This window comes from Nitratidesulfovibrio vulgaris str. Hildenborough (assembly GCF_000195755.1).
Lineage (GTDB): Bacteria > Desulfobacterota > Desulfovibrionia > Desulfovibrionales > Desulfovibrionaceae > Nitratidesulfovibrio > Nitratidesulfovibrio vulgaris.
In genome coordinates, this window is the sequence record NC_002937.3 from 1,545,423 (window position 1) to 1,600,048 (window position 54,626).

Annotated in this window: 63 protein-coding genes, 1 tRNA gene and 1 pseudogene (2 of these 65 cut by a window edge); 21 read left to right on the forward strand and 44 right to left on the reverse strand. The window is 59.1% G+C overall.

All coding sequences use genetic code 11. From position 1 onward, the window contains the following. Positions 1-173, forward strand: partial view of a CgeB family protein gene (locus DVU_RS06900; RefSeq protein WP_010938758.1) — the final stretch only. It extends 1,156 nt beyond the left edge of the window; only the last 173 of its 1,329 coding nucleotides appear in the window; its start codon lies beyond the left edge, outside the window; its stop codon occupies positions 171-173. 106 nt (positions 174-279) lie between these two features. Here DVU_RS06900 and argB read toward each other — a convergent pair whose 3' ends face one another. The 4 genes from argB to DVU_RS06920 all read right to left on the reverse strand — a co-directional run bounded on the left by argB (position 280) and on the right by DVU_RS06920 (position 5,731). Next, positions 280-1,206, reverse strand: a complete 927-nt coding sequence (gene argB, locus DVU_RS06905; protein WP_010938759.1) for an acetylglutamate kinase — start codon at positions 1,204-1,206, stop codon at positions 280-282. Positions 1,207-1,221: 15 nt separating this feature from the next. After that, complete coding sequence (hslU, locus tag DVU_RS06910) at positions 1,222-2,547, reverse strand: ATP-dependent protease ATPase subunit HslU (protein WP_010938760.1); 1,326 nt, start codon at positions 2,545-2,547, stop codon at positions 1,222-1,224. Between the two features lie 111 nt (positions 2,548-2,658). Then, on the reverse strand, positions 2,659-4,107 hold the full coding sequence (locus tag DVU_RS06915) for a DegQ family serine endoprotease (RefSeq protein WP_010938761.1): 1,449 nt from the start codon (positions 4,105-4,107) through the stop codon (positions 2,659-2,661). Positions 4,108-4,267: 160 nt separating this feature from the next. After that, positions 4,268-5,731: a 30S ribosomal protein S1 gene (locus DVU_RS06920; protein WP_010938762.1), complete on the reverse strand. Its 1,464-nt coding sequence runs from the start codon at positions 5,729-5,731 to the stop codon at positions 4,268-4,270. A 153-nt stretch (positions 5,732-5,884) separates the two neighbouring features. On the opposite strand from DVU_RS06920, the gene DVU_RS06925 reads away from it, so the two are divergent. The 3 genes from DVU_RS06925 (at position 5,885) to DVU_RS06935 (ending at position 9,132) form a co-directional block, all read left to right on the forward strand. Further along, the gene (locus DVU_RS06925; protein ID WP_010938763.1) at positions 5,885-6,169 is read left to right on the forward strand and encodes a peptidylprolyl isomerase; all 285 of its coding nucleotides are present in this window, start codon (positions 5,885-5,887) and stop codon (positions 6,167-6,169) included. 72 nt (positions 6,170-6,241) lie between these two features. Next, a complete protein-coding gene (locus DVU_RS06930) occupies positions 6,242-6,670 on the forward strand; it encodes an Hsp20/alpha crystallin family protein (protein WP_010938764.1) in 429 nt (142 codons plus the stop codon). A 14-nt stretch (positions 6,671-6,684) separates the two neighbouring features. Further along, positions 6,685-9,132, forward strand: coding sequence for a Lon protease family protein (locus DVU_RS06935; protein WP_011792370.1), 2,448 nt, complete (start codon positions 6,685-6,687; stop codon positions 9,130-9,132). A gap of 321 nt (positions 9,133-9,453) precedes the next feature. Here DVU_RS06935 and DVU_RS06940 read toward each other — a convergent pair whose 3' ends face one another. Then, positions 9,454-9,702 (reverse strand): hypothetical protein, encoded by a 249-nt coding sequence (locus DVU_RS06940; protein ID WP_014524440.1) that lies wholly within the window; start codon positions 9,700-9,702, stop codon positions 9,454-9,456. Between the two features lie 439 nt (positions 9,703-10,141). Here DVU_RS06940 and phoU point away from each other — a divergent pair, with 439 nt between their 5' ends. From phoU to DVU_RS06965, 5 genes are all read left to right on the forward strand, one after another. Further along, the gene (gene phoU / locus DVU_RS06945; RefSeq protein ID WP_010938768.1) at positions 10,142-10,819 is read left to right on the forward strand and encodes a phosphate signaling complex protein PhoU; all 678 of its coding nucleotides are present in this window, start codon (positions 10,142-10,144) and stop codon (positions 10,817-10,819) included. A gap of 871 nt (positions 10,820-11,690) precedes the next feature. After that, positions 11,691-12,311: a hypothetical protein gene (locus DVU_RS06950; RefSeq protein ID WP_014524439.1), complete on the forward strand. Its 621-nt coding sequence runs from the start codon at positions 11,691-11,693 to the stop codon at positions 12,309-12,311. A gap of 25 nt (positions 12,312-12,336) precedes the next feature. Further along, positions 12,337-13,233, forward strand: a complete 897-nt coding sequence (locus DVU_RS06955; protein WP_010938771.1) for a hypothetical protein — start codon at positions 12,337-12,339, stop codon at positions 13,231-13,233. Between the two features lie 8 nt (positions 13,234-13,241). Continuing rightward, on the forward strand, positions 13,242-14,249 hold the full coding sequence (locus DVU_RS06960; protein WP_010938772.1) for a DUF1848 domain-containing protein: 1,008 nt from the start codon (positions 13,242-13,244) through the stop codon (positions 14,247-14,249). A gap of 40 nt (positions 14,250-14,289) precedes the next feature. Continuing rightward, positions 14,290-14,649 carry a zinc ribbon domain-containing protein gene (locus tag DVU_RS06965; protein ID WP_010938773.1) on the forward strand — a complete coding sequence of 120 codons (360 nt, stop codon included), beginning with the start codon at positions 14,290-14,292 and terminating at the stop codon, positions 14,647-14,649. A 58-nt stretch (positions 14,650-14,707) separates the two neighbouring features. Here the strand turns inward: DVU_RS06965 and DVU_RS06970 are convergent, their stop codons facing one another. The 7 genes from DVU_RS06970 to DVU_RS07010 form a co-directional block, all read right to left on the reverse strand. Continuing rightward, positions 14,708-15,208 (reverse strand): thermonuclease family protein, encoded by a 501-nt coding sequence (locus tag DVU_RS06970; RefSeq protein ID WP_014524437.1) that lies wholly within the window; start codon positions 15,206-15,208, stop codon positions 14,708-14,710. A gap of 632 nt (positions 15,209-15,840) precedes the next feature. Further along, positions 15,841-16,350 (reverse strand): tail assembly protein, encoded by a 510-nt coding sequence (locus DVU_RS06975; protein ID WP_010938776.1) that lies wholly within the window; start codon positions 16,348-16,350, stop codon positions 15,841-15,843. Then, the gene (locus DVU_RS06980; protein WP_010938777.1) at positions 16,343-16,681 is read right to left on the reverse strand and encodes a hypothetical protein; all 339 of its coding nucleotides are present in this window, start codon (positions 16,679-16,681) and stop codon (positions 16,343-16,345) included. Before DVU_RS06980 ends, DVU_RS06975 begins: the two co-directional genes overlap by 8 nt. A 2-nt stretch (positions 16,682-16,683) precedes the next feature. Beyond that, positions 16,684-17,043: a hypothetical protein gene (locus tag DVU_RS16790; RefSeq protein WP_223295088.1), complete on the reverse strand. Its 360-nt coding sequence runs from the start codon at positions 17,041-17,043 to the stop codon at positions 16,684-16,686. 272 nt (positions 17,044-17,315) lie between these two features. Next, a complete protein-coding gene (locus DVU_RS06990) occupies positions 17,316-20,063 on the reverse strand; it encodes a host specificity factor TipJ family phage tail protein (protein WP_164928127.1) in 2,748 nt (915 codons plus the stop codon). 404 nt (positions 20,064-20,467) lie between these two features. After that, positions 20,468-21,373, reverse strand: a complete 906-nt coding sequence (locus DVU_RS07000) for a tail protein (RefSeq protein ID WP_010938781.1) — start codon at positions 21,371-21,373, stop codon at positions 20,468-20,470. A 356-nt stretch (positions 21,374-21,729) separates the two neighbouring features. Beyond that, positions 21,730-24,528, reverse strand: coding sequence for a phage tail tape measure C-terminal domain-containing protein (locus DVU_RS07010; protein WP_010938783.1), 2,799 nt, complete (start codon positions 24,526-24,528; stop codon positions 21,730-21,732). A gap of 172 nt (positions 24,529-24,700) precedes the next feature. On the opposite strand from DVU_RS07010, the gene DVU_RS07015 reads away from it, so the two are divergent. After that, complete coding sequence (locus DVU_RS07015) at positions 24,701-24,883, forward strand: type II toxin-antitoxin system HicA family toxin (RefSeq protein ID WP_010938784.1); 183 nt, start codon at positions 24,701-24,703, stop codon at positions 24,881-24,883. A gap of 48 nt (positions 24,884-24,931) precedes the next feature. After that, the gene (locus DVU_RS07020; protein ID WP_010940652.1) at positions 24,932-25,336 is read left to right on the forward strand and encodes a type II toxin-antitoxin system HicB family antitoxin; all 405 of its coding nucleotides are present in this window, start codon (positions 24,932-24,934) and stop codon (positions 25,334-25,336) included. Positions 25,337-25,411: 75 nt separating this feature from the next. Here DVU_RS07020 and DVU_RS16795 read toward each other — a convergent pair whose 3' ends face one another. From DVU_RS16795 to DVU_RS07125, 22 genes are all read right to left on the reverse strand, one after another. Continuing rightward, positions 25,412-25,594 (reverse strand): hypothetical protein, encoded by a 183-nt coding sequence (locus tag DVU_RS16795; protein ID WP_014524434.1) that lies wholly within the window; start codon positions 25,592-25,594, stop codon positions 25,412-25,414. A 161-nt stretch (positions 25,595-25,755) separates the two neighbouring features. Next, positions 25,756-26,139: a hypothetical protein gene (locus tag DVU_RS07025; RefSeq protein ID WP_010938785.1), complete on the reverse strand. Its 384-nt coding sequence runs from the start codon at positions 26,137-26,139 to the stop codon at positions 25,756-25,758. An 8-nt stretch (positions 26,140-26,147) separates the two neighbouring features. Then, the gene (locus DVU_RS07030; RefSeq protein WP_010938786.1) at positions 26,148-27,311 is read right to left on the reverse strand and encodes a phage tail tube protein; all 1,164 of its coding nucleotides are present in this window, start codon (positions 27,309-27,311) and stop codon (positions 26,148-26,150) included. 11 nt (positions 27,312-27,322) lie between these two features. Next, complete coding sequence (gene gp17, locus DVU_RS07035; protein WP_014524433.1) at positions 27,323-27,709, reverse strand: tail completion protein gp17; 387 nt, start codon at positions 27,707-27,709, stop codon at positions 27,323-27,325. 2 nt (positions 27,710-27,711) lie between these two features. Next, on the reverse strand, positions 27,712-28,209 hold the full coding sequence (locus DVU_RS07040) for an HK97 gp10 family phage protein (protein ID WP_010938788.1): 498 nt from the start codon (positions 28,207-28,209) through the stop codon (positions 27,712-27,714). Then, the gene (locus tag DVU_RS07045) at positions 28,202-28,528 is read right to left on the reverse strand and encodes a phage head closure protein (RefSeq protein WP_010938789.1); all 327 of its coding nucleotides are present in this window, start codon (positions 28,526-28,528) and stop codon (positions 28,202-28,204) included. Before DVU_RS07045 ends, DVU_RS07040 begins: the two co-directional genes overlap by 8 nt. Next, a complete protein-coding gene (locus DVU_RS07050; protein WP_010938790.1) occupies positions 28,528-29,085 on the reverse strand; it encodes a head-tail connector protein in 558 nt (185 codons plus the stop codon). The genes DVU_RS07045 and DVU_RS07050 overlap by 1 nt, the downstream gene beginning before the upstream one ends. A gap of 3 nt (positions 29,086-29,088) precedes the next feature. Continuing rightward, complete coding sequence (locus tag DVU_RS07055; RefSeq protein ID WP_010938791.1) at positions 29,089-29,358, reverse strand: hypothetical protein; 270 nt, start codon at positions 29,356-29,358, stop codon at positions 29,089-29,091. 45 nt (positions 29,359-29,403) lie between these two features. Then, the gene (locus DVU_RS07060) at positions 29,404-30,600 is read right to left on the reverse strand and encodes a phage major capsid protein (protein WP_010938792.1); all 1,197 of its coding nucleotides are present in this window, start codon (positions 30,598-30,600) and stop codon (positions 29,404-29,406) included. Between the two features lie 204 nt (positions 30,601-30,804). Continuing rightward, positions 30,805-31,539, reverse strand: a complete 735-nt coding sequence (locus DVU_RS07065; protein ID WP_010938793.1) for a head maturation protease, ClpP-related — start codon at positions 31,537-31,539, stop codon at positions 30,805-30,807. Further along, complete coding sequence (locus DVU_RS07070; RefSeq protein WP_010938794.1) at positions 31,532-32,791, reverse strand: phage portal protein; 1,260 nt, start codon at positions 32,789-32,791, stop codon at positions 31,532-31,534. The genes DVU_RS07065 and DVU_RS07070 overlap by 8 nt, the downstream gene beginning before the upstream one ends. Next, on the reverse strand, positions 32,791-34,488 hold the full coding sequence (locus DVU_RS07075) for a terminase large subunit (protein ID WP_010938795.1): 1,698 nt from the start codon (positions 34,486-34,488) through the stop codon (positions 32,791-32,793). Before DVU_RS07075 ends, DVU_RS07070 begins: the two co-directional genes overlap by 1 nt. 4 nt (positions 34,489-34,492) lie before the next feature. Then, positions 34,493-34,960 carry a phage terminase small subunit P27 family gene (locus tag DVU_RS07080; protein WP_010938796.1) on the reverse strand — a complete coding sequence of 156 codons (468 nt, stop codon included), beginning with the start codon at positions 34,958-34,960 and terminating at the stop codon, positions 34,493-34,495. Positions 34,961-35,043: 83 nt separating this feature from the next. Then, complete coding sequence (locus DVU_RS07085; protein ID WP_010938797.1) at positions 35,044-35,442, reverse strand: HNH endonuclease; 399 nt, start codon at positions 35,440-35,442, stop codon at positions 35,044-35,046. Positions 35,443-35,461: 19 nt separating this feature from the next. Then, on the reverse strand, positions 35,462-35,710 hold the full coding sequence (locus tag DVU_RS07090) for a hypothetical protein (protein ID WP_010938798.1): 249 nt from the start codon (positions 35,708-35,710) through the stop codon (positions 35,462-35,464). Then, positions 35,707-36,057 (reverse strand): hypothetical protein, encoded by a 351-nt coding sequence (locus DVU_RS07095; RefSeq protein WP_010938799.1) that lies wholly within the window; start codon positions 36,055-36,057, stop codon positions 35,707-35,709. The genes DVU_RS07090 and DVU_RS07095 overlap by 4 nt, the downstream gene beginning before the upstream one ends. Then, a complete protein-coding gene (locus DVU_RS07100) occupies positions 36,057-36,464 on the reverse strand; it encodes a hypothetical protein (RefSeq protein ID WP_010938800.1) in 408 nt (135 codons plus the stop codon). Before DVU_RS07100 ends, DVU_RS07095 begins: the two co-directional genes overlap by 1 nt. Positions 36,465-36,627: 163 nt before the next feature. Beyond that, positions 36,628-37,017 (reverse strand): type II toxin-antitoxin system PemK/MazF family toxin, encoded by a 390-nt coding sequence (locus tag DVU_RS07105; RefSeq protein WP_010938801.1) that lies wholly within the window; start codon positions 37,015-37,017, stop codon positions 36,628-36,630. Next, positions 37,010-37,573 (reverse strand): hypothetical protein, encoded by a 564-nt coding sequence (locus DVU_RS07110; RefSeq protein ID WP_010938802.1) that lies wholly within the window; start codon positions 37,571-37,573, stop codon positions 37,010-37,012. The genes DVU_RS07105 and DVU_RS07110 overlap by 8 nt, the downstream gene beginning before the upstream one ends. 341 nt (positions 37,574-37,914) lie before the next feature. After that, the gene (locus tag DVU_RS07115; protein WP_010938804.1) at positions 37,915-38,175 is read right to left on the reverse strand and encodes a hypothetical protein; all 261 of its coding nucleotides are present in this window, start codon (positions 38,173-38,175) and stop codon (positions 37,915-37,917) included. After that, entirely contained in the window at positions 38,162-38,455 is a 294-nt protein-coding gene (locus DVU_RS16800; protein ID WP_223295086.1) for a DUF1064 domain-containing protein, read from the reverse strand. Before DVU_RS16800 ends, DVU_RS07115 begins: the two co-directional genes overlap by 14 nt. A gap of 197 nt (positions 38,456-38,652) precedes the next feature. Beyond that, entirely contained in the window at positions 38,653-39,060 is a 408-nt protein-coding gene (locus tag DVU_RS07125; RefSeq protein WP_014524431.1) for a hypothetical protein, read from the reverse strand. Positions 39,061-39,820: 760 nt separating this feature from the next. On the opposite strand from DVU_RS07125, the gene DVU_RS07130 reads away from it, so the two are divergent. Further along, positions 39,821-40,006 carry a hypothetical protein gene (locus tag DVU_RS07130; protein WP_041722649.1) on the forward strand — a complete coding sequence of 62 codons (186 nt, stop codon included), beginning with the start codon at positions 39,821-39,823 and terminating at the stop codon, positions 40,004-40,006. 32 nt (positions 40,007-40,038) lie between these two features. Here the strand turns inward: DVU_RS07130 and DVU_RS17005 are convergent, their stop codons facing one another. Then, positions 40,039-40,428, reverse strand: coding sequence for a DNA cytosine methyltransferase (locus DVU_RS17005; protein ID WP_223295158.1), 390 nt, complete (start codon positions 40,426-40,428; stop codon positions 40,039-40,041). Between the two features lie 3 nt (positions 40,429-40,431). On the opposite strand from DVU_RS17005, the gene DVU_RS16810 reads away from it, so the two are divergent. Continuing rightward, positions 40,432-40,686, forward strand: coding sequence for a hypothetical protein (locus DVU_RS16810; RefSeq protein WP_223295163.1), 255 nt, complete (start codon positions 40,432-40,434; stop codon positions 40,684-40,686). A 327-nt stretch (positions 40,687-41,013) separates the two neighbouring features. On the opposite strand, the pseudogene DVU_RS17010 reads toward DVU_RS16810, so the two are convergent. From DVU_RS17010 to DVU_RS17015, 4 genes and pseudogenes are all read right to left on the reverse strand, one after another. After that, positions 41,014-41,571, reverse strand: a pseudogene (locus DVU_RS17010) (DNA cytosine methyltransferase); the annotation flags it as partial. A gap of 133 nt (positions 41,572-41,704) precedes the next feature. Continuing rightward, positions 41,705-42,061 carry a hypothetical protein gene (locus DVU_RS07140; RefSeq protein ID WP_014524429.1) on the reverse strand — a complete coding sequence of 119 codons (357 nt, stop codon included), beginning with the start codon at positions 42,059-42,061 and terminating at the stop codon, positions 41,705-41,707. Next, positions 42,061-42,474 carry a phage regulatory CII family protein gene (locus DVU_RS07145; protein ID WP_010938809.1) on the reverse strand — a complete coding sequence of 138 codons (414 nt, stop codon included), beginning with the start codon at positions 42,472-42,474 and terminating at the stop codon, positions 42,061-42,063. The genes DVU_RS07140 and DVU_RS07145 overlap by 1 nt, the downstream gene beginning before the upstream one ends. Before the next feature lie 210 nt (positions 42,475-42,684). Then, positions 42,685-42,996 carry a helix-turn-helix domain-containing protein gene (locus DVU_RS17015; protein WP_081448130.1) on the reverse strand — a complete coding sequence of 104 codons (312 nt, stop codon included), beginning with the start codon at positions 42,994-42,996 and terminating at the stop codon, positions 42,685-42,687. A gap of 77 nt (positions 42,997-43,073) precedes the next feature. Here DVU_RS17015 and DVU_RS07155 point away from each other — a divergent pair, with 77 nt between their 5' ends. From DVU_RS07155 to DVU_RS07180, 6 genes are all read left to right on the forward strand, one after another. Continuing rightward, complete coding sequence (locus tag DVU_RS07155) at positions 43,074-43,685, forward strand: S24 family peptidase (protein ID WP_164928128.1); 612 nt, start codon at positions 43,074-43,076, stop codon at positions 43,683-43,685. Between the two features lie 57 nt (positions 43,686-43,742). Then, complete coding sequence (locus DVU_RS07160) at positions 43,743-44,729, forward strand: hypothetical protein (protein ID WP_010938812.1); 987 nt, start codon at positions 43,743-43,745, stop codon at positions 44,727-44,729. Positions 44,730-45,426: 697 nt separating this feature from the next. Next, positions 45,427-45,723, forward strand: a complete 297-nt coding sequence (locus tag DVU_RS07165; RefSeq protein ID WP_014524426.1) for a hypothetical protein — start codon at positions 45,427-45,429, stop codon at positions 45,721-45,723. A gap of 45 nt (positions 45,724-45,768) precedes the next feature. Continuing rightward, on the forward strand, positions 45,769-46,797 hold the full coding sequence (locus DVU_RS07170; RefSeq protein WP_010938815.1) for a hypothetical protein: 1,029 nt from the start codon (positions 45,769-45,771) through the stop codon (positions 46,795-46,797). 2 nt (positions 46,798-46,799) lie between these two features. Continuing rightward, the gene (locus DVU_RS07175) at positions 46,800-47,696 is read left to right on the forward strand and encodes a DUF1351 domain-containing protein (RefSeq protein WP_010938816.1); all 897 of its coding nucleotides are present in this window, start codon (positions 46,800-46,802) and stop codon (positions 47,694-47,696) included. Between the two features lie 19 nt (positions 47,697-47,715). Continuing rightward, positions 47,716-48,708 (forward strand): hypothetical protein, encoded by a 993-nt coding sequence (locus DVU_RS07180; protein WP_010938817.1) that lies wholly within the window; start codon positions 47,716-47,718, stop codon positions 48,706-48,708. Positions 48,709-49,071: 363 nt separating this feature from the next. On the opposite strand, the gene DVU_RS07185 is transcribed toward DVU_RS07180, so the two are convergent. The 5 genes from DVU_RS07185 to DVU_RS07205 all read right to left on the reverse strand — a co-directional run bounded on the left by DVU_RS07185 (position 49,072) and on the right by DVU_RS07205 (position 52,456). Next, positions 49,072-49,290: a hypothetical protein gene (locus tag DVU_RS07185; protein WP_010938818.1), complete on the reverse strand. Its 219-nt coding sequence runs from the start codon at positions 49,288-49,290 to the stop codon at positions 49,072-49,074. Beyond that, the gene (locus tag DVU_RS07190) at positions 49,287-50,480 is read right to left on the reverse strand and encodes a tyrosine-type recombinase/integrase (protein ID WP_010938819.1); all 1,194 of its coding nucleotides are present in this window, start codon (positions 50,478-50,480) and stop codon (positions 49,287-49,289) included. Before DVU_RS07190 ends, DVU_RS07185 begins: the two co-directional genes overlap by 4 nt. A 176-nt stretch (positions 50,481-50,656) precedes the next feature. Then, positions 50,657-50,751, reverse strand: a tRNA-Ser gene (locus tag DVU_RS07195). 342 nt (positions 50,752-51,093) lie between these two features. Then, positions 51,094-51,579, reverse strand: a complete 486-nt coding sequence (gene tadA / locus DVU_RS07200; protein WP_010938820.1) for a tRNA adenosine(34) deaminase TadA — start codon at positions 51,577-51,579, stop codon at positions 51,094-51,096. Positions 51,580-51,799: 220 nt separating this feature from the next. Further along, entirely contained in the window at positions 51,800-52,456 is a 657-nt protein-coding gene (locus tag DVU_RS07205) for an LOG family protein (protein WP_010938821.1), read from the reverse strand. A gap of 136 nt (positions 52,457-52,592) precedes the next feature. On the opposite strand from DVU_RS07205, the gene DVU_RS07210 reads away from it, so the two are divergent. Continuing rightward, positions 52,593-54,203, forward strand: a complete 1,611-nt coding sequence (locus tag DVU_RS07210) for an MBL fold metallo-hydrolase RNA specificity domain-containing protein (RefSeq protein WP_010938822.1) — start codon at positions 52,593-52,595, stop codon at positions 54,201-54,203. A 125-nt stretch (positions 54,204-54,328) separates the two neighbouring features. Then, a protein-coding gene (rsmD, locus tag DVU_RS07215) for a 16S rRNA (guanine(966)-N(2))-methyltransferase RsmD (protein ID WP_010938823.1) crosses the window boundary here: on the forward strand, positions 54,329-54,626 show its 5' portion. Its footprint extends 275 nt past the window's final position; the window shows 298 of its 573 coding nt (coding positions 1-298); its start codon is at positions 54,329-54,331; its stop codon lies beyond the right edge, outside the window.

Consider the following 54,626-nt stretch of genomic DNA (forward strand, 5'->3'; position numbering starts at 1 on the left):
AGGGGCTGCGCGCCGAACTTGGTGGGTTGCTGCAACGCCTGGGCCTGCCGCACGATGCGGCCTTCGGAGATGTCATCGCCCGTTTGCGCCAGCAGACCGGAGAACTTGATGCGCTCGAGACATCGTTGCTGTTCCTCGATGAATGGCGCAAGCAGTATGCTGCCAAGGGGTAGGGCTTGTTTCGCCTGAAAGATGGCGCATAGGCTCTGTTCACACTGCCGCAATGAAAACGGCCCGGAACAGACCGGGCCGTTTTTCATTGCAGATGTGTTCCGCTGGTCAGCGCAGCACGCAGTTGCAGGCAGCCTGTGCGGCCCTGTCGCTGACGATTTCGGTGCCCACGCCCTTGTCGGTGAGCAGCTCAAGAAGGATGCAGTTCTCGGTTCGGCCGTCGATGATCATGGCCTTCTCCACCCCTTCCTCCAGGGCTTCGAGGCAGCACTTCACCTTGGGTATCATGCCGCCGGTGAGGGTGCCGTCGGAGAACAGGTTCACGGCTTCGCGCATGTTCACCGAGCGGATGAGCTTCTTGTCATGGTCGAGGATGCCCGCCACATCGGTGAGCAACAGCAGTCGCTTGGCCTTGAGGGCGGCAGCCACGGCCCCGGCGACGGCGTCGGCGTTGATGTTGTAGGTCTCGCCGTTGTCATCGACGCCCACCGGTGCGATGACGGGGACGAAGCCGTCACGTTCGAGAGAACGCAGTAGCGTCGTGTTCACGCCCATCACTTCGCCCACCTTGCCAAGGTCGATGATCTCGGGGGCCTGTGCCTCCTTGCTGATGACCATCTCCATCTTGCGTGCTCGGATGAGCATCCCGTCCTTGCCGGAAAGGCCTACGGCCTTCGCCCCGGCGAGGTTCATCTGATTGACGATCTCCTTGTTGACCTTGCCCACCAGCACCATCTCCACCACGTCCATGGTGGCGTCGTCGGTGACGCGAAGCCCTTCGCGGAAATGAGACTGGATATTGAGCTGTTCCAGCATCTTGCCGATCTGCGGGCCTCCGCCATGCACGATGACGGGGTTGATGCCGACCAGCTTGAGCAATGCCACGTTGAGGGCGAAGGCCTTCTTCAGGGCTTCGTCCTTCATGGCGTGTCCGCCGTATTTGATGACCACGGTCTCACCGTGGAACTGGCGCAGGTAGGGGAGACTCTCGATGAGGACCTTCGACTGGAGTCTGGCGTTCTCGACGCAATCCATGCACGTGCTCCGATGCTACAGGATGTAGCGGCTGAGGTCCTTGTCGACGCGGACATCTTCGAGGTGGGTGCGTACATAGGCCGCATCCACCGTCACATGCTCGCCGGGGCGGTCGGGCGCGTCGAACGAAATGTCCGCCAGTATCCGTTCCATCATGGTGTAAAGGCGTCGCGCGCCGATGTTCTCGGTCTCTTCGTTGACCTCCTCGGCGAAGGCCGCGATCTCGCGCAGCCCGTCGTCGGTGAAGGACACGGTGACGCCTTCAGTGGCCAGTAGTGCCGCATACTGCCGGGTGAGCGCGTTATGCGGTTCGGTGAGGATGCGGTAGAACTCGTCGCGTCCCAGTGGGTCGAGTTCCACACGCAGGGGAAAGCGCCCCTGCAATTCGGGGATGAGGTCCGAAGGCTTGCTGAAGTGGAAAGCACCTGCGGCGATGAACAGGATGTGGTCGGTGCGTACCATGCCGTACTTGGTGTTGACCACGCTGCCCTCCACGATGGGCAACAGGTCGCGCTGAACCCCTTCACGCGATATGTCGGTGGTGCGGTGGGTCCCTTCGCCGGAGGCGACCTTGTCCAGTTCGTCGATGAAGATGATGCCCGTCTGTTCAACGCGCTCGCGGGCGATGTCGACGACCTTGTCCTGATCGAGAAGCCGCGAGGCCTCTTCGTCGACGAGAAGGTTCCACGCCTCGCGCAGCTTCATCTTGCGCATCTTGCGGCGCGCGGGAAACGCCTTGCCCATCAGGTCGCGGAACTGGTTGCCCATGGACTCCATGCCGGGCATGGCGAAGATGTCCATCTGCGGCCCCTTGGTGCTCTCTTCGACCTCCATGTCCACCTCACGGTCGTCGAGGTGCCCCTGTCGCCACAGTCCGCGCAGTTTGTCACGCGTGCTCTGCCGTGTCTCGCCGCCATCGGCAGGGCTCTGCGGCAGCAGCAGGTCGAGCAGGCGCTCCTCAGCTGCGGCTTCGGCCCGCGCGCGAACGCGGGTCGCCTCTTCGTCGCGGATGAGCGATACGCCAATCTCCATCAGGTCGCGCACCATCGACTCCACGTCGCGCCCCACGTAGCCCACCTCGGTGTACTTCGTGGCCTCGACCTTGATGAAGGGGGCACCGCAAAGCCGTGCAAGCCGCCGGGCAATCTCGGTCTTGCCCACCCCGGTGGGGCCCATCATGATGATGTTCTTGGGGGCGACCTCGTCACGCAGCGAAGGCTCGAGGCGTTGCCTGCGCCAGCGGTTGCGCATGGCCACGGCAACCATGCGCTTGGCCTTTTCCTGCCCGACAACGAAACGGTCGAGTTCGGAGACGATTTCTCTGGGGGTGAGTGTGCTCATGGGTTCTCCTGTGACTTCGGCGGGAAGGCACGATAGCAGCGGGCAGGGGGAATGCCAATATGCGAAGGGGCGCACCATGTGCGCCCCTTGTGGTCATGCGGGTTGTGGTGCCTACTTTTCGGCTTCGATGGGAATGGTGCGGAAGAACGTCTGACCGCGACGCTGAATCTGCAACATCACGGCACCCCTGCGCTTGGCGTCCTCCTGCACGACCTTGGCGAGGTCGGCGGTGCTGTTGACGGGGTGCAGGTTGGCGGAAAGCACCACGTCTCCGGCACGGATGTCGGCATCGGCGGCGGGCCTGCCCTCTTCGACGGCGATGACCAGAAGTCCCTGCGGCCTGTCGAGTTTGAGGGCGCGGGCCTCTTCGGCGTTGGGCGGGCGTACGGTGAGGCCGAGGCTGCTCGACGCCTGCTGCTTCGATTCAGGGGTCTGGCGCGGCGTGCCGCCCTGTGCGGCGAGATGTTCCGCCGTGCGTTCGCCGAGGGTGAGGTTGACGGTCTTGGTCTGGCCGTTGCGCCAGAGGGTTATCTTGGCCGTCTCACCGGGCTTGAGTGCCGCGACGCGGCGCAGCAGGCGACCGGAGTCGGCTATGTCCTCACCTTCGACCTTGAGCAGGATGTCCCCGGCCTTGATACCGGCCTTGTCGGCGGGTTCTCCGGGCATCACGGAACCGACGAGGGCACCGCGCGGTTCACCGAGACCGAGCGCACGGGCCGTGTTCTCGTCCACATCCTGAATGGTCACGCCTATCCAGCCACGGCGCACCTTCTTGTCGCTCTTGAGCTGGTCGATGATGCGGGCTGCCATGTTGCTGGGGATGGCGAAGCCGATGCCCTGACCGCTGGCGACGATGGCCGTGTTGATGCCGATGACCTCACCCTTCATGTTGATGAGGGGGCCGCCGCTGTTGCCGGGGTTGATGGAGGCATCGGTCTGGAGGAAGTTGTCGAAGGGCCCGGAGCGGATGTCGCGCCCCTTGGCACTGAGGATGCCCGCCGTCACGCTGTGGTCGAGGCCGAAGGGGTTGCCGATGGCCATCAACCATTCACCCACTTCGAGGCTGTCAGAGTCGCCGAAGCGCAGCACGGGCAGTTGCCGCTTGGCGTCGATCTTGAGCAGGGCGAGGTCGGTCTCTTCGTCAGTGCCGATAACCTTGGCGTCGTAGGACGCACTCTTGCCCGTCTCGTTCTCGATGTTGACGTGGATGACATCCGCATCGGCGATGACGTGGTTGTTGGTGACGATGTAGCCGTCCGCCGAGAGGATGAAGCCGGAACCGAGCGAACGCTGCTTCTGCGGGCGCATCTTTCCGTGGAATCTTTCGAACTGCTCGAAGAACCTGTCGAAGGGCGTCCCTTGCGGGGCGTTGCGGAGCATGTCTCCGAACGGGTTTTCCGGGGCCTGCACGGTCTTCTCCGTGCTGATGTTGACGACAGCGGCACCGGCGTTCTTCGCCAGTTCCCTGAAATCCGGAAGACTTGCCGCCTGTGCGGTGGATGACAGGACCACCGCCACCATGAGCAGCAGCAATGCGAAATAGCGGGGGGTACGTACCATGCGGTAGCTCCTTCTAGGGCCTGAATGCCGGTTCATTCCGGCGGGGCTTCGCAAAATAATAGGTAATCGCCGTCGGATGTAAACACTGTTTTTCAGGCAGAACGAAGACGGGGGCCATGCCTCTGGCATGACCCCCGCTGAGGATGTCTTTTGGATCCGGCTACTTGCGCTTCTGCATTGCGGCCTGAAGAGCCGCGCCGAGCGAGCCGAGTTGGGGCTTTTCCTTGCGGGGTGCGAACTGCTTCCACGAGCCGTCGTCGCCGCCATGACCTGCATCGCCGACGGGGGCGAGGGTTATGCGGCGGGTCTCGGCCGAGATGTCCCGCACGGTCAGCGTCACGCTGTCACCGGCGTTCAGCTTGCTCAAGCTCGCGCCCTGACCGGAGGACTTGATGATGCCTTCGGGCAGCAGTCCCGTCAGACCGGGGGCGATGTTGACGAACAGGCCGAACTGGGCGCGCTTCTCGACGGTGCCCGTCACCTGTGTGCCGGGGGCGAAACGCTCGGTGGCGTCGGCCCACGGGTCGCCTTCGGCGTCGCGCAGGCTGAGGGATATGCGGCGCTTGGCGACGTCGAGTTCCTTGATCTTGACGTTGACGGCATCGCCAACGGCGACGATTTCCTCGGGCTTGTTCACCCGGCGCGTCCACGACATCTCGGAGACGTGCACAAGGCCCTCCACGCCGGGAAGCACTTCGACGAACGCACCGAACGGGGCGAGGCGCACCACCTTGGCGGGTACGACCTGATCCTGTTCGAGGCGGTCGCCCACGGTCTCCCACGGGTCGCCGCCTGCCTGCTTCACGGACAGGGAGATGCGGGTGCCCTTGCCCTTGGGTGCTTCGCCGATGCCCAGCACCTTGACGCGTACGCGGTCACCCACGGACACGGCTTCATCAGCCTGTGCCACGCGCGACCACGTCAGTTCGGAGATGTGCACCATGCCATCCACGCCGGGGGCGATTTCGACAAAGGCGCCGAACGGGGCGAGGCGGGTGACCGTGCCTTCGAGCACGTCGCCTTCCTTGACCCCTTCGAGGAAGGTGGCGAGTGCGGCGTCGCGTTCGCGTTCGAGCAGAGCCCTGCGCGAGACCACGATGTTGCGACCGTGCTGTTCCACGCGGGTGACGAGGAACTGGAAGGTCTGTCCCACCACGGACTCGGCGTCCTCAAGCTGGTGCAGGTCTATCTGGCTGCCGGGGCAGAAGGCGCGCTTGCGAAGCACGTCGACGTTGTAGCCCCCCTTGCAGGTTCCGGTTACACGGCCTTCGACGGGCACGCCCGAATCGCGTGCCTCTTCGAGGACGGCAGCGCCGCCCTGACCGGAAAGGCCCTTGGAAAGGCGTATCTCCTGTCCGTTCACGGCGGTGACGTACAAATCGACGCGGTCGCCCACGGCATAGGGGAGAGACCCGTCCGCCTCCTCAAGTTCGCGGCGGTCGATGACGCCGTCGACCTTTGAACCGGTGGCGACGAAGACGGAGTCGTCGGTGATGGCGACGATGGCGGCGCTGATGCGGTCGCCGGGGCGAACATTCCGGGTGCCGCCCGCATGAGCCTCAAGCAGTTCGGCGAAGCTGGCGCTCTCGTCCAGTTCCGGAGTGTCTATGGGTTCCCCAGTCATTGCTCGTTTCTCCTTCGAAATGGTATCCCCGCCGTGGCAGGAGTGGTCTGTTTACCAATGAGAGGTTGCGTAGGCAAGTGAACATGGCGGTTGCAACCGCTCTTGGCGCATGCAATACTCAATATAATTATGTTTCGATAGGAAGGAGGCTACATGCTTAAGGCAAGAGCAAGGCACATTCTCGTGCCGACGGAAGAGGCGTGCAACGAACTCAAGACCCGAATCGAGGGTGGCGAGGACTTCGCCGAAGTGGCGCGCGCGTCTTCGCGTTGTCCGTCCGGCAAGCGCGGCGGCGACCTCGGGGAGTTCCCCCGTGGTGCCATGGTGCCGGAATTCGACGAAGCCGTGTTCACGGGTGAGGTCGGCAAGGTGCTCGGTCCCATCCGTACCCAGTTCGGTTATCATCTGGTAGAGGTGACTTCCCGCTCGGGAGAATAGCCCGACCACCCGCCGGAAGAGTCGTTCAGCGGGGGGCGAGAATCGCCTCCCGCCCGTTATGGAGGGCTGTATATGGCGAATCTCAAGCTTTGGCGAAGCGAAGAGCTGCAACGGCTCAAAGAGGAGAGCGACATGCTCTTCGACAGGCTTTGCACCAGCTTCGGCCTGCCTTCGGTGTGCCGTCCCCTGCTTGAACAGGCCATGCACATCTACGATACCCCGGAGGCTGTCGTCGTGGAGGCGACTCTGCCCGGAGTCTCTGCCGAAGACCTCGATATCACCATCAGTGGCGCCATGCTCGTCGTCAGGTGTGCCCATGCGGGCAGTTGCAGTCCCGATGGAACGAGCAGCACGCTTGAAAGCCGTTTCTCCCTGCCGTGCAAGGTGCGCACCGACGATGTGGAGGCTGAACTCGACAACGACGTGTTGCGTATCACCATGCCCAAGTGCCGCCGTCCAGAGGCGCGCCGTATCCCCGTCAAGCCGCGTGCGGCATCATGAACGTGGAGGCCCCTATGAGCATACCCGGTGCCATTTCCCCATTGGCTGTCGAACAGCTGCGCTGGACTGTAGACCCTTCTTCCCTTCCCTTTTCGACCACGTCCGACTTGTCAGCCCATGACGGCATCATCGGTCAGCGCCGCGGCGTAGAGGCGTTCCGCTTCGGTATGGGGATGGACGGGCGTGGGTACAACATCTTCGTCACCGGCGCCTCGGGCATAGGCAAGCTCGCCATGACCCGCCAGTTGCTGCAACAGGCGGGGGGGGGCGTCGTGCCGGACGACCTCTGCTACGTCAACAACTTCACCGTGCCCGAAGAACCTGTGTTGCTGCGTTTCCCCGCCGGGCGGGGCAAGCGGTTCAAGGCTGATGTGCAGGCGTTTCTCGACACCATCAAGCGCGACATCCCGCAACTTTTCGAGAGTCAGGAGTACATCAACAGCAAGAACGAGATCATCGAGACGCATGACCGGAAGACCCGCGATTTTTTCAAGAACCTCGAGGCCAAGGTCAAGGACGCCGGATTCGTCCTCGTGAACATGCAGATGGGGCAGGTGCAGCGGCCCGACATCGTCCCCATGGTGGACGGAGAACCCGTGCACCTGCTCAAGCTGGAGGAGATGGCCGAGAAGGGGCGCTTCCCCCGCGAAGAACTGGTGCAGTTGCAGGCCAAGTACAAGGTGCTCAAGGAGGAGATAGACACCATATTCCTTGAGGTGCGTGAATTGCAGAAGGAGGTCAAACGCAAGAGCGAAGAGGTGGACAGGCTCATGTTCCTCAACGCCGCGCGCGACCTCGCCCGTCCGCTTTTCGCTGAATACGCCGAGGAGAAGGTCGTCGCGCACTTCGAGGGCATGTTGCAGCACATGTCCGACAATCTCGACGCCCTGCGCGCCATGGGGCAGCCCCAGCAAGGGCCCATGGGCATGTTCGTGCCCGTCACGGCAGAGAGTGTGCTGCATGACTATCAGGTGAACCTTCTCGTCGACAATTCCGGGCTTGAAGGTCCCCCCATCATCTTCGAGTCGTACCCTACGTACCGCAAGCTCTTCGGCAGCATAGAGCGCGCCATGGACAGGTCTGGCCTGTGGCGTACGGATTTCACCAAGATCAACGCCGGGTCGTTCGTCAGGGCCAACGGTGGCTATCTGGTGCTCAACCTCATGGATGCCATCTCCGAACCGGGAGTCTGGCAGACGCTCAAGCGGGCACTCAAGACCTCTGAAATCGAGATACAGACCTTCGACCCCTACTACTTCATCACGGCGCAGGGCCTCAAGCCGGAACCCGTGAAGATGGAAGTGAAGGTCGTGGTGCTTGCCACTCCGCAACTCTACCACATGCTGCGCCACTACGACCCCGAGGTCACCAAGATATTCAAGGTGTGGGCGGACTTCGATTCGGTGATGAACCGTGACGACGCCGCTGTGGAGGCAGTCACGCGGCTCATGGCCTCGTTCGCGAACGAGCGCAAGCTCATGCCTTTCGGGCGTGAAGCCGTCGCCCTCTTGCTTGAGCACAGCGTCCGGCTTGCCGGACGGCGTGAGAAGATGTCCACCACCTTCCCGGCCCTTTGCGACATCATGGAAGAGGCGCATTTCTTCGCCCATGCCGCCGCGGCGGAGACCGTCGGGGCAACGCATGTGCGTGATGCCATCCTCGCGCGGCGCGACAGGGCGGGGCAGTATGAAGAGAAGGTCCAGGAGATGATCGACCGTGGCAGCGTGTTCATCGACACGGAAGGTGCCGTGGTCGGTCAGGTCAACGGCCTTGCCGTGTTCGGCGTGGGAGACCACATGTTCGGTAAGCCCACGCGCATCACCGCCACAACGGCCATGGGGCGCGAGGGCATCATCAACATCGAGCGCGAGTCCGACCTTTCCGGTGCCATCCATAACAAGGGCATGCTCATCCTCGCAGGCTTCCTGCGCCGCCGCTTCGCGCAGGACAAGCCGCTGACTCTGGCTGCGTCCATCGCCTTCGAACAGTCCTATGGTGGTGTGGATGGCGACTCCGCCTCCAGTACCGAGCTTTACGCCATCCTTTCCAGCCTCGCCGGAGTACCGCTTTCGCAGGGGATAGCGGTGACGGGGTCCGTCAACCAGAAGGGCGAGGTGCAGCCCATAGGCGGTGTGAACGAGAAGATTGAAGGCTTCTTCGAGTGCTGCCGACGTAACGGTCTCACTGATGGACAGGGGGTGATGATTCCGGCTGCCAACGTGGGCGACCTCATGCTGGACGAAGACGTCATGGAAGCTGTGCGTGAGGGGCGGTTCCACATATGGGCCGTGAAGACCATTGAAGAAGGCATCGAATTGCTGACCGGAATGCCTGCGGGCGTGCGGGGTGAGGATGGCACGTTCCCCGACGGGACCCTCTTCGCCCTAGCCGATGCGCGGCTGCGTGCCCTCGCCGAAGGGCTGAAGGCCTTTGGCGAGAAGAAGGATGATGCCCAGGCATAGGCATACGTCTGGTTGATGATGCAGGGGGGCAGGTGCCCCCCTGTTGCGGACACGTCGATGCGCCCCGTCTTTTTCAAGGCGGGGCTTTCTGCTGTACGGTCACCCCTGTTTCTGGAGCCAGTTCATTGTCAGCAGGGGGGCTGAAGGTGGTGGCTGCCGATGTGGGCCTGTGGCTGCTGCCAGCGTTCCCATGCTGACAGGCGCGATAGAAGAAAGGCGTCACCCTTCAAGGAATGACGCCAGAGATGAAGTCGCAACGGAATGGCAGTATGAGGTGATGCCGGAGAGAGACCCGAAAGATGCGTAAGGATGTGAGGGTGGCTAGCTTCCCTGCGGCACGCCAAGCATCGGCAACCCGCCGGATACGAGGGCCATGAATCGCCGCGCGGACTGACGTTCTACAGGGTCGAGGTCATTCCAGCGACGTGCATGGTTGTGAATACAGACTCCGTCAGCCTCGACATCGACGTACAGCATGCGTTCCACATCCGCTTCAATCTCGATGCGTTCCCCTGAATGTGTGACGAGCACCAACTGCACCTGCCTGTACGGAAAAAGGTCTTTAGTCATACCTGGCCACTCCGGTACTGATAGGAGGTGAAGAAACCTCTTTATGTTTACCACATGTGGAATACGAGACAAGGTGTATACGCGATGCACCATGGGACTTGTGAAAAAAACAACGACCTGTTTGTACGGTGAGTTGTGGCTAGGTGAGCTTGATTGAACGATGGTGCACACGGCACTAAGCGCATGTTACATGCGATTGTGAAAAAAATAGCCAGACTGTAGTGTTTGTTCGCGCATTCAACATGGTCCGGGCGGGGTGTGAAAGGGCGGCATGACCTTTCGTGCCGAACAGTTGTCACGACTGTGACGTCATGGCGTCCGGTATGTTCTGCCTCATGAAGGTGGTTTATTTGCGTTCTGTTCTGTGGCATGGCTCAAATCGAGGACGAGACAGAAACGCGCGGGCATCATGGCTGCCCGTCAGCACCGGAGGTTCATTATGCAACTTGCTCACAATCTGCTTTCAGAGCGGCTCGATACCCTGCGGTCACGGCTGTTGATCATGCTCGACGGGGCAGAGAAGGCCGTTTCGAACTGCGTATGGGCCTATCTCCGGCGCGATGAACGGCTTGCCTGGGATGTGGCTGCCCATGATTTCGCCATCAACGACCTCGAAGTGGAAATCGACGAACTGAGTCTGCAACTTCTGGCGCGTGAAGCGCCTCTTGCGCAGGATTTGCGAACCATCATCGCCACGATGCGCATCTCGAACGATGTGGAACGTATCGCCGACGAGGCTGCCAATGTCGCAGAGCGCGCCTTGCCGCTGGTGTCGCTGCCTGTGTTGCCTTTCGGTGACCTCTTCACGCCTTTTGCTGAAAGCGTGCTCGCGCAGGTGCGTTTTGCGTGCGCAGCTGTCCGCGATATGGACCCCGATGCCGCGCAACGCCTTCGTGACATGGATGAGGAGGTCGACTTCGGTCTGTATGAACTCTCCACGGCTGTCGTCGCCTTCATGAAAGAGAATCCTGAAGCCATGGAACGGGCGTTGTCGTTCCTTATCATGGCGCGACGCCTTGAACGCATCGCCGACCTTGCGACCAACATCGGTGAAAGCGTCTACTTCGCTGTGCGCGGCATCAATGCCAAACACGCCAGCGTTGAATGCGTGGAGTAGCGGCGACGCGGGTGTGCGTTTTCTGTGTGCGTTGACGAGAGTCTCGCAACATGGCGTTGTTGATAGATGTGTGAATGAAATCAGCCCCCGTCCCGGAGATGACGTCTCCGTGGCGGGGGCTTGGTTTGCTACGTTCTAGGACGTTCCCGCAAAGAAAAGCAGATGCGATGAGTGGATGAATACTTTAAAAGACCCCGGAAACATTCGTGTTTCCGGGGTCTTGCATTCTGTATGGCGGAGAGGGTGTCCGCTAAACATGGTTTATAGTTGTCTGTTTTAGCTTGATTTTGATGTTTTGTATTTTGGTAGTTGCCCCCAAGGTTGCCCCATAAGGGTGGTGACTTCTGTAGCCTTCGTGCTTGTGGCTATGTCGGTCTCCTTGCTGGTGGTTGATGACGCGTTGCAACCTCATCGCTATCCCAACGGAGTAAAGCATGGCCACTTCCTTTTGAAGGGCCAACTGTCAGGTAATAACAAGATTAAATCACCAGACGCAGCCGTGGTGTGCATCCATATCGGCTCTTGCCTTCGCCCTTGCTATTGGGGTAATCCACTCATTGATGTTCAATCGTTCTTCCTAGAAGTGTGAGCCTATTGCTTTGCGGCGTCGCGGCTCCTCCTCTGGGGTTCGCCTTCGGTCTTGGTAGGCCGGGCGAAGCGCATCAGGTCGCAGGAAGGGTGAGTATGGGCCGGACGCAACGATATGTGGAGATTCCTCCCGATGCTGGAAGGGGCAGCGTTGCCGCTGCCATGAAGCCTTCCGGTGTCGCTGTCGTTAGCTCGTTGCCTCTCGGTCTGTGTTGTTGTCGGTAGAACGAATCGCCCCCGTGCTGTGTGTCAGCTCGGGGGCGTTTTTTTGCGGGAGATGGCAATGAGTTGTTCTTGTAGAGGGCAGGGGCTCTTAGCTTGGCTTTACATGGGAATCGCGGGGGTCTTCATTTTGATGGTGCCGTGCAATGTACGGGCTGGAAGCTCTCCGCAGCCCTATGTGCTGTGCCGCGCGCATAAAGTCCCTCTTAAAGGTATGCCCGACTTCTATGGCGTAAAAATTCTCGTGACCACCAAGGCTCGCGATATGTCGACCATGTCCATGGAGCAGTTGGCTGCAACGGCCTACTCGGCAATGGAATATTTCAATGCGGGTGAATACGCCGATGCCTTGTTGGTCAATGTGCTGCTCACTCCTAGCTGTGCAGATACGGGCCTGTCGATCGCCCGTGCTCAAGTGGGCGAAGGTCGACGAATAGTCTCTGCGGCCCGAAAGTCATGCGGCCCTAGCGCCGCCATGCTTTGTGTCGCGGATGCTGTTGCCAGGGCTAAGCGTGGTTCCGCGCGGATGACTTCAGATGCCGATTACGCCAAGGCTGCCACGGTCTGCAAGGTGTCTGCTCGTGCTGCGAAGGATGTTCATCTCGCTTTGGCAGAATATGCACTGCATGAGGACTACTATGAAGTCACGGAGAACATTTTGCCTAAAAGTCCGAGTAAATAGAAGTTGATGCTGGAGGCGTGAGGCTATGAAGAGAAGAACGGCTGAACTGATAAGGATACTGCAAGGTAGAAAAATGCTTACCCATATGAATATAATGATAGGCAATGCTCGTCACTGTTTAGTTAACTGGATTAGCCAGAATAGCTCTCTGTGCGCTCTTCGGGATTTAAATTTTGAAGTTAGCTTTCCTTACTGTGTACAGTATGCGCAGGCTCTGTATATATTGAGGTATTATCCAGCATATTTTGCTGAGAACTATATGCTTTACACAACATTGAGTGAGATGGGGTGCCGTCGGCCTGATATCGCGTCGATTGGCTGCGGAAGCATGGTTGATGGCGCAGCTGCAAGCTATGTTTTTGATTCATTTACGTATCATGGGTATGATTTGAATGACTGGAGCTTTAAGGGATTAACTCCTAATGGTGGTTCTGTCATCTTCCACAATGGAGATGTGTTTAGCGAGACGTCATGGGATGTTGAGCGTGATGTCTTTTGTTTTTCAAGGTCGCTGCGTGATATTGGAGATAATATTGATGGATTGAGGTGTGCCGTTGAGTCAACTGATTTTAAATATGATAATATTTATATATGTGCGACTTACAATAGCGCACCGGATGAGATAAGAAGGTCTCACAGGGGCATGTTAAGGCGTTTTGCTTCATTTTTTGAAGACTACGATATTATAAATGAGGACTATTGGGATTCAGGTAGATTGTCTAAAAGAGGAAGAGCGATAAGGAGTCATCTTGATTGGTGGGTTCACAGCGAGTCTAGCTTTTGTTCTTCACTTCTTTCTAGGTGTAGAGATATGTTGTCGGATGGGTGCGCTACTTCTGATTGCGAAACGAACTTACAGAAAAAACCTATTTTAAATGTCACAGAGCTTGGATTTGAGGTGTTACATCTTTTACGCAGATGAGGACGTTCATGACCTTCAAGAATGACGTCGATGGGTGTTCATATCCTGGCATATTGTCTGCGAGTAGGTCTACGGATATACCAGCATTCTATGCAGAATGGTTCTCGAGAAGGCTACGAGATGGGTATGTTGTTTGGAAAAGTCCTTTTAACCAAAAGTGTTACTCTGTTTGTTTTGAAAAAGCAGGTGGCATTGTCTTTTGGACCAAGAACCCTAAGCCTCTAATGCCTTTTTTGGACGAGGTTTCAGAGCTTGGCTATGACTATTACTTTCAGTTTACGGTCAATGACTATGAGAGTGAAGGTTTTGAGCCGAATGTACCTCCCCTTGATGAGCGGATAGAGACGTTTCGCAGCTTGTCGCAAAAACTGGGCAAGGAGCGAGTCATCTGGCGCTTCGATCCCATTTGCTTGACCCGTGAGCTTGACGTCGAAGGTATCATGGCTCGGCTACGTTCTATCGGGGAGTGCTTGAAGGGGTATACTGAACAGCTTGTCATCAGTTTTGTGGACGTCCATGCGTACACGAAGGTGCAACGTAACATCAAAACAGCAGACGGCTTTTGCCTTCGAGAGCCTAGCATGGAAGAGCAGGATGAATTGGCAAGGCGCATTTCGTCCTACGCAAAAGAGATTGGCGTATCGCCTTCAGCGTGCGGCGAACGTAGGTCTTTTGCACATTTTGGCATTCTTCCTAACAAGTGCATAGATGGCGAGTTGTTCAAGAGAATATGCCGGAAAGGCAACATAAAACTTCAAAAGCATCTGGGAACGTACATCGATCAATACTCGCTCCTGTCTCCGCAAAAGAAAGACGTTACCCTGTGCAAGGACAAGGGGCAGCGTAAAGAATGTGGATGCGTCGAGAGCAAAGATATAGGAATGTACAATACGTGCAACCATATGTGCGTGTACTGCTATGCGAATACATCGCAGCGTGTGGTCGAAAAGAACCGGGTACTGCATGATGTCAATGGAGAATCGCTCATCCCTACGTCGAGAACGGTGGAGGAGTAGCTTCGTGCCATGATATTTCGGCGTGATGGAAGTTGTTTTGATGAGCCTTGAGATTCTGCTCCTCATTGGCATTGTGGCCGGGGCCATCGGCTATCGTGTGGCCAACGGCAAGGGCCGGGATGGGCTTGTCTGGGGCATGCTGTGCTTCTTCATCCCCATTCTGGTGCTGCTGCTTCTGATTCTCGGCCCCGGCAGCGGTGTACCTCCGGGCTACCGCCGTTGTCCGCATTGCGCCGAACCCATCCACAAGGCCGCCAACGTGTGCCGCCACTGCCGAGGCGAGGTCACACCGGTGCAGCAGAGCACAGGCCATGCAACGCGCCCCTGCCCGCACTGCGGCGCAGACATGGACAACGACGCGCGCGTTTGTACATCGTGTGGCAAGAGCGTGTCGTTCTAGCTGGTATCGCACCTGTCAGACCAGACACACAAAAGCCCCCGCATCGGGGGCTTTTGCATTACTCGGCATCTGCGTGGGCGGCTCGTTGTTCGCGTCGCCAGTCCCACGGGGGTTGCGGCATCCCTGCGGCCCATAGGCCGCGTTGCGCGAGAGCTGCACGTATGGTCACCACTACCCACTCCACGCAAGGGAAGATGGCTTGGCAGTACTGCGGGTACACCCACGCCTGACCCGCGTCGAGCATGGCTGCGTTGACATCGACGTCTCCGTGCTGCACCCGCCCCACCACGCGACCGTATCGGTCGGTGTCCATCGTCCGCACGTCGATCGTCCCCCCATCCGCGAGCATCTCGCGCAGGTAGTCGCGGGCCTCTGGCCCGCCGGGCTGTGCAAGCTCCGGGGCGTCCACACCATAGAGCCGTACCTTGACGACGTCACCGCTCGTGCGGCGGACGGTGAGCGTGTCACCATCGTGCACACGAAGTACGACGCCGGGCCACGCATAGACCAGCGAGGGACAGGTGAGCAGGGCGCAGAGGAGGGCGGCGCGAATGAGCATACGCTTCCTATACAGCAGCATGTGGGGCGTGACCATATCCGTGGCAGCGAAGGTCAGACGTTCATCAGGTTGAGCATGCTTTGCTGCGGTGGGAGATCTTATGAGGTGTCGGAAGCGCTCATGAACTGGAGGGTGCTTTTTCCTCGTAGTTGCAATTAGCTGTTTTTCATCCATTTTTTTATGAGCGTAAATTTTTTTAAGAAAAAATACAGTCAATAAAAACAGGTTGTTAAAAAAACGAAGTGTCGATTTTGAATGGCTTTTCGCAGAATCTATGGACCGTGTGCAAGGGTTGTGGGGGGGGCGCACGACTGTTAAATGCTATTTGTCTCGGCATCATGTAGCGCAGTCCCCCAAAAGGAGGGTGCATGACTAAAGCAGACATTCTCGTGTTTGTGAACGTCGCGCACGCAGTCATCGTCTGGGCTTTGAGTAGAGCCTAGCAAAAAAGCCGACGGCCTCCCCGCGAAAGCGAGAAGGCCGCCAAGTCTGAAGCGGGTCGATGCCGTACAGTAGCTACAGACCCGGAAAGGACACAGAGCTGGTACCTCTGTGTCCTTTCCCTTTATGGCACTGCACCTATTGAGGCAACAGATTTTCGGCATTATTTGCCGTTTTTTCGAGGCAAAACCCTACACCGGATAGCTCACTTCCACGACCTCCAGCGCTTCGAAGGTGGATGAGGATTCAACCATCGCTTTAAGTTCTGCCCGGCGCATAGCCAGCTTCTGCCGGGCATACTCAAGCCCGGTGAGATCGGTAGCAGCGAGCAACGCCGCTTCCACGGCCACCGTGGTGGGGGTGGGGTCGGAGAGGGCGATTACTCCAGCAAGGGCCGCATCGTGTCCGGCCCGGATGGCAGCCAGCTTCGTGGCCTTGGCCTGTTCCAGCGTCAGGGGCGGGGGCGGCGCATCGGCAGCGGCACGGGCCGACTCCCACGCGGCGAGGGCTGGCACAACCAGCACGTCATACTCGGTCTGTGTCACCGGGGTGTTCGGCGTGCCGTCGTTATGTTCCACCCACCCGGTGCGCCCATCCCACTGGATGGCATGCACGTGCCCCGGCAGGGTGAGGCTCACGTTGAGGCCCCGCCCGTCCACGATGACGAGGCTGTCGGCGGGAACGATGGTCACTCTAGGCATGGGGCACCTCCTGGAGGGCGATGGTGCGAGAATGTGCGGTCGCGCCCGCTGCGTTGTCTGCGCCGAGGGCGGCAAGGGTGATGGCCTGCGACGCCTCTGCCGCACGCACCATCTCGTTGCGCAGCGATTCGGTAGCCGCCGCGCCCTGCCGCACCTGCTGTGCGTTCTCGATGAGCAGCACGGGCAGCCACGCCAGCGAGCATCCCCACTCGTCGATGTCCGCCCCGGTCTGCGGGTGCGTGCCGCGCAACTGCGTGAACAGGGCGCAGTCCAGTTGTCTGCATTCGACAAATCCCGCGAGCGGGCACAGGTTCTTGCGTTGCATCTGCATGGCTAATCCTTTCTGGCGATGATGACGTCGACGTAGGCGAGGCGCAGGTCGAGGCCGTGTGAGTGTGAACCGTTGCCGCCAACGTAGTCCGTATACCGCGTGGCGTTACGTACGAACTTGGAACTAGAGGCAGGAGGCACGTCAGAGCTACCGCTCCAGTAGAAACCAACGCCAACGGCCTCGGCTGTTCCCCCGAAGTTAGAGTACCCCGCCAGAATACCCAACCTGTGACTTGGCATCTGCGAGGTTACCAGCGTCGTCGAGTCGACCATCGTACGGCTAAAAATAGAAGAGAATCCCGTGACGCCGCCGCTCCCCACCGCCCCGGACACCACCCGCAACGCCCTGTCATTTAACGTCACGTCCTTCGTCCACCCTGTAGGGGCCGTCGACTGCTGAAAGAGCATCCGCGTCCCGGAAGGGAAAGATGCCCCACCGCCAGCCTGTTTCCATGTGACAGGGCTGGCGCTGATCAACATCCAAAGGGTGTTGTCGTCGAGTTGCCGGGCCAATTTCCCTATGCCACTGGCATCGACGCCAATGCCCGCTTCGCGCGCAGATTGATTTGCGTACTCCCATGCGTACGGCACGTGCATGTTGTCTGCGCCAGTTAAAGCACCGTGTAGTGTAGACATCAAAATACTCCCATGAGTTGCGTGGGTTCTCCGCCCACAGTCACATATACGGGAACCTCAAGCCCTCCATCCATTGCTGTGATGGGGCGGATGGATCCAGAAGGTGTGTTGAGAGCAAAGTCCACATCGACAGTCTGTCCGTCGGCGGGGTGGCCTGTAGCTGTCACTGCGATACGGTAGGCAAAGCCGACCTCAAGGTTGCGCACGATGAATGACGGATCCGCTGTCGTTCCAGCGAGCCACCAAGCATTGCCTCCACTGCCAAGCTTGCGCACGAAGATGGACCAACGCATGGCATCACCACGCCACGCGAGTGACACAAGGCGTTTGGCCACAAGGTCCTCTGTGACCTGCATGAGGGTTGCCACCAGAGCTGTGACGCTCGGCAGCGTGGCGCTGGATGGGATGCTCGGCGGCTGGCCTTCGTCGGCGTATACGGCCTCGTCGTACTCCAGTGCCTCGATCTGCACCCGCATGTCTTGCGTGCGTGCGATGGAGAGCACGCGATACCATCGGGCGTTGCGTCCAAGCTCTCCCACTGTCACCGTGGCTGTTTCGGACGGGGCGAATTGAAGGGGGGCAGCAAGGTGCAAGGTGCTCGTGGAGGTGTGTTGCGAGACAGGAGCGAGGGTAACCGACTCGTGGAGCTCGTTGCCTGTGTCCGCGCATTGCCGGTCTACATGCCGAACAAGTACTTGATAGGTAGTTCCGGGTTCGAGGGTCACAGGCCTGTTGAGGGTGATTTCCGTGGGTGTGGCCGTGAGTACGCGTGCGGACTGTGTACGGTGCAGTAGATCATGTGCGATCTGGATGATGCGCCCGGGAGCGACGTGCGAGCCTAAGGCGTCGACATTGCATCGCAGGCTGATTGTGCGGGCCAGATACCGGTTGCATCTATCCATGTAGCGAGCCCAGCGGTATGCCTGTGCTTCCGTCGTGCAGGGATAGAGGGTTTCCTGCCGGATTCTCGGGGTACGGCCTGCAATGATCCCGTATTTTTCACCGGGGACGAAAAGCGTTTCCGGCCCGCGTTCGGGGTGGAACCATGTCACTTCCCAAGCATCGGCCCGGTCTGTCAGGGCTGCATACCCTACACCGCATGTGCCGTTGAGGATGTTGGCTGGCGTGACCAACAGTCCTTGATCGGGGAATTGTTCAGGTCTGTCGCTGATACACCCAATGCTGGTGCCACGAGGGAGGATGCGGAACCTTCCGAATCGACCGAGATAGGACGCCGCTGTTTCAAAGTTCATATCGGTGTCAAAGTACATCGCGCCTGTGATGCCTTTCTCGTCACACCACGCGGCTGCATCCGCAAAGTCTTGGAGCGCGACTTGCGACACTGGCCAAGCGACCCCGTAGCGGCGGTTTAGCAACAGGTCGAGTGCCATCCATGCGGGGTTGCTAGCAGGCCGGGAGACAGTTCCACCGTTACCGTCCGGCAGGGGCAGGGTAGAGCGCTCTGCTGTGCAAGTGACGGTGAAGGCGCTGCCGTTCAGCTGGTCGGTAGCCAGTGCCCGAACCGCGAAAAGAGCCATGTTGGGAAGCCGGAAATCATCAGGCACGATCTCGTGGCAGTATTCCCACCATGTATCGCTCATATGCCTCGTGTCGCTGGCGGGTGGAGTGTTGAAGCGGACTCGTACCTCGTAGTGGCCAGTTGGAACGGCATAACGCCAATAGCGACGGACTGCAGCGCGCTGGGATGCGGTGATGGTCTGCGTATCCAAGTGGGTCCAAGCCGTGGCTCCAATGACCCGGCATTCTATGTCGATGGTCACAGAGAGAGAATCAAGCCCGCCCTTGTCGTTGGCGTACCACAGCCCCTGCAAGCAGGATATGCCGATACCGATGCTCTGTGTGTTGTTCCCTGAGAGAGTGACAGTGTGCCAATTGGTGCTGATCTTCACTCCGACAGCCTGTTCACTCACAGCATCATTGAACGCAGGGATGACGCTCTGATCGGGCGTTCCCTGTCGGGTTTCGACGACGACTTCGGTGTAGTTGCCGATGGGGTTGCCATTGATTTTCACGTCGGAGATAGCATCAACAGGCCCCTCTCCTATGATGAAGAGCATGTTCAAGTACTGCTTATCACCGTCCGTGCTGATGAATTGCCCCGCCTTGAATGGGGCAAAGTTCTCCTTTCTACCGTACAGGATGGGGACAGGGCGTCCATTTTCGATGGGGTTGGTCGGTGCCCACCCATAGTTGGGTGACTCCTGCAGGGGGTCAGCTCCGATAGCGCGTCCGGATCCCACCCGGCCCGGAGGAAGTACGGCATTGATCGCGACGGCTCCCCCGACAGCCACGAGACCTCCTGCTATGGCGCCAGCCGTTCCCATCGCACCGGCCATGCCGATGGCCGCTTCGGCGGAGATGAGACCTGCGCTCATCATGCCCGACATGGCCCCTGATACGAGCCAGCCTCCTATGGCCGGGGCTGTGACCAGCAATGCAACCATGGCCACCGTCGCCAGTGGGTTTTTCCCTCCGCCTCCTCCCAAGGGGATGACGGTAGCAAGCACCGCATCACCGGGTTGCAGATCGTATATCTCCGCTTCGAAGAGCGTCAGCTTGCGGCCATTGATGGCAAACTGGATGTCGAAGGCCTCTGGGAGCTCGAATTCAGACGGGATGACTTCGGCAATGCGTAGTCCGGGGCGCCAAGCATGGTAGGCGCTATGCACATCAAGCGGATCGAGCCAGTTGAACGCTGTGGTTACAAGAACGCTAGCCGACTGCATCATAGCTCCAATACCCTGCCACGCGAGACGCATACGGTGCTTCGGTCACGGTTGAGGTGTGGACGCCAGCTTCATTGAGAATGTGAACGAAGCGCCCTCTGCCGATGTACGTCGCAAAATGGTTAACAGCGCGGACGGCTCGTGCATCATGGCGTAGCGCGACAATGCACGGGATGACCGGGCTACCAAGGTGGACCCATATTCTCCGTTCGCGTTGGGCCCTGAATTCACGCGCGATGGCAAGTAGCTGCTCAGGGTCATGATGGAAGTCCGGCAGCTCGACCCCGAATAAGCGGTGGGTTGCCATTACGAGTCCCCAACAGTCGAAGCGAGGCGTCCCTGTTGCGGGATCCAGTTCTCCACGCCCTCCCTTCGCGTAACGTGCAGTGTAGAGTTCGGTCAGGCTAAAGCACATAGTGTGCTCCTTTGCCGCAGAAGGGCACTCCGCCGAATAATTCGTTCCGGCCCGGATCGAGTGAGGCGGCGATTTCCCGGCATCGCGTCAGGGTGTGGTCGCATGTCCGCACGTGTGGGCAATCCTCCACTTGTCGCCACGTGCAGTAGTCGCGCAGGATCCGGCGTCCTATCACTGCTCCCCACACGTCGGGCCCTCCCACCTCGATGGAAATCCAATCCATAGGCGGGGCGCATGATATCGATGCGTCCTGGAAGACGTACTCTGCGGTCGGGGCTGCTTCTGCTAAGAGATTCGTATTGACGATGATGAGACGGCATCCCACCGGTTCTCGACCATTGGCTTTGCGCCAGTCTTCAAGTTGTTCCATCCAGCGGAGAGCGATGCCGTTTGCGTTGGAGACCCGTAGCTGCAGGGTTGCACGGCGGGCTCCTTCCCCCTCACGGTATTGTCCCAAGTCGAAGTTGAAGGCCTGCCAGATGTGTGAGCCGGGGCCTGATATGATTCCCCGCACTTCCCCTTCGAACAGCTCTCCCGCGATAAGCCGGTAGGTGGCCGCTGGTTGGGCGTCAATCTGCACCGCGTCGGGCTTGGTGAAGCTGGCCACGGTCTCCCACGTTGTGCCAGCTTGTCGTTGTAGTTCGATGGTGCCAGCGTCGATACCCGCATCGAGTGATACGGTCACCGCGCCGTACTCCCTCAATGTGTAGGCGATCGTGTCGGCAGGGGCGGAGAGGGTGCCTGTGGTGGCATCGATGTTCGGCCACGCCCACGAACGTGGATCACGTGCCAGCCGGATCGTTGTTCCATCCGGCAAAGCCAGTTCCGCCAGAACGATGTACGGATGCTCGCTGTGCGTGCGGTTCCGTTCGATGATTTCAGAGAGGCTGGGCATGGTCTAAGCCTCTCTGACGATTTGTAGCTGTAGGTCTACGGCATACGTGCCGGGCTGTGAGCCCGACTGAGACCAGCGGGGAGAGTTCGGCTTGAGGCGTACGACATACGCCTTGGCTGTCGTGGGGTGCAGCCACAGAAAGCGCACAGCACGGTGCGACGCGCAGAAGGAGCGCAGGCTCTCGAATTGTGCAATACGGAGGCGAGGCCATTTAAGCGTCATCACCCCTTCACGAGGCGTACTGAATACGGGGCGCGCAGCGTCATCGCCGGATTCGAACTCTGATTCAATGTACGGGTCGTTTACACATCGATCGATGCTTGTCGGGGCCGCGATGGTCGGAAAGGTATCCATGGCTACCCCCCTGTGGCCACCGCATCGCGGAAGCCCATATAGTTGTTCCGGAGACTGTCGATCACGATGGTCATTACTTCGCGTCTTCGAGTGTCGTTGAAGTCGATGTGGGTGGACGTAATCTGCATGGGCGTGCCGCTTTCGTTGACAATGCGCACCTCCATGTCACGGGGACCAGAGGCCTCCACAGGAGCTAGGCGCTTCATCTGTTCAGGGGTGAAGACCCCTTCGCCTCGTTTGAGGATTGCGGGGATCTCGTCGCTGGCGATACCACCACCATGATAACGCGGAGCATGGGTGTAGAGTCCAGAAGGCACGGCACGGGCAAAGGTGGCTTCCGCTCCGGCAATACCCCCGGTGTGGTTGCCGAATCCGAGGATCTTGCCGAAGTCAAAGCCGCCGAATGCGGATGCCAGAGGGCCGGTGATGCTCTGGCGGATCTGGGCTCGTGCCAGATCTGCGATTACCGAGTCGACGAAGCTGGAGAAGTCCATCTTGCCCTTGGTGACGAAGTTGACCAGGGCGTCCTCCATGGATCTGAATGCTCCGGAGACCGCAGCCTCCATGCTCTTGGCCACATTCTTGGCCTCATCCGCATAGTCTCGAAGGCCGCGCTTGATGCCGTCGGATCCAGCGCGTGATAGGCGTAAACGCTGCTCTTCGTACCACGCATCAAGCAGCTCTTTGTCCTGAACATGCTTGGAGTATGTCGCGAATTCCTGTTGCAGGACTCGTTGCTGCAGATCCGTGCGCCCTTTGAGTGTAGAGGCCGCTTTGCCGAGGAATTGAACATTGATTTCTTCAATGCGCTGTTGGCTTTTGAGCTCAAGCAATTCTCTGGCCTTCGCTTCTTCCTCCATGCGCTGCTGCGGGCTGGCCGCTCGCCACTCGTCGCTCTGCTTCCATTTCTCGATTGAGGAGAGCCCCCTTAGCCGCTCCATTTCAACGGCATCCAGTCTGTTTCCGCCAATCGATTGCCGGTACACGGAGAGCTCTGCGGAGCGTTCGCGCGCTTGCTCCCCCCATCGTGTGATGGCTCCGTGGTATTGCTGCGGCGTCATGCCCAGCGAGAACGCCTTTTCAGCCTCTTGGCGCCATACCCGCATCTCCGGCGTCACGCTGCCAATGGTGCGTTGTAGTTTGGCGAAGCGCTGCTCAAATTGCTCTTGGGCTAAAGCAACGTCATCGCCGGATAGGCGGAGTACCTCTTCGTGCACCTCGCGCATGGCGTCTGACACTTTGTTTTGCTCCGAAGCATTGCTCCGCGTGATGCTTTTCAGCTTTTCGTTTCGCTCGGCTTCGACAGCCGCGATCTGCTGATTGTAAAGCGTGGCGTTGGCCAGATCTGCATCGCGTGCAGCGGAGAGTTTGCGGATGGCCTCTTCTGCTTCGTTATTGATCTTCTTTATCTTTTCAGCTTCAGACTCTTTCATGAACGCAGAATAGGCAGACCGGGCCGCACCAGTGATGCGCTCTATGCGGACACTATCTGACGTCTGGTCGGCGAAGGCGCCATCGCGTTGGCGCTGGCCAGCGTTTTTGCGCCACAGGTATTCATCTATCTGCGCTTGTGAGTAGCCATACTGCCCTTCGCCGATCAGCTCTTTGCCCTTGATGCCCAAGGCCTGCATTTCAGCGATGATGGAGCGGCGCTGGGCATTCGCTTCCATCGCGTCAGTAGCGTTCTTTAGGGCGCTTGATACGGCTTCGATGCCGCGCACTACGGCATCGGTATCCATGACACTGGCCTTGAAGCGTTCCCATTCCGTGGATAGGCGGTTGACTGCGGCCACGCTTTCAGACGCTGCGCCGGCGTATTCCGAGCGCAGGACGTTAGCCAGCTTGGGGAGCAGGTCGTCCGCGAGCACTTGTCCTTGTTCCAGCATCTTATCGAGCTCAGCCGTGGTGACGCCCATTGCCCGTGCCGCAAGGTTGAATGCCCCCGGCAAGCGTTCGCCGAGTTGGCCTCTAAGCTCCTCTGCCTGAACCTTCCCCTTCGACATCATCTGCGACAGCGCGATGAACACGCCGTTCATGTCGTCTTGCGAGAGCGCCAAAGCCGCTCCGGCTTGTGAGACAGCTTCAAAGATGCCTCTTGCATCGGCCTCCATACTTGTTCCCTTGGAGGCGGCGAAGAATGATTTGGCGGCAGCGGCAGTGGTTTGGAACTGCAGCCCGAGCCTGTTGCTTACTTCGTAGATGAACTGGAGCTGCTCTCGGGCGCCAGCGCTGCTGCCGGTGACGGTGGTATAGGCACGGTTCAGCCTGTCGGCCTGCATTGCGGCATCGAAGCAGGCCTTAGCTGCTGCACCGGCAGCAAGCCCGATAGCCGCCACGTAGGGTACGGCCGACATGGCCGCGCTCCCCAGCATTCGAGCACCACCTGTAACGTCGCCGCTCTTGATGCGGAATGACGCGAGCTCCATCGTGGACATGCCCGCGGCCTTACCAAGTGAAGAGAAGGCGCGCTCGGCTTCATTGATGGCCTTTTGTTCTAGAACTCGCTGCTGCAGTTGGCGGAGCCCGACCTCGGACAAGCCAGTGATCTTTGTCAGTGCTCCGAGTTCGGCTCCAAGCTTGGAGAAGTCGGTGCCCACTGCGGACGCTCGTCGCCCGACTTTCGAGAGATTATCCGTTAAGCCAGCAAGTGCGCTTTCAGCCTGCTTCGGTGAGATGGCACTATTCATGGCGTCAGCGATACCCGCAGCTTCCTGGCGGACAATCACTTTCGCGGCATTCAGATCTTGTTTGAGCTGTGAGTAGTCGCCGCTGATGACAACGGATACTCCGGGAATGCGCATCGTGCCTCCAACTGGAGGCAATCGCGTAGGGTGTGGGGGATAATGGGTGTGTCAGGCTCTGTTTGGGGCATCACCGTGTTCCAAGCGAAGTCCCTTCATGAACAAGCCGTCTGGGGAGGCGTTGTTGACCGTGTGTATTTCTGTGTGTATATTCTACGCGTAAGGAGGCTGAATGAAACGTTCAGACATCCTTAGGGCTCTTCAACGCGCAGGCCTCGTGCTTGACGAGGGTGGCAAACACACCAAGGTTTACACACCTGATGGAAGATTTGTCGCAACCGTTCCTCGCCACAAGGAAATCAAAGATTTTCTTGCCAAGAGGATTGCGGAACAGACTGGCGTGAAGTTGCTCTAGACCGCGGGAGGGGCTCGCCCCTCCCCATTAGCCCAGAGGAGAGATGGTATGCTGTGTTATTTTGCAGCCTTTACGCCGGTCAAAGAGGGCGGTTTTGCAGTCCACTTCCCAGATATTCCCGAGGCTCTTACCCAGGGCGAAACCTTCCAGGAGTGCCTTGAGAACGCTGAGGATGTACTGTCGGAGGCTATTTCCGAGTACGCTGCTGCTCGCAAGCCCTTACCGACGCCAAGTACCTTACAGGAGGCGAAGGCCTACGCGGAACGGAATGACGCTGGGGCAGGGGAGTCTTTTCTGCAGCTTGTCCAAGCTCCCGGAACGGATACGACTCCTGTGCGAATCAATGTCAGTATTCCAAAGTATGTGCTTGAGCGCATAGACCGCAAGGCAAAGGCGCTCGGCATGAACCGGTCGCGCTTTTTGTCCGAAGCTGCGTTGCGGTGCGCAGTCTGACACCACCCCACAGGGCCGGGATAACCTCCCGGCCCTCTTCGTTTCCACCCACACCCTATTCGATTGCCAATGATCTTACGGCTGGACACCGCTTTTCTTGTCGTTCCACTGCTCCATGAGCAGGGGAAACACTTCAGACTCAAGGCGTAGGCACCGGTCCATGTCGTCCCGAGTGCCGCCGTATGCATCAACGACCTGCGCCACGTCGGTAGCGCGCAGTTTTTGCGGTACCACCCCGCCCATACCGACCGACAGCATGGGCCGGTTGAACTCGTGGAGGGTGGCCCAGACCTTCCACGCACACCTATTCTCAAACGCCAGCTCCGGGCGCGGACACTCGGCACAGGGTGGGGCCCCGTCCCATGCCTCGGTGCAATCCTCACAGCTAGTGCCCGTGAGTTGCCACCGCGCCCAGTCGATCAGTTTTTTTCAAGAGCCTGTGCCGCGGCGTCGGTCTGCTCAATGAGCCTGTCCAGCAGGCCGTTGACTAAGCGCGCGAACACGAGGCTTTCACGCATGAGTGTGGCCTTGTTCTCTGCGTTACAGGGGATGGCCTTGCCGTGCTCGTCTTCGATGCCGTCCCAATCCATGATCGAGTAGTCCCAGATCAATTCGGACCGGCGAGCTTCGTCCACTTCGACATCAACGGAGCGAACACCGCGCTTCCACACTTCGCGCTTGTTGGTCGTAGCGCTGTATATTTCGTCGAGGGCCGCGCCGTTGCACAGGCGTATGGTGAGACGGGCGCCATCACCTATGTCGAAGGTCGTACCGGGGTTCAGATTGGAAAGGTTGAATTTCATGGAGCCTCCTATTTCCATGTCAGGGTGATGGAGTCTTCACCTTCGGTGCCGAGGGCTGTGTAGTCGATGGACACATCAAGAGTCGGGGCGTTGGCACTGACCTTGGGCACCTGCAGCTTGCAGCGAGGCATATCGATTTGGAGCTTCTTCCCTGCCGTGTCCCCGACGATCAGGGAGATTGCCTGTTCACTGCCAGCGATGCCGTCCATGAACTGCGCCATGTCATTCTGGCGGAAGTAGCTGGAGAGACTGCCGGTCACGCTTCGATTGTTCTCTGCGTAATCGGTGGGGTAGCCGTTTGTGGTGATTTCATCGTCCAGCATCTTCACCTTGTCGTCGTAGCTCAGCGAAAGCTCCTTGATGCTCTTGGTGATGCCGCCGATGGTGAGGCTGGTCTTACGTGATTCGAGTGGCGCCCCCACGGAGGTTCCTGCAGGGAGGTATCCTTCGATGATGTCGTCCTGCGTCCATCCTCCGGCCCCGACGCCCGTAGAGAGGGTCAGGGTGTTGGTGATCGTGTTCACTGCCGTTACGGTGTATCCATTCACGCCTTTGTCGGCTTTGGTGGCGTTCCAGATCACAGCACCCACGGTGTACTTCTTGGCATCGTAGACCTGCACAGAGGTTGCGTCGGCGGTTGCAGTCGTCTTGACTGCATCACGCCCGGCCCAGCCCATCTGCATGAAGCTCCCGCCCACTTCGAAAAGAACCGCTCCCTTGTTCTTGGCCGACAGCCGAAGAGTCTCCGCCACCGCCCCGAGTGCGAAGAACACCGTGTGCCCGCGCTTGGCAAAGAGCGAGAAGGACGGTTTGGACATCGCGGGGCTGTAGACCACTGCGGATCCTCCGCTGACAGCCTTGCTCCCAAGGAGCGACTCAAACAGTACGTCACCCATGGGGACACTGCCTGCGGTCCCATCAGGGCGGGCGTAAATGGGAATCGAGAACGTGCCAGCGAGCATGGCATCCTGGAACTGTGCCAGAACGTCGCGGCTGTTCTTGATCTCTTCCGAGTTGGTGAAGCTCGGGTTTTGGCTCAAATCGACGTATCCGGCAGGGATGATGAGCGGCGCGGCGGCGGCAGGGAAAGCCATTGCCCCGCGCATTGTCTCTTTGACCGCGAAAACGGTCTGCTGCCGTGCGGCGCCGATGATGTTGGTGGGAGCAGGCATGATGCATCCTCCTAAAGTTTGGCGATCCAAATTTCGTAGGTGATATGGTAGAGCCACAACCCGCCATCACGAACGCGGGTCGCGTGTGTTCTCTCCATGCCGAGGTTGTTAGGGGTCCCGACCCCCGGCAAGTCACAGTCGTCATAGAGGGCAATCAGAGCAGAGCGGATTCTTTCCGCTTCTTCTGCACTGGAACGGTTGCTCACGATGGAGAATTGGACCTCGCAGCGGTCGGCAAACGGTGTGGAGACGTCGCTGACGAGAGTCATGACGATGTAGGGCATCGCTGCGCGTTCGGGAGCCTCGGTGTCGTAGAGCCTGCCTTGTACGGATGCCCACAGGGGGGTGTGCGGCATCGCTGCGAACCGCGCGTAGATGGACTGCATCAGCGCTTGCATGGCTATCCTTCCCATCCGAAGGCGTCGGGCATGCCGAAATCGGCATGTGCCCCACCTCCCGCCGCGAAGCCTGCCATGCGGCGAGCCATGACCTTGGCAAGGGCCGGACGCAGGAACGGGCAAGCCGGCATGGCACGCACTTCCTTGGCGAAGATCAGCCCTCCATCGGAAGCCCAGACTCCATCGAGGAACATCCGCCCCTGTTTGGTGCTTTTGCGTGGGCCCTGCGTCCCAAACTCGACGAGATGCGCATGGGGTGCCGTAGCAGCTACGACAAGGACTCTTTCACCGTCGTCACCTCGCTCTCTCTTGATCTTGATGGACTTGCGCAGCGTTCCCGTTTTGTCGGCGAACGCGGACGATGCTCTGGCCTCGTTCCGTACTTCAGCGGCGATGGCCTCAAGCTGGGCTTCGGCGTATGCGCTGAATTCCCTCCAGTCGATGCTGGCCGGGAGGCTGATATCGACTTCTGCCCTGATGAACGAGTTGCGCCTACGCATCGATGGACCTCTCAACGCACATGAGGTGCAGGTCCTGCCTCCGTTCGTTGGGGCACAGCACTGCATCGATTTGAAAGATCCTTGTTCCGACCTGGATTCGCATGTCGGGCGTTATTCCTTCCCGGAATCGGATTCGCACGCGGTGTGAGACATCACTTTGGGCCTGCTTGGCGGCCATGTAGGCTTTGCCTGTTAACGGCTGCACCTCTGCCCAAAGGGTGTCCACGTCGACCCACGAATCGGAACCGCCTCCCATGCCGTCAGGGGTGCGAACCATCCTCTGCAAGGTAATCCTATGGCGAAGCGAACCGGCTCCCATCAGATGCCCCCAGGAATGATGAAAGGGTCGAGCAGGGCGTCTACGAATGTCCGAGGCATCTCGCCGATGACATGTCCCACGGCATAGGCTTCACGCTGTTCGTACATGGTTCCGATGCGCACGAGCATCCATTGCGTGATGGGGGCGGGGACTTCCGGCCAACCAGCCTTGACCGTCATGCAGACATTCCCCCGTGGGAAGTCGGAACCCGGCGTCACGGTTGCCAGCATCGGCCTCTCGTTCACGGAAACCCCTGAAGGGGTGAAGGTGTAACGCGAGGTGTCGACCCTGTTGCCCTCGACGCGTACCTCCGTGAGTTCAGTGCAGGGGGACAAGGGGAATGTGTACGGCCCGGTAATCCCGCCATCCACGACGACATCCCACAGTGATTCGCAGACAACACGGCCGATGAGGCCTTCGGCTTGCTGGCGTGCGGCGCTGATGAGTCCCATCAAAAGCGCGTCATCTTGCGAGCCATCGACACGGCAATGCGTTTTGACGTGCTCTAGTGTGACTGGCTCTGCTGTGGCTGGTCTGATGCAGCGGATGGAGATCATGGGCTAGGCCTCGGCCTTCTCTGGAGGCATCCCTATGCAAATGGGCTCAGGGATATCCTCCTCGAATACGTCCTTTTCGCGAGCTTCCGTGTCCGCAGCGCCATCACGCGCCAGTACCTCAATGATGTTGGCCGGGCCCACGAAGAACTGTCCTGACCGCACAGGATAGCCAAATTCGTGCAGGTCGATGAGAGCTCGGGCTTTGGTCAGTTCTTGTGAAGCCTCTGGGGCCTGCTGCTGTGCAGTGGAGGCGGGGTCGTTTTTCTTCGACATGGCGATCTCCTGTGGCAGGGGCGGGGTGAACCCGCCCCTTGGTGGTTAGGTGGCGGAGTTTTGGTAGAACTTGATGGCGTTGGTGTCCGTATTGACGCCGCCAGACCTGCAGAATGCGAGGAAGCCGATCTGCCCCTTTTTCATGAAGGCGGAGTCGGTGAATCGGTACATCTCCACCGACATGGCATCCCGGATGGTGTAGGCCTTGAGGTGGCCAAAGAGGATGGACTTGGCGTTGGCAGCCATGACCGCCATGTTCTGGTTGATGGCGTATCCGTAGCCGAGGATGGTGGCGGGAGCCGAGCCTGCCACATCAGGCATCCAGAGCGGGCGGCCATCCCCATCTTTCAGCTTCTTGACGGCCTTCAGGGTGAGGTCGTGGAACATCCAGCGAGCGCCCAAGGCCCGGTATGCCGGGTCAACACTGTGCTCAAGGTCCACGAGGTCATCGTAGGTCACCGTGGCAGCCTGTCCGGTGGCCCCGACCTTGCCGGCCGAGATGTCCTTCAAGATGCCAGAGGGCTGTCCCGTGCCGGTGCCGAGGGTGAACATGCGGTTCTGGATGCGTGCAACACGAGTGGCAATGCGGCTGCGGATGAACGCTTCGATGTCGACGCCGCTGTCTTGCAGGAGTTCGATGGGGACGGCGATGGTCTTCGACGAGAACTTGTACACGGGCAGGCCTACGGTGCCGAAGCTGGCATCCGCATCGCTTGCCGCTGCGTTCTGATCGACGATCTCGCCTTCTTCACTGGTGCCGTCGCTGGTCGGGTAGTTCAGCGGCGCTCCGGATGCCGTGGTGATGATGGTGGCCACGTCCCGCATGCCGCCGAAGGCCTTCAAGGCTTCAATGATCGAGGTGGCCGTTTCGCGCGGGACAGTGTACCCGCCCTCGGAATCGGTGGTGGTGCTCATGGTGTTGAGCACACGGAAGTCATCCTCGGAAAGGGCTCTGTCTCCGCCTCGAAGCCATTTGGCGTAAATCGCGGCAGCGGGATTGGCAGTGTCTTTGGCCTTGCGTGCCGCCGCATCAGTGACGTCGGAGATGATGCATGCATCGGCTGCCAGGGCGACGGCCTTTTCGTGGCGTGCGATGGCCTCATCCAAGTCGGTGATGTCGGCAGCGAGAGCATCCAGCTTGGTCTTGATATCGTCGGGCAGCTTGCCGGGGTTTTGGTCGAGGATGTTGCGGTACTCCCGCGCCTTAGCCGTGCGCTCTTCGCGCAGAGACTGGATGGACATAGCAAAACGCTCCTGTGCGTCGGAACGCCGGGCCATGTCGGGCGGGCGAGTGGGGTGAGTGGTGCGGGCGGGCCAGAGGCCGGACCGAAAAGGACTACTGGAGAAGCGACCTCATGAGGCCGACGATGTGGCGGAATGTGTCGGGGAACCGGGTGCGCACAGCGTCTAGCATGCGCGCATACTCCATGATCTTTTCGTCGCAGGTCATGCGGTCACCTCATGGAAGCGGGCTATGCGTTCGTAATGGTCGCGCTCGCACGAGTCAGGGGTGTCATCGGTATCTGCATCGAGCACGTTGTCATCGACGACAGGAGCCTTTGCGTACACGCCAAGGTTCCAATTGGCCTGTGCTTTCGGTGCGGACTCCTCAATGGAGTCCGCAAGGCCCGCCTCGACAGCCTCTTGCGCAGTAAACCACGTCTCGGCAGCCATCATTTCTGCCATGTCGGATACGGATTTGCCGCATTTCTGCGAGTACGTCTCGGCAAGCGTCCCGTCGAGTTTCTCGAGCAGGGATGCAGTCTGTATCAGGTCGTCACTGTTGCCAGCCGTGAACACCCAGGCCTTGTGGATCATCATGAATGCGCCGGGGGCCATCAACACATCGTCACAGGCGATTGCAACGAAAGACGCGGCAGAGGCGGCATAGCCATCAACGTGCGCGATGACCTTGGCGGGGTGCCCCTTGATTGCGGCCTCCATGCATCGGGCAGCGAACACCTCCCCGCCGGGAGAGTTGATGCGCAAGTGGATGGTGCTGGCCGTGATCGCATTGAGCTCACGCACGAAGGCTTCGGCTGACACCCCTCCCCAATAGTCGTCGGTGACGATCACATCATAGAGGTAGATCGTCGCTTCTTCGCCGTTGGCTTCGGCTCTCATCGGTTTTCGCGCGGACGCTTTGGCATTGTCGCGCAGCAGGCGTAGCACATTAGGCATCGGCCTTTCCTCCTCGCGTCTCTGCGGGACGCTGCATGGTGTCGCCTCCTGCTATGGGGGGCAGCCCTTCGGCAGATCGGATTTCGTTCACGGTCATGAATCCAGGCTCCTGCATCGAGCCACGAGCCGTACGATAGTATTCGCCACGGGTCTTCGTGTCACCGCGGGTGAGTTCTGATTCGTCGAACTCCGCGAAGTGACCGTCACCCCGGAAAATCTTGACCTCCAGTTCTTGTTCAAATGCCGTCAGATGGTCGTTGAGCGTGAAGGTCGTGAACCAACGGGCCATCTGTTCGACTCCGGCCCCCCACGATGACGTCTTTTCTGTCTCTCCGACCATCACCGGCGGCACACCGAAGAACCTGCAGATGTCGATCACGCTGAACTGGCGCGACTGGATGAGTTGGGCGTCATCGGCGGTCATTGACAACTGCTTGGCCTCGCCGCCTTCTGTCAGTACGAGCGGCTTATGATGGTTATGAGCCCCGGCGTACCGCTCGCTGATGTGTGCGCGAATCATCTCGACGGCTTCGGGTGTCATCTTTGCGGGGTATTGCAACGCGAAGGCTGACTGCATCCCGTTTGCGAAGAAGGCTGCGCTGGACTTCTCAGCGGCGAGACCAAGGCCGATGCCCTGAGCTGCTGCCGAAATGGTGGACAATCCCCGTTTGCCGTCCCATCCGACGTTGGGGATATGCAGCATGTCGTCTTGGTCGATCATGGACTGCGCACCGTCTTCCCAAGTCACGCGATAGAATAGACGGTTGCGCTCGACGCCGGGCAGCTTGTCCAAGCCGAGCTCCCAAGCCCAATAGATGGCTACGTTGCGTGGGTCGATGGGGTACAAGGCAACAGGATCCCCTGACCGGGTTCGAATGACATGGGCGTACGCATTCCCCTGCAACACCTTCGATTGCGCCAGAAACCGCCAGAACGTGGCTGCCGTCATAAAACGGTTGGGCCTGACGCGCAGCATGCTGGCTATGGTGTGTCCTGGGGCAATCTCTCTACCGTCATCGCGGCGTCGACGGTAGATTTTGACGGGAGCGGAGGCAATCGCCCCTCCGATTAGCCGAACGCAGGCGAATACGGCAGAGAAACGCATCGCTGTAGACTCGTTCACGATAACCCCGGAAGCTACACGACTGCCTCCAAAGGTTTCAAACCATGAGTCGGCGTCAGCGAGGTTCAACGATGCTGCGTTTTTCGGTGACACTTCTTTGCGCCCCAAGATACGATCGAGCCATCCCATCAGAGCACCACAAACCCTTGCGTAATGGTTCCGTCATCCACAGGGGCGGCAAGTGCTCGGCCCATGGCCATAATGGCCGCCACAGCACCGTCGATCTTGTATTCTGCCCGATCCTTGCGTGGGAACACGTTGTCTTTGGCATCGGTATGGCAAACCACGTTCGATATGCACCACGTCAGTACAGGGTTGCCGTTGTGATGCAGCTTGCCGGAAGCCACCAACGCTTCGAGTTGCTTCATGGGCTCGCTGAAGTTCTTCACCGTGGCCCCGAACTCGACCATCGGGATGCCTTCATCGGCCAAGTGGGTGACAAGCTGGGCCGCTTGGAAGGGGTCATATGGCATCTCTATGGGGGTAAGGAGCTTGGCCCGCTCTTTGATGCGCTCCTCTATGGCATCGTAGTCCACCATGCCGCCATCCGTGAGGGTGATCCATCCTGCGGTAGACCAACCTCGATAGATGTCGGCGTTCACTACGGATTCGAGTGCGTCGGTTGGCAGCCAGAAGTCTGCAAACAGATAGAAGTGCTCTCCGCGCTTGAAGAGATACGCGGCAGCGTTCAGGTCTAGTTTGCTTGCGAGGTCGAGAGCGAACCAGCACGGCTCCCCGGCGAAGTCTTCAATACGAAGCTCGGCATCGGCCTGCCGCTCCCACGTGGCCATGTTCATCCATGCACTTCGGGCATTACACCAGACGTTCAGGTGCTTGGTCTTGAACGTATTCTGCTTGCTTGGATTCTGAATGGCTTTACGCAACTGCGATTGCAGGTAGTCCGCACGTACCGACACCCCATAGTTAGGGTTCGCCTTGCGCAAGGACTCCTCACTCTGCCAGTCGTCACCATCGTCTATCGTGTAGATGATGCCGAAGAGTTCATTGTCTTGCAGGGTGTTATCCAGAACCTTCTGGACTCGCAGCCTCATGTCATAACACGGCCCGCCCAGATTGAAGCCTGCGGTCGTGATAACAACCATGAGAGGTTGGGACCGGGCCCCCATGCCGGTGATCATCGTGTCGTAGAGCCGGGGACCGTCGTGTTCATGGTATTCGTCGACGATGGCGCAGTGGGGTGATGCGCCGTCGCCGGGATCGCCAATCAATGGTTCAAATTTGCTGGCTGTTCGGAGGATGTTCATGTTCTTTGCGCGAACATCCACTCCATAGTGATCCGTGAAGCCTTCGGCGCGAAGAGCCATGAGCCGAGCAGGGCCGTAGACCTCCCAAGCCTGTTTCTCCGTGGTTGCCCCGCTGTACACCTCGGCGCCTTCTTCGCCGTCCTCGGTGAGCATGTAGAGTCCGAGCGGCGCGACAAAGCAGGACTTGCCGTTCTTGCGAGGAATCTCCTCATATGCCTCTCGAAAGCGCCGGAGCCCGTCTGCAGTCCTTTTCCAACCAAAGAGAGTGGTATCGATGAAGCATTGCCATGGTTCAAGGTGCAGCTTCTCGCGTTGGCGGGCCCATATGCCTTTGACATGGGGCATGAGCTCCTTGAATCGGCATATCCGCTCTGCGGCGTTGCGGTCGAAGTAGTAGGGGGCGTCTTTCACTCCGTCCCATCGCGTCAGGTCGTCGAGTTGCCGTTTACAGGCTAGCCGTACCCACTTGCACGCGAGCGTACGCCCGGCGACAACATCTCTGGCGTATTGCAAGCCAGCGTCAACGTGAGGATGGGAGGATTCTTTACTGACCTTTGCCATGGGGCTACCCGAGGGCTGCGAAGCCCTGCTTATTCTTTTCCCGGTTGCCTGCAGCCGCCACTCTTGTACGGCTGCTTGGCGTCATGCCGAATTCGGTCAAGAACTTGTGCATCAGCAAGGCAGCACTGTTGGCAATGCCTACAAGCGGATGCTGGATGGTCGTACCGTTCGCCGTCACGGTCGTAAGGCGAGGGTTGTCAGGGTCGGCGTAAATTTGTGCTTCTGCTTCTGACCATCTCCCGTACGCCTGGCAGTATGCGGCGAGCGCTGCGCGGTCGATGTTGGAGAGGAGGCCAAGCCGATGCAGTTCATCCGTAATGCGGCCCCATTCCATCAGGGCTTCGCGCGAAAGGTGGCGAGGAGCAGAGGGAATCTCAGGGTTTGGGCGCGCTTCATGAGGGTTCATGCGACACTTTTGGTCGGTGCCTCGAAGAACCTTGAGGTTAGAAGGAATTGGTTTGCGCCCTGCCATAACGAGTTCTGACCCCCCCTTTCATTTTGCACGCGTAAGAATCGAAGCCCGACATCGGTCTATCCCGGCCAAAGTACAAAGAATCACCTCCCCCCACCCCTGATGCCGCGGAGCCCGCCGTCCTGCTGTGCGGTCTTGCGGCTATGGCAGGCATGGCAGAGGGGCTGGAGGTTTGCGCGATCGTCTGTGCCTCCCTGCGCGCGGCTGACGATGTGGTCGACATCCGTGGCGGCGGTGATGCGGCCCTGTGCAGCGCAGGCACGGCAAAGCGGCTCCTCGCGTAGCACCTGCGCGCGAAGCGCGCGCCATGCACTTCCGTAGCCTCGGGATGCCGCGTTGCCTCTCGTTCGATCATGGGCACGCTGTGCCGTGCGCTGTTCTTTCTTGGCGCACTCGGCATGATGAGGGCATAGGCCCGAAGGGTCTCTGGTGAGGGCTGTGCAGCCAGCGTGGCGGCAGATGCGCAGAGGACGTGCAGGCATGTTGTTCTCCCTGAATGGGCTACCGGCCCCATATGAGCGGCCACAGTTTGGACGCTAGCCCACCGGCGACTCCGGCGGCTGCCATGAGCGCGGTGAGCACCAGTTTGCCGCCCTTGCGCTGCTGTTCGGCGTCTTCGAGGGCACTAACGCGTACGTCCAAGGCATCGATACGCTGGCCCCTGATGACGCACCGCTCGGCAAGCATGGCCTTGATGACGGCGATGTCGGCCTCTATGCGGGCCAGCCTTTGTTCTTCAGTCACGGTCATATCCCCAGCCCGAGCATCCCCAGCAGGATGCGACCGATGAGGGCCATATCGTCAGAGGCATAGCCGAACCACCCCACTGACGGGAAAAGCGCCACGAGAATGGGGCGCACGATGACCTGCCAAGCCAGCGCAACGCCGCACAGCAGCCCCACCACCGACCGCCACGAGCGGACGAATCCGATGACGCCCCCCTGCGACGACTGCACTTCGGCGGTGTTGGTCGCCTGCTGGCCCATGAGCCGCTCGTGCTCCTGCTGCCGTTCGGCGCGGCGATTGGGCAGCATGTCGGCCACACGGTCGACCACGCGGCCCGCAAGCCCTCCGGTGAGCATGTCGAGCCAGCCCATCACGCCCGCCCGAGGGCCATGTCGCAGCCCCGGCCCACCGTCGCGGAGTCGTAGGGGTGCTGGCCGTTCTCGTGCCTGATGATGCAGGCCACCAGTGCAGGCAGCACACGTGCCACGTCCACTGCTTCGTCGGGTCGCACGCCAAGCCTGTCGGCCACGTGCATGACGTAGGCGTCGGTGTCGTTCTCGGAAGGTGGGGCCCAGCGCGTGATGATCTGGCGTATGGTCTTGAGACCGTGCTTGCGCTGGTAGTTCAGCAGAATGACGCCCATGGCACGGATGCCGTACTCAGGGGTCGAAAAGGTGCAGAAGTCGGGGTCTGGCTGCTCCGGCGTCAGTCCCTTCCACTGGTCACTGTGCCGGATGTTGCCGGGATTGTTGTTACGGATGCCGCGCGGAATGGCCATGGCTACGCTCCTGTTTGAGAGAAGCGTAGAACGATGGGGTGGGGGAAAGGCAAGGAAGGCAGGCTTGGAAACGGGGGTTTACAAGCAAAAAGCCTCGGTTCAAACCGAGGCGCTTCCGTACAAAGGCAGGTGGAGGGTCAAAGGCAATCCTGTACTTTTGACATTATGATGATAACCCTGCTTTTTTCAAACTCTGTTTGGCTTGAGGGCTAGCAAATGTTTCACGTAACAGAGAAAGAACTTCAGAGATTTTTGCGTCACTCAATCTGCCGCTCACTCGGCGAATGATTTTTTTATGCACGGTTGCCAAGCGAACAGGCCGAACGTACGAAGGTTCGTAGATTAAATTCCCATTTTCAATGTCTTTGCTGGTAATTTCAATGCAATCCTCAAAATTTGACTTCCTTTTGGTAATCATGCAAACCAGCACATCATCGCCCATAACTTGAGCCACGATAAGTGTCGGACGATCTTTTGTTTCAGACATGTCTGTCGCGGGGAAATCACAATAAACAATATCCCCGACGGAGTAATTACACGAGGTTTTATCCATGGCTCGCAAGAAAAGTTTCGGCAGACAACGTAGTACAAACGTCTGTCAGTTTTTCAATTTCATCAAGCTCTTCTAAATACTCAATGAAAAGATTATGCTCCCTCCCTGTCACGTTGCGATACGCTTGGGAGAACTGCACAAAGCGTTTTTCATCCTTTGCAGCGAAAGCCCACTGTACGAGAGAGCCGAGCACTTTTTCGTCGCCTTTTATGCTATCATATATAGTCATTATGAGGTTGATTGCATCCAAGAATTGTCCTGCATAGGACATTGAAACGGCGTAATTCAAAATCAAAACATCTTCCTGCACAAATTGAAGTGAGCGCTTATGGTACTTGTGCATCAAGTCCCATTGCCCACGCGCAGCCGCAACACTTCCCAAAGCTGAAAGTCCCACGGGCACATTAAGATTCTGTAAATCGGTAGCCTTTTTTTGGATGTCGCGCAGCTTTCTCGCCAAAGACAGCTCATCAGTCTTTGAATGAACTACAACGTTCAATTCGCCTATTATGTCGTTAAACATAGAGATATGTGCGGGCAACGGCTGGGAATGCATAGGTAATCCTCAAAGGGCTAGATATCCAGCGTGTAGCCTTCTGCCCTATATTCACTAATACACAAAAAAAAACAACCCCGCCGGGGCTAAACGAACAATGAGGACGTATCACCTAGAACACCTGCCCGGCAAAGTCAATTTGGACGCCGAATCGACTCCGCTAGCAGTCGAATTCCACCTTACCCATGCGCAATGGGGTTCCCTGCGCGTGCCGGTGGCGCCACAGCCGGGGCAAACGTAGTCTGCATCTCGATCGTCCGGGCCGTAAACACGGGAAAACCTGAACCGAAGTTGAGTCCCGCAATCCGGGCACAATGGAGCCCACGAAGGCCTCGCCATTCTTAGCGTCCTCCTTCCATGAAGGCCGCCACGTCGAACCCTTCGTAGGTCTCAACCACTCGTATCGGAAATCCCTCATCGGGGAAGAAGGGCTGCACGAAGTAGTTGTGGAACCATGTGCAGGCTGTCAGCAGGTGATCGTCCCACCAACGTACGCCCAGCAGGGAAGGGCCGTGCTGCTCACCCTCGATGCCATACCAGCAGGTGGCGAAGTACACGCGGACTTTTGCCGTTGCCCATTCGGGATGGCTAGAACCGCTCATATTCCCACGCTCCTCCTTTGCCTGCTTTGACAGCCACGAACGTGAACCACGGCTTCTGCTTGGCTGCGACCTTGATTTTGACTCGGGCATCGTCCTCCCAATGCCCTTTGACCTCGTGGAGTTCCACGCTTCCATCCGCGCAGATGACGAGGAAGTCCGGGGTGTAGAACGTCTTTTCCGCAAGTCTCAGTTTGACCCCTTCGTAGTCCCATCCCACGATGTGCCCGGCCAGCATCAGCCCCTCCAAGTGCTCGGCGTAGCGCGCTTCGGTCTTGTTCATGCCCTCGGTGCGGTAGCTGCGCCCAGAAGAGGGGAGCCGCCCCTTTGCGCGTGAGTGGCTTACTCGGGACTGTGTTCCGTGCCGTACGTGTTGAGGCTGTGGGCGCAACAGTGGGCGGGAGCCTTCTTGGGCCTGCTTGCGGCTCCATGCTTCAAGCCCTCCGGCCGCGCGGATCTCTGCCGAGGTGGCGGTGATGGTCACTGATCTCTCCTTTCCGTGCCGCGGTCGCGTTCGCGTTGCCTGTTGAGCCAAGCCCTTGCCTGTTCTCGGTTGAAGGCCATCTGCTCCTCGAACGGCAGGTGTGGTTCTGGCAATGCTAGCCGACGGGACGCATCAAACTCCGCGATGGCTTTGCAGGCGGCGATGGCGTCAGCTATCGAGGGGAACCACCTCGATGTCCTGCGGTGGCGGCGTATGGCCCTCGTGATGACTTCCGGCGAGAAGTGGGCCAGATCCTCCAGCCATAGGGCAGCCATGCCCATGACTTGCTCCTCCGTTACCCCCGATCCGGGATAGGCCAGGGTACAATCCGCCAGTGCGTCCACGATCGCCTGTAGCCTCAGCCGCTGGGCGTCCTGTGGCCTTTCCGAGTATCTCGTCGACATTGAGTCCCCTCCGTGCTGCTACGTTGCGTGCGAGTAAGTCCCTTGTGCGCGATGCCTTCTGTGCTTGCGTGGCGACGCGTGGCCCGTCCCGCTGTGGGGGCGTCTGCACCTCGGGTTCGGCTTTCCACAACTGCCGGGCGATGAAGTTGCCGAGGGATGGCGCGAATCGTCGTGGGACGTCGCTGTCCCATTGGCCAGACGCCTCCCATCGGTCGATGGCAGCGTAGATCGCGCTTTGTCCGGGCCATGAGCGTGAGGCGAGTGCTGCGCGGTACTCTTTGAAGCCGTCCATGGGGCCACCGACGCGGCCATGGGCGTTGTAGTACGCTCGCAGCTCCTGCCATTCGAGCGAGGGCATGCTCTCCTCCGGGCCATCAGGCGGCGGCGGGGAGGCAGAGGTGTCGAGGGGGGCTTCGGGCGTTTCGGAACCGTCCTCGCGCGTGCGCGCGTAAGAGAGAGAATCTTCTCTTACGTAAGTAGGAGCAGGAGTACTACGATCCGTAGTACGGTCGTTGTACGCCGTACCTTCGTCGTACGTACGGCGTACATACGGCGTACCTGAGGCGTACATTTGGTACTCGGACGCGGAAATTCCCTTGTATCCGTCGGCCTTTAGCGCAGCAGCTGTTTCCGGGGCCGTGCGAGCGAGTCGAGATAGCCGGGCTGCATCGCTTCGGTCGTCAGCCTGAGCGGCCCAAGAGTTGTGCTCCTGCCAGTCATGGAGTTCCCATGTCCCTTCCTCGCCATCGAGGAATCGCCCGTGAAGCTCGGCTACCAAGGCTCCTTCGTCTCCGAGCCAGTCTGCGGCAAGCTCTACGTCGAGTGCATCCATGCCGCTGAGGTTGCCATCTGGCCTGTTCTGAGCCGCCCACATCCACAAGATCTGCAGCGAGCGGACGCCTTCCAGTCCGCAGCGCCGAGCCAATCGCTTGACCTTGGGGTGTGACCAAAACCCGACCGAAAGTCTGATGTCGGTGTTCATGACGCGTCCCTTTCAGAGGGTGAGAGGGTATCCGTAGAATTCGTACCGAAAGCGTACATACGGTCGTAGTACGATCGTAGTACGGTCGTACTTACGTGCTGTGGGTTGTCTGCCATGGCTGACCCTCGCATACCGCGCTGGTGATTTCCGGAAGCTGTGCAAGCTGTGGACGCTTTCTGGTTTTTGATTTGCGTATTGAGGGTGGACTGGATGCGCTCACCAATCCAGCGCATCACCGGCACGGCCATGCTGTTACCCAATGCCTTGTAGCGTGGCCCATCAGGACAGGCGGTGGCTGGTTTGTTTCGCCATGCTATGCGCGTGTAGTCGTCTGGGAACCCCTGCAAGCGCTCGCATTCGCGTGGGGTCAGGCGGCGCACGGACATGCCGTGTTGAAGGTGCTGGTCTGTACCCGTCGACAGGGTGAAGGCAGTATCGTCGCTGCCGAGATAGCCCTTGCCCCCGCCTTTGCAGCCGCAACGCACCTTGAAGGCGTGGGCAGGGGCTGGAAAGCCAAAATACCCGTCAACAGTGCCGCCTCCTTCGCGACCGCGAATGGCAAGGGAACAGGGCACGAACAGGCCGGCACCTCCGAGGGCATGTTGGTCTTCACGCCCTTGCTTGGCTCCGAAAGCGGCGTTTAGCGTCGGCGCTATATCCACGGGCCACGGGATGAGATTCTCCGTCTCCGGATCCATCCGCTGGCCTTGTGAAGCCAAGAGAGGCTTTGCTGCTATGTAGGTGTCCGCGTCAGCCCTGTGGCTTGAATTGGCCCGGGCGCGTAGGCATGCAGCTACGTCAGGGGTGGAGTGGCCTCTTGATGGTCCGTTTGAGTCTCCGCCTGCGCTGTCTGCGAAAGAGCCCGACGCAATTGCTCTGGTAATCTCTTTCCCCGCTTCTCTGCTCGGCGCAGGATTCCCCGACAGGCTGTGCCGCTCAAAAAGAACCGCTGCGGCACGTCGCCAGTCTCCAAGATGTCCGACAACGAACACGCGACGCCGTCGCTGGGGTACTCCAAAGTATTGAGCGTCAAGAATGCGGTAGGCGAACCCATACCCGAGTTGCGCCAAGCCCCCGAGAAAGGCTCCAAAGACCCGTCCGCGGTCAATCGACAGGACTCCGGGGACGTTCTCCCAGACCACCCATCGGGGGCGTATGTCTGCAAGAAGGCGTAGGAATGCGAGGGTGAGGTTGCCACGAGGGTCATCCAGTCCTCTTCGGAGGCCTGCGACACTGAACGCCTGACAGGGAGTCCCGCCGACCACAAGGTCAACTGTTCCACGGTACTGCTCCATAACGATTGTGGTGAAGTCGCCAAGGTTCGGCACATTGGGGAAGTGATGCGCCAGAACGGCGCATGGAAATGGCTCGATTTCAGCGAACGCGACGGGGTGCCATCCAAGAGGGTGCCAAGCCACGGTTGCGGCCTCGATGCCCGAGCATATGGAGATGTAGCGCATGGTCATCTTCTCTTTCCGAGCCATCGGCCATCGCGGCAGCGCTTTTCGCACCACGCCAGAGGGAGCCATTGCCAAGGCGGCGTGGTGATAGGGCAGGGGCGCAGGTGTGGATGCATGTTGAGCATGTGTCGTAAGGCCGGGATGCTGGATGCCCCGACAGAGTGCGGGGAGTTCGGACGGCAGCGCTTAGGATCGTAGGGCATCAGTTCCTCCGTGCCTGAATGCTTGCTCGTTTGTTCCAGAGCGCGGCGTAAAGAGCGTGAAGGCTCTTATGCCGGCTGATGCCCATGGTCACAGATCCGCCGTTCCGGTAGCGTTCGGGAGTGAGGCCGTTGAACACGCGGTCGCATTGATCGAGGGCTTGAAGGAGGGCTTTGCCGTTCGCTCGTGTGCAGTGGCGGTGGAATGCCAACGCGGCGCAGGCCAGAGCTTCAAGCACGTCGTGCTCGACGACTTCGACCGTGATCGTGCCTTCGCGGGAGTTGTCGGGCATTGGAGGGTCACCGGAGATGAACAGGGGTACGCCAGCCTTCAAGGCCCGTGCATCGGTCGAGTTCATCACTGATCCCGCTCTCTGGCACGGACGAGCACGTCCTCCAGTTCTTTGATGGCTGCGCGAAGCTTGGGCATGAGGTCTGTATAGTGCGCCCCGGCCCGTGCTGCCCTAGTGAACTCCGTCACTGCCTCGTAGCCCTGCAAGCACTCGTCTTCCATGTTCAGCCCATCGGGAGCCCCGCCGAGGGGGCGCAGCCCGTAGCCCATGAACCCGGCAATGGCCTCAAGGGGGGCGACGGAATTGCATGCACGCATGAGCGGCACCAAAGACTCGACGCCGAGCTTTGCGCCTGAATCGTAGGGTGAGAGCTCGCGCGAGAGCGTGGACTTGTGCTTGCCGATCTCGGCAGAGATGGCCGTTAGGGTGCGGCCCGAGTTCTCCACCATGTCCATGAGGACATCTTCAAGTGCTCGCATGGTTAAACAGCCTCCTGAGGAGTTTCATTTTAGCTTCGTGCCGGACGGGGTAGGGTGTGAGCATGGAAACGCTACACGTTAACGTCGCCCGCCTTAGGCGTTTGATAGGCCTCATAGCCGTTGCAAGGCTCACTAATGAGCAAAACGTGGCGAGGATGCGCGTACCCACTGCCGGACGCGATCTTCCCAACCAGACGCTCGGCGCAGTGGTTAAGATTGCTTTGAAGCATCATGTTGATGGCTGCGCGGCTTGCGCGGAGTGCTGGGGGAGGTTGGGGTGCCAGCAAAAAGGTCAGGGCGCAGCTGCTCAAAGCTGATTCCGAGAGATCGTGCATAGGCGGCGCACGAGCCCAAATCAGGGAAAGACTTCCCTCGACAATGGCGCCATACCGTTGGGGTTTTCAGGCCTGACATGCGGGCAAGCGCTGAATAACTCAGACCTTGCTCTTCTCTGATTCTGTCGATGATGTTCATATTTAAAATATTACATCGGTGAAACATGACGGTCAACGCTTCGCGCATGTCGATGCAACGAGTTGGCTGCTACCAAGCGAACTATGAAGGCAAACCTTATCAACAAAAGAGCTTGGGACTCCATCTTGGCCAAGGTCAAAGACCTTGTTGAGCAAGGCATGACCTATAGCGCCATTGGAAAGATGCTCGGGAAGTCACCCGCCACCGTTAACAGGTGGGTCACGACTGGTGTGGGCGGAGATTCCACGCCTTTTGTCAATATGCTTCAATATATGGAAGCATTAGGACTTAAGTGGGGCGACATCGTTGAAAACCTTGAGCCTGCAGCCTGTGGTTACGGCTATGTTCGTAAGGTGCAAGCTAAGCTCGGAGCTGGCTCAAGCCTCATCACAAATGGAGATCTGGAAGGGATGTACGCGTTCCGGCAAGACTTCATCAATGAGATGGGAGGCAATCCTGAGTCGCTGGTCATGTTTGATGTAATCGGAGCTAGCATGGAGCCAACTATACCCGATGGCTCCACCGTCCTTGTCAACCTGCGCGACACTTCAATCCGATCAGGGCTGATATACGCAGTGCGCGTTAACGACGAATTGCTGGTGAAGCGACTGATTCAAGAGCCTGGGCGCCTGCTATGTCACAGCGACAACCCAACGTTCGGCGATACTGTGATTGATGGAGAGAACCCGAACTTTGAGGTCTTCGGCAGGGTACGATGGCTTGCGAAACGAATGTAGCGGCACGTAAAGATGAGCTAAAGCCCAACTCGGGCAACACGCTAGTGAGGAAAAGGCATGTGCGCTGGAGAAGACCAAGGCAATATTTTAGTTTTCAAGAAGGACAACAAGTTACCCAGCATAATCAATTCGACTGAACTCGGGGAGTACTTCAAAAACTCAAATTCAAACACATATCAAGATATACTAAATAACCTGAACAGCATTTCAACAGCGCTGGATATTAAGTCGCTTATAGGTGACGGGGAAACATTTCAAATCATCGCAAAGAACGCAGACTTGATTGCTCCAGGTCAAGATGGACTTTATCCAGCAGTGTTAAGAGGCAAAGATGGGCGCATAGTCGAACACATAAAACTACGCAAAGCTGGCTTTGACTGCATGCAAGCGGCTCGCGTTGTTGGCACTCAGTTCATGCTTTTAAATATCGCTATGAAACTCGACGCCATCGATAAAAAGCTGGACACAATCAATAGCAATTTTCATATAGATCGCATTGCAAAGATTAAGTCTGGTCTTTCATCGCTTCGTACACTCCACCATTATGAGCAAGAGATTAGAGACCAAGAGGTCAGCAATACTCTTCAAACGCTTAGAGATGGCATGCATGCTGGCATCGAAGAACTTCGCTTCGACATCTCCAGGTGGCCCGATGAAACTACAGGATTTCTAGATGGATGGTTCGGGGATGGGGTCAAACAGGCAGAGCAGAGAATTGCAAAGTCACGAGAGACATTGTTTTACATTGCTGAAGCCCTGAAAGGAATGCTTGTTTGCGAGACACTGCGCAGCAATCCTCAAATTCTTGCCATGGAGTCTCACTTCAAGGTTTTTCAGGACATGCTGAGCGATGGTATACTTGATATTGCAATTCGCAAATCAAGAATTCTTCCAAAATCTCGAACTGACATAAATGAATGTTTCTGGAATGAGGCTAAGGTCGAGCTCTTGAAACCCACAGTACAACTCGGATTCAAAATGCATGAGTCCATTGCAATCGAGATTCATACAAAAGATTTGGAGGTAGCAAGTCATGGCAAATAATAAGTGCACTGAGTGTGGTAGAGACCTAGTCGAAGGCGAAACTGAACTATGCCCAAACTGTAAGCGTACAAAACATTCTACATGGAAAATGATAGGTTCCGTAGCTGTATTTGTGATCGCAGTGGTGGTAGTTATTGCCACTGGTAAAAAGCCTAACTTGGAGGCCTAATTCCATTACTGTCGTGATCTTCTCCCGGGCCATTTTCCTCGGGGCGGTTATTTTTTTGCAGCGCTCATTGCATCGATGAAACGTTCTTCTTGACCTGACCTTTTCATCAATGCAAAATATCTTCACCACCACCGAGGAACACCCCGCGAGCGGCGCCCAACCGGGCAGAGCGGACGGAAGGAGCGGAGGAGGGTGGTCCCGCCGGTCAGTAGCGAGGCTCGAACGACACGCGACGGCATGCAGGTAGCGTGGATCAGTAGGGAACCGGGACCGAAGGCCATGAAGGCGGGCGGCATCAATGAATATGGATCGTTGCCCTTGGGATAGAGCGAAGGCCACCCACGGGACGGCGATCCGGAGAGCAGCCGGAGGGAATATGCCAACCATCATCACCAGAGTGAACGGCAGGCCTGTCAGGACGAAGCGGGCATGTATGCTGATCCTTCTGATCACGGCCGTTCAGATCTCGGACCTCAGGCTCGAGGCACGCATGTGGCAACGGGCAAAAGGGTGGGAGGTAGAGTAGCCATGAAGTGGTTCACCATCGCCTACACCCGTGAGGGAGCCGACCGGATCCATGCCGAAACGGCAGAGCACGCGAACGAGAGCGACGCGTGGCGGTACGCTGCCGACATGGCGGACTCCGAGCCCGGATACGAGGTCGAGGTCATGCCGCACTATTTCACCATCCCCTCGAATCAGGGCCACAGCTACAGACATGAAGCCCGTGATGCTCGGAGCCGTACCGCCTTGGTTGGGTTGCATCACAAGGCCATCGCTGCCCGCGAACGGTTGACGCTCGCACGGCCGACGGCTTCAACCTAAGGCGTAGAGCCGTTTTTCCCCGACATCCCTGTCTAGGAGGACAGCATGGATCAGGCACAGAATCTTGCGCCCATCTCGACGCACGCCCCCGTTCCGACCGGCAGCTTCATGCCTGTTACGGAGATGGTGGCCCAAGTAGGGCACATACAGGCCGTGATGCGGGCGGTCATGAAATCAGACGAACACTACGGAACCATCCCCGGATGCGGCGATAAGCCCACGCTGCTCAAGCCCGGCGCGGAGAAGCTCGCCATGACGTTCAGGCTCGCACCCGAGTACGACATCCTCGAGCGTGACCTTGGGGGCGGGCACCGTGAATACCGGGTGACGGCACGGCTCGTATCCATTCTCACCGGTGTCTTTGTCGGAGCCGGGGTGGGGCTCTGCTCCACGATGGAGGGAAAGTATCGCTTCCGTACCGGCGAGGGCGAGGTCACGTCCGTACCGGTGCCCAAGGCCTATTGGGATACCCGAAAGAGCGATGCCGCGGCTGCTGCGCGGATCTTGCGCACCACAGCCAACGCGGCAGGGCTCGAAGGTACCAAGTTCGGCACCAAGAAGGATGACTCCGGGCGCTGGATGATCAGCACCCATGGGGAGCGGGTCGAGCACGACAATCCCGCCGACTACTACAACACCGTGCTCAAGATGGCGAAGAAGCGTGCCCTTGTGGACGCGGTTCTCACCAGCACTGCCGCCAGCGACATCTTCACGCAGGACGTGGAGGACATGCCCGAGGTCATTCCCGGTGCCGCCGCCACTGTGCAGCCCGCACAGCAGAAGGCGCAGGCCGCACCAAAGAAGGCTCCGGTGCAGCCGCAAGCCAATCAGCCGCCTACTGCATCCAGCGCACAACTGGCCATGCTTCGCAATGAAGGGACGCGTGCTCGGCTCGACGAGGCCAGCATTGTCGCTCTCGCGCGGCAGATGACCGGCGACGACAGCATCGAAAGTCTCGAACAGCTCACGAAGCCCGAAGCCTCCCAACTGATCGAGGGCATCAAGTCCGGTGCGCTGCTCCATGGCCAGCCGTCAGCCAATGACCAGATGGGCGACATGCCCGCGGGGTTCTAGCCATGGCGGAGTTGCAGCTTCAATCCACCCCGGCGACGCTCGGTTTCAACTTCACCGAGCTCATGGAATGGGCCACGGGCATCACGGCCGACTACGAAGGGCTTGTGGTCACCGAAGACATGGTGCCCGGCATCAAGTCGGAGATGGCGGGCCTGAACAAGATGAAGGCCCAACTCGACAGCGCACGCAAGCAGGCCGTGCGTCAGGTTTCCGAGCCCATTCGCCAGTTCGAGGCGCGTATCAAGGAAGTGTGCGCCGTGTTCGACGCAGCCTACGCCGCTCTTGCAACGCAAGTGAAGGGCTTTGAGGAGCGGCAGCGCGAAGAGAAACGCCGAGAGGTCTTGTTCCTCATCGCAGATACCGTTGATGAACACGGCGTGCCCGGTCTTGAGGTCGCAGTGCAGGACTCTTGGTTGAACAAGAGCAAGCCGCTCAAGGCCATCAAGGCCGAGGTCGAGTCCATCATCCTGCGCCACCTGCAGGAGGAGCGGGAGCGTGCCGCCCTCGAACAGGCCAAGCAGGACAGGGCGGTGGCCATCGAACAGATGGTGGCAGCGCAAGGACAGGCCTACGGCTTTGCGCTCCCGGTCTCAGACTTCCTGCGCCTGCACGACCTGCAAATACCTCTGACGGATGTGCATGCAGAGATCGAGAAGGTCTTCGCCGCGCGTGCGCAGTTCGCCAGACATGCCGCTTCCGCATCCCCTGTCCCCGCAGCTGCTGTGCAGGCAGCCAGACCTTCGGCCTCCAGTGTCGTGTCTGGCCGCCCACAGCGCAAGACACTGACGATCCAGATTGAATACGACGCCATGCGTGAACCTGCAGTCCAGCAGACGCTCCGACACCTCAAGGGCATGTGCGCGTCGTTCAACCTCATCCCCGGCCAGAGCGCCGCGTAATCGACAGGAGAAGTTCACCATGGCTCGTAAGAAGAAGATCGAGGCCGCTCCGATGCCTGCCCCTGATGGGACTACCTACATCACCGTCACCGGCGAGATCCTGCAGGAGACGGACGCCGCCATCCTCATCTCCTGCGAAGGAGAGGAGTACTGGTTGCCGATCAGCCAGATCGAATACATCGGGGGCAAGGGGGATGGCGACGTTGCCATTTCCGTCCCGGAATGGCTGGCGGATGAAAAGGGGCTTTACCATGGCATGGGCGAGACGCCCGAAACCTCTGGCCCCGTGCCGTCGAGTGTGGAGAAGGATTGCACCACGTGCGGCCATGTGGCTGTCGAGTTGGCCATGCGCCGGGACGATGAACATGGATTCGTCGTGAAATGCCCGAAGTGCGGCGAGGAGCAGCCCTACGAGCTCAATCCTCAAGGCAACCTCTCGGCATGCCCGGTATGCGGCGAGGATATGCCGGAGACGCCGGAGGAATGCTTCGAGTGCTCGCGCAATGTCCTGCTCGAAGCCGAAGAGGGCGATGACACCCGCCCTGACAACTGGCAGCCGCGTGGACGGATCTTTGGTCTCAACGTGACCTGGAGCGCAGAGGAGGCCATCACCGTGACGCAGCCTCTTACGGAGGCTGAGAAGCTCGAATATGGGCAGGAGATGGCCGATGCCTTGGCGCAGATCGAGATCTACGAGGATGAACTCGATGCACAGCGCAAGCACTACAAGCGGCTGATCGAGGCCGAGGAGAAGCGGGCGAAGGATGCCTCCCGGCTCTATCTGGAGGGCAAGGAGGAGCGCGAAATCACCTGCGACGTGCTCAAGGACTGGAACACCATGGAGATGGTGTGGACTGAGGCAGCCCCGCCCCATGCTGAGGTCTACCGGCGTCCCATGACGGAGAAGGAGAAGCAGCTTTCCCTTCTCGATACGCCCACCAAGCCCGTGAAGCCCATTCAAGCCGGAATCGAGGCACATGATGGTGAGCCTGATGTGGGGGCGATCCAGTGAGCCAGACACAAGAGGGGGCGGCCCCACGCCGGAAACAGAAGAACTTCGCCGCTATCAACGGTGCTTGCAAAATGGCCCGTCTGACCGACGGAAGCAGTGCGAAGGCTTGCCCCCATTGCAAGACGGTTTCGAGGCTTCGCATTTGCCCATTCTGCCATCGTAAAAAGTGACCCTCCTGCACCTGCGGCGACCGACGCGCATACCTTCCTGCGCGGATTCGTCCCACCACGGTCGCCGCAGGCAATCCGCTCACAGTGGCCACCTGTGGACGGAAGGGAGTCCCAAGCACTAAGGAGCCACGCCCCCGGCCTTGTAGGGGGCAGGAGAAGCCATGCGCAACGACCTACCCGAAGCAACAGGCGGCTACGGTGATCCCGTGGCCATGAGACAATGCCCCGGCATGAGCAGTGGAACAGAGAGCAGGGTGGTAATGGATAGGCTGCTGAGGCTCAACGCCGTCCTGGAACTGGTGCCCGTCGCAAGCTCGACGTGGCGTGAATGGTCGCGGTCGGGCAAAGCCCCGGCAAAGGTGAAGCGGGGCCGGAGCACCTTCTGGCGTGAAAGCGAAGTACTGGCGTTCATCTCGGGGGCATGGAATCCCTCAGAGAATCAAGATAGTCCGCGTATGCCTGCATCATAGCGGTACGCTCCTCAAGATACTCTGTCCGATGGTATGCGGCCCGGATTTTGTTCCCTTCGATGTGGGCAAGCTGCCTCTCGATCACGTCGGGATTGTAGCCCAAGCCGTTGAGAAGGGAGGAGGCCATGGCCCTAAAACCATGGGCGGTCATCGTGCCCTGCCCGTAACCGAGAGAGCGCAACGCAACCAGAAGGGTGTTCTCTGACAGTCCGCGATCGCTACGGAGGCGGACAGACTGAAACACCATGGGACTATTCAGCCGAGGTGCTGTCGCGCGCACATCGCGCAGAACGGCGAGAGCCTGTGTCGATAGCGGCACAATGTGCTCTCGCCGCTTCTTCATTTTGTGGGCGGGGATTGTCCAGATGCGGCGCTCCATGTCGAACTCGTTCCATTCTGCAGCCCTGAGCTCGCCGGGACGAACGAAGGTCAGTGCGAGGAAGCGAAGGGCGCAGCGCACAACCATTGCCCCCGAATACCCGTCTATCGCTCGCATCAGGGCGCCTACATCCTTCGGGTCTACGATGGCTGCATAGTGACCGGGCTGGCGCGTTTTCAATGCCCCCCGAAGGTCGCGGCAAGGGTCGCTCTGGATGCGGGCCGAAGCCACCGCATACCTGAAGACCTGTGAGCAGATGGACAGGGTTTTCCTTGCCGCTTCTACAGCCCCACGCTTCTCGACGATGCGAAGGGCATTCAGCACATCCAGAGGGCCGATCTGATCGATGGGGAGCGGGCCGATGTGGGGGAAGATGTAGGCCTCAAGGCGCTGGCATGTGGTGGAGAGGTGCCGGGGTGCCCAGGCAGGAGAGCGGAGATCCATCCATTCCCGTGCCACCATCTCGAAAGAGTCCGCCGTGGGGGCAACTTTTTGGGGGCAACGTTGCGCTGCGGGGTCGATGCCCTCAGCGATGAGGCGGCGCAGTTCGTCTCGCTTCTCTCGCGCTTCTTTCAGCCCGACATTGGGATACACGCCAAGACTCAGGCGCTTCTCTTTGCCGTTGACGCGGTATTTGAGCCTCCACCGCTTGTTACCCGATGGGGGCACCTCAAGATACATCCCTCCGCCGTCGTAGAGGCGGTATACCTTCTCGGCTGGTTTGGCCGCGCGGGCCTTGATGTCCGTGAGCATTTGGGGGCAACTCCGTGAAGGGGTTTTCCAGTTGCCCCCAAAGTTGCCCCCAAAACCACGCGGCTGTCAACGAAGCAAGACGGCATGGGACGGCAGATTTCGGCAGACGAAAAATAGAAAAAGAAAGAGCCCGCAAGCACTTAGGTGTACTTGCGGGCATGTCTTGTCAGTGAGTATGGCGGAGAGGGTGGGATTCGAACCCACGTACGGGCTATTAACCCGTAACTCGATTTCGAGTCGAGCGCGTTACGGCCAGCTTCGCTACCTCTCCGCTTTTGGAGACCCGGCGGCCGACACCGGGCGGAGAAGGTATGTAGGCAATTTTGCTTCTTGTGGCAAGGGGAAAATGCACAGTACGCTTCGCAAACGGGTCGATGCTGGCTTTTGCCCTCGCGGGTAGCTGGCAGCGGATAGCCTCGACTGGCTACGGGAACAATGCGGCTCAAGGGACTACGCCGTGCACGTGCTGTCTGAACGATTTGACATCAAGCAGCTTCGTCTTCCCATAAGGAGGGGGTGCCTATTGTTCATCTAGGCGTGGTGTCTGAAGGGCGCGTCGCATCACGGGCGTGTCCGCCGCGAGGCTACGCAGGTGAGCGTGGGGGAGAGGCGGTCAATCGGTACGGCGTCCGTTGAAGAAGTCCTTGAGGATGGCGGTGCAGGCGCGTCGGCGCAGGCCTCCCATATGCCACGGGCGGTGATTGAGGAAGGGTTGTTCGAAGGCTTCAAGGCACGACGTCACGGCCCCTGCCTTCGGGTCTTCGGCACCGTAGACCACGCCCTCGACGCGGGCATGGACGATGGCACCCGCGCACATGAGGCAGGGTTCCAGTGTCACCACCAGAAACGTCCCGCCTAGCCGGTAGTTTGCGGTCGTTGTCGCGGCCATGCGTAGCGCGACCATCTCGGCATGGGCCGATGGGTCGTTGTCGCGCAGACAGCGGTTGTGCCCGCGACCGATGATGCGTCCCGCCTTGTCGACGACGACGGCCCCCACAGGCACTTCGCCTTCGGCCTGTGCCAGTCGTGCTTCGGCCAGTGCCTCGTCCATGAGGCGTTCCCATGTCCAGCCTTCGGGCGCATAGGGGACGGGTCCCACGGGGCCGTCGGTGACGTCGGCTGTATCTGGGGTGACGGCGGATGCGGCAGGGGGCACGATGCCTGTGGTGACGGCAGCGGTGGCGTCCTTGCTTGCGCCGCTCGCACGTTCACTATCTGTGGCGTCGTTGCTGTCGGGCATGTTTCGCAGTGCGTCCATGGTGTGGTGTAGGCAATGCGGCGGGACACAAGGCCCCGCCGCTGTGGTGTCGGCGTGCCCCTTACAGGATGACGTGCTTGCGGATGTAGCTGACCACCTGTTCAGGCGTATCAAGCACGGTGACGAGGTCGAGTTCTTCTTCGCGGATGTAGCCCCCGGTGACCATCCTGTCGCGAATCCAGTCGAGCAGTCCGTTCCAGAATTCGCTCTTGTAGAGGATGATGGGGAAGGGCTTGATACGCCGTGTCTGCGCAAGGACGAAGGCTTCGGAGAGTTCGTCGATGGTGCCCATGCCGCCGGGCATGACCACGTAGGCGAGGGCGTACTTGATGAACATGAGCTTGCGGACGAAGAAGTAGCGGAAGTCGCACCGCGTCTTGATGTACTGGTTGGAGTCCTGTTCGAAGGGCAGGTGGATGTGCAGGCCGACAGATTCGCCGCCAGCTTCGAAGGCTCCCTTGTTGCCCGCTTCCATGAGACCGGGGCCGCCGCCCGTGATGACCCCGTAGCCCGCCTGCACCAGCAGGCGCGCGATGGCCTCGGTATCGGCATAGAGGGGGCTGTCACGCGGGACGCGCGCCGACCCGAAGATGGAGACGCACTTGTCCACATCGCTGAGGGTGTCGAAGCCGTCGACAAGTTCGGCCATTATCTTGAAGAGACGCCACGACTCTTTGATGGAGAGCGTGTCGATGACGTATTGCTTGCTGGATGCCATGCGGTTCTCCTTGGGGTTTTACGAGGACTATACGGTGAGAGCGGAGCATGCGCAACGTCGCGAAAGGTCTTGCACTTGAAGACGAGTGCCGCCATAGTGATCGGGTTTTTCAGGCCATCAACCCAAGGGAACGTGCATGAAGGTCCAGTTTCTTGGAGCTGCCCAGACGGTGACCGGCTCCTGCTACATGATAGAGGCCAACGGTGTTCGCTTCGCCATCGACTGCGGCATGCATCAGGGCAACACCGAAATCGAAAAGCGTAACGATGATACCGAGATCTATCGTCCATCCGACATAGCCTTCTTTCTGGTCACCCACGCGCATATCGACCATACGGGGCTGCTGCCCGCCATGACGCGCAACGGGTTCACCGGCCCCATATACTGCACAGAACCCACAGCCGACCTGCTTGGCATCATGTTGCAGGACAGCGCGCACATCCAGGAGATGGAAGCGGAATGGCAAAGCCGCAAACTCTCCCGCAACGGGCGCATCAAGAAGGTCGAACCGCTCTATACGACCGAAGACGCCACCCGGGCGGCCGAGATGCTGCGTCCGGTGGACTATGGCAACTCGTTCGAACCTTCGCCCGGCATCCGTGTGACATACAAGGACGCGGGGCACATCCTCGGTTCGGCGTTCCTCGAACTTGAAGTCACGGAAAACGGCAGACCCACACGGCTCGTCTTTTCGGGCGACCTCGGCAGGCCCGACGCCCTCATCGTCAACGACCCGCAGAAGGCCGCCCCGGCGGACTATCTCTTTCTCGAGTCCACCTATGGCGACCGTGACCACAAAGACCCACGCTTCAGCCGCGACGAACTGGCTGAAGCCATCGCCTACAGCTACGGCAATGGCGAAAAGGTCATCATTCCCGCCTTCGCCGTCGAACGCACGCAGGAAGTGCTCTACACTCTCTACCTGCTGCACAAGGAAGGCAGACTGCCTGCCGACATGCCCGTCTTCGTGGATAGCCCGCTGGCCATAAGAGCTACCGAGATATTCCGCAAGCATCCGAAATATTATGATGATAATATGAAGAAGCTTGTAGATTCGGGCGAAGACCCGCTGGCGCTGCCCAACCTGAAATACACGCTCAATACGCAGGATTCGCAGGCCCTCAACGTGCGGTCTGGCCCGGCTGTCATCATCTCCGCCAGCGGCATGTGCAATGCAGGGCGCATCAAGCACCACCTGCGGCACAACCTGTGGCGGCCCGGTGCCAGCATCGTCTTCGTGGGCTATCAGGGCGTAGGCACACCCGGCCGCAAGATTGTCGACGGCAATGCCACGGTGCGCCTGTTCAACGAAGACATCGCCGTCAAGGCCAAGGTCTTCACCATCGGCAGCTTCTCGGCACATGCGGGCCAGAGTCAGATTCTGGAATGGGTGTCGGCTTTCGCCCATCCCCAGATGGAGGTATTCCTCGTCCACGGCGAAGAGAAGGCACAGACGACGCTTGCCGGACTGTTGCGCGAGCGTTTCAACCTTCCGGTGTCCATACCCGGCTATCTTGAAGAGGTCACGCTCAAGCCGGGGCGCGAGTCGTTGCACCAGACCGACGAGGCACGGGCACATCCCGACGTCGACTGGGAATTCCTGCTTGCCGAGACTGAGGGCAAGGTGGCACAACTCCGCAAGCGTCTCGCGGGCGTGGAGAAGCGGCCTTGGGTCGAACAGACCGACATCCGCGAACGCCTCGTCGAGATCAACGGCGAACTGTTGCATTTCCTTTCGCAGTTGTAGTGGCTTGTAAGAAACCGCTACGTGCGTCATGCTCCGTAGACGGGGCGGGGGTCGTGCCGCGCACAGCCCTCGCCCCGTTGGTCGGGGCTTTGAGTCGTATCCCTAGCAAGTGAATCCGGAGTCGTATGCGTATCATCGCGGGTGCCTATGGCGGGCGCCTTCTCAAGACGGTAGAGGGGCCGGGCTACAGACCGGCCATGTCGCGGGTGCGCGAATCGTTGTTCTCGATGCTCTCGTCCCGTGGTGTGGTGTGGGCTGGCAGCCGGGTTCTCGACCTGTTCGCCGGAAGCGGAAGTCTGGCCTTCGAGGCCTTGAGTCGTGGCGCTGATGAGGCGTGGTTCGTGGAACTCAACGCGAAGGCGGCGGCGTGCATCGAGAAGAACGCCACCTCGCTGGGCATCGAACCGCAACGCTGGCGAGTGC

Coding starts and splice junctions, on each gene's coding strand:
- argB (WP_010938759.1), bottom strand. CDS start 1,206: ATGGATTGCGTCGAGAACGCCAGACTCCAGTCGAAGGTCCTCATCGAG.
- hslU (WP_010938760.1), bottom strand. CDS start 2,547: ATGAGCACACTCACCCCCAGAGAAATCGTCTCCGAACTCGACCGTTTC.
- DVU_RS06915 (WP_010938761.1), bottom strand. CDS start 4,107: ATGGTACGTACCCCCCGCTATTTCGCATTGCTGCTGCTCATGGTGGCG.
- DVU_RS06920 (WP_010938762.1), bottom strand. CDS start 5,731: ATGACTGGGGAACCCATAGACACTCCGGAACTGGACGAGAGCGCCAGC.
- DVU_RS06925 (WP_010938763.1), top strand. CDS start 5,885: ATGCTTAAGGCAAGAGCAAGGCACATTCTCGTGCCGACGGAAGAGGCG.
- DVU_RS06930 (WP_010938764.1), top strand. CDS start 6,242: ATGGCGAATCTCAAGCTTTGGCGAAGCGAAGAGCTGCAACGGCTCAAA.
- DVU_RS06935 (WP_011792370.1), top strand. CDS start 6,685: ATGAGCATACCCGGTGCCATTTCCCCATTGGCTGTCGAACAGCTGCGC.
- DVU_RS06940 (WP_014524440.1), bottom strand. CDS start 9,702: ATGACTAAAGACCTTTTTCCGTACAGGCAGGTGCAGTTGGTGCTCGTC.
- phoU (WP_010938768.1), top strand. CDS start 10,142: ATGCAACTTGCTCACAATCTGCTTTCAGAGCGGCTCGATACCCTGCGG.
- DVU_RS06950 (WP_014524439.1), top strand. CDS start 11,691: ATGAGTTGTTCTTGTAGAGGGCAGGGGCTCTTAGCTTGGCTTTACATG.
- DVU_RS06955 (WP_010938771.1), top strand. CDS start 12,337: ATGAAGAGAAGAACGGCTGAACTGATAAGGATACTGCAAGGTAGAAAA.
- DVU_RS06960 (WP_010938772.1), top strand. CDS start 13,242: ATGACCTTCAAGAATGACGTCGATGGGTGTTCATATCCTGGCATATTG.
- DVU_RS06965 (WP_010938773.1), top strand. CDS start 14,290: ATGAGCCTTGAGATTCTGCTCCTCATTGGCATTGTGGCCGGGGCCATC.
- DVU_RS06970 (WP_014524437.1), bottom strand. CDS start 15,208: ATGCTCATTCGCGCCGCCCTCCTCTGCGCCCTGCTCACCTGTCCCTCG.
- DVU_RS06975 (WP_010938776.1), bottom strand. CDS start 16,350: ATGCCTAGAGTGACCATCGTTCCCGCCGACAGCCTCGTCATCGTGGAC.
- DVU_RS06980 (WP_010938777.1), bottom strand. CDS start 16,681: ATGCAGATGCAACGCAAGAACCTGTGCCCGCTCGCGGGATTTGTCGAA.
- DVU_RS06990 (WP_164928127.1), bottom strand. CDS start 20,063: ATGCAGTCGGCTAGCGTTCTTGTAACCACAGCGTTCAACTGGCTCGAT.
- DVU_RS07000 (WP_010938781.1), bottom strand. CDS start 21,373: ATGCCCAGCCTCTCTGAAATCATCGAACGGAACCGCACGCACAGCGAG.
- DVU_RS07010 (WP_010938783.1), bottom strand. CDS start 24,528: ATGCGCATTCCCGGAGTATCCGTTGTCATCAGCGGCGACTACTCACAG.
- DVU_RS07015 (WP_010938784.1), top strand. CDS start 24,701: ATGAAACGTTCAGACATCCTTAGGGCTCTTCAACGCGCAGGCCTCGTG.
- DVU_RS07020 (WP_010940652.1), top strand. CDS start 24,932: ATGCTGTGTTATTTTGCAGCCTTTACGCCGGTCAAAGAGGGCGGTTTT.
- DVU_RS16795 (WP_014524434.1), bottom strand. CDS start 25,594: ATGCTGTCGGTCGGTATGGGCGGGGTGGTACCGCAAAAACTGCGCGCT.
- DVU_RS07025 (WP_010938785.1), bottom strand. CDS start 26,139: ATGAAATTCAACCTTTCCAATCTGAACCCCGGTACGACCTTCGACATA.
- DVU_RS07030 (WP_010938786.1), bottom strand. CDS start 27,311: ATGCCTGCTCCCACCAACATCATCGGCGCCGCACGGCAGCAGACCGTT.
- gp17 (WP_014524433.1), bottom strand. CDS start 27,709: ATGCAAGCGCTGATGCAGTCCATCTACGCGCGGTTCGCAGCGATGCCG.
- DVU_RS07040 (WP_010938788.1), bottom strand. CDS start 28,209: ATGCGTAGGCGCAACTCGTTCATCAGGGCAGAAGTCGATATCAGCCTC.
- DVU_RS07045 (WP_010938789.1), bottom strand. CDS start 28,528: ATGGGAGCCGGTTCGCTTCGCCATAGGATTACCTTGCAGAGGATGGTT.
- DVU_RS07050 (WP_010938790.1), bottom strand. CDS start 29,085: ATGATCTCCATCCGCTGCATCAGACCAGCCACAGCAGAGCCAGTCACA.
- DVU_RS07055 (WP_010938791.1), bottom strand. CDS start 29,358: ATGTCGAAGAAAAACGACCCCGCCTCCACTGCACAGCAGCAGGCCCCA.
- DVU_RS07060 (WP_010938792.1), bottom strand. CDS start 30,600: ATGTCCATCCAGTCTCTGCGCGAAGAGCGCACGGCTAAGGCGCGGGAG.
- DVU_RS07065 (WP_010938793.1), bottom strand. CDS start 31,539: ATGCCTAATGTGCTACGCCTGCTGCGCGACAATGCCAAAGCGTCCGCG.
- DVU_RS07070 (WP_010938794.1), bottom strand. CDS start 32,791: ATGGGATGGCTCGATCGTATCTTGGGGCGCAAAGAAGTGTCACCGAAA.
- DVU_RS07075 (WP_010938795.1), bottom strand. CDS start 34,488: ATGGCAAAGGTCAGTAAAGAATCCTCCCATCCTCACGTTGACGCTGGC.
- DVU_RS07080 (WP_010938796.1), bottom strand. CDS start 34,960: ATGGCAGGGCGCAAACCAATTCCTTCTAACCTCAAGGTTCTTCGAGGC.
- DVU_RS07085 (WP_010938797.1), bottom strand. CDS start 35,442: ATGCCTGCACGTCCTCTGCGCATCTGCCGCCACGCTGGCTGCACAGCC.
- DVU_RS07090 (WP_010938798.1), bottom strand. CDS start 35,710: ATGACCGTGACTGAAGAACAAAGGCTGGCCCGCATAGAGGCCGACATC.
- DVU_RS07095 (WP_010938799.1), bottom strand. CDS start 36,057: ATGGGCTGGCTCGACATGCTCACCGGAGGGCTTGCGGGCCGCGTGGTC.
- DVU_RS07100 (WP_010938800.1), bottom strand. CDS start 36,464: ATGGCCATTCCGCGCGGCATCCGTAACAACAATCCCGGCAACATCCGG.
- DVU_RS07105 (WP_010938801.1), bottom strand. CDS start 37,017: ATGGATAAAACCTCGTGTAATTACTCCGTCGGGGATATTGTTTATTGT.
- DVU_RS07110 (WP_010938802.1), bottom strand. CDS start 37,573: ATGCATTCCCAGCCGTTGCCCGCACATATCTCTATGTTTAACGACATA.
- DVU_RS07115 (WP_010938804.1), bottom strand. CDS start 38,175: ATGAGCGGTTCTAGCCATCCCGAATGGGCAACGGCAAAAGTCCGCGTG.
- DVU_RS16800 (WP_223295086.1), bottom strand. CDS start 38,455: ATGAACAAGACCGAAGCGCGCTACGCCGAGCACTTGGAGGGGCTGATG.
- DVU_RS07125 (WP_014524431.1), bottom strand. CDS start 39,060: ATGTCGACGAGATACTCGGAAAGGCCACAGGACGCCCAGCGGCTGAGG.
- DVU_RS17005 (WP_223295158.1), bottom strand. CDS start 40,428: ATGTCCGTGCGCCGCCTGACCCCACGCGAATGCGAGCGCTTGCAGGGG.
- DVU_RS07140 (WP_014524429.1), bottom strand. CDS start 42,061: ATGAACTCGACCGATGCACGGGCCTTGAAGGCTGGCGTACCCCTGTTC.
- DVU_RS07145 (WP_010938809.1), bottom strand. CDS start 42,474: ATGCGAGCACTTGAAGATGTCCTCATGGACATGGTGGAGAACTCGGGC.
- DVU_RS17015 (WP_081448130.1), bottom strand. CDS start 42,996: ATGCGCGAAGCGTTGACCGTCATGTTTCACCGATGTAATATTTTAAAT.
- DVU_RS07160 (WP_010938812.1), top strand. CDS start 43,743: ATGTGCGCTGGAGAAGACCAAGGCAATATTTTAGTTTTCAAGAAGGAC.
- DVU_RS07165 (WP_014524426.1), top strand. CDS start 45,427: ATGAAGTGGTTCACCATCGCCTACACCCGTGAGGGAGCCGACCGGATC.
- DVU_RS07170 (WP_010938815.1), top strand. CDS start 45,769: ATGGATCAGGCACAGAATCTTGCGCCCATCTCGACGCACGCCCCCGTT.
- DVU_RS07175 (WP_010938816.1), top strand. CDS start 46,800: ATGGCGGAGTTGCAGCTTCAATCCACCCCGGCGACGCTCGGTTTCAAC.
- DVU_RS07180 (WP_010938817.1), top strand. CDS start 47,716: ATGGCTCGTAAGAAGAAGATCGAGGCCGCTCCGATGCCTGCCCCTGAT.
- DVU_RS07185 (WP_010938818.1), bottom strand. CDS start 49,290: ATGAACGCCAGTACTTCGCTTTCACGCCAGAAGGTGCTCCGGCCCCGC.
- DVU_RS07190 (WP_010938819.1), bottom strand. CDS start 50,480: ATGCTCACGGACATCAAGGCCCGCGCGGCCAAACCAGCCGAGAAGGTA.
- DVU_RS07205 (WP_010938821.1), bottom strand. CDS start 52,456: ATGGCATCCAGCAAGCAATACGTCATCGACACGCTCTCCATCAAAGAG.
- DVU_RS07210 (WP_010938822.1), top strand. CDS start 52,593: ATGAAGGTCCAGTTTCTTGGAGCTGCCCAGACGGTGACCGGCTCCTGC.